Here is a 52,616-nt window from a genome sequence, read left to right as displayed (position 1 = left end):
CCGTTTTATCGGGGCAAGATCACTGGTTTTCCGCTACGCTCCAAACCAGCCGCAAATGCGGGCGTTATGCGTACTCGTAGGCTGTATCCATGTTGAGTAAGATCTTGATTTACATTATTTCAGCAGCGTGCTTAATTGCGTTGACTTACTGGATATATCTGTACATAACCGACGCTCCAAAAGTAGTGAGCGTTGAGCGCGGAGTAATAAGCTCACACCGTGGCGAATCAACATTTGTTGAGTTAGAAAGTGGTGCAATAATCGAAACACCGATTTATGAGAGTCAGCAAGGTTCTGAAGTGCTTGTTGTTGTGAAATCGGGTAGGAGAACGGGTAACATCTCATACCTAATATCTAAGCCTTCAAAGATCTTGATAGCAGTAGACGCTGACAGTTTCGATGAAGACGGCAATTGGAAGTAGCGCATAACAAGGCCAGTAACAGCGAGCAATTTTTCCGTCGCTTTTTCGTGGCGGGCGCTACGCTGCCACAAAAAATCCACTCCAAAATTGCCGCGTTCTGGCGGCGTTAGGGGTCTTAAAAGCATATAGTTACGTCAGCCTAAGCGTCAAAAAGAGTGCGACGCAGTGAAGCAAAACGGCTAGAATTATCCCATGATAAAAGCAAAAGTTAAGCTCTGTGATATAGGGTAAATGTATCGCTTAGGTTGTGGGGCAACAGGTATTAAAAACTGTACTGTTAATTTAGCATTCTTCGCTTCGTCTTATATGAAAAGCGAAGGGACTGAATAAAATTCTAAGCGCGTTACAAATAAGGTACTTCGGGAGCAGCCATCACCCCCTGAAGTAAATGAATAAAAAAGCACTAGGGGAATGAGCAACTCCGGAGAGACGTATCAAAGTCCGAAGTGAATTAAACCCCTAACAAAAAGCTGCAACGGACTCCGTATATTTGTCACTTTTTATGCAAAGAGCCGCATAAAAACCGCCAAATATACTACGCCGTTGAGCAAGGCGTTATGCCTCACAGCCAACTTACAATCTCATTCAAATTAGGAGATAGAAAATGAAAATAGTTATCGTCATAGCACTCTTTTGTGCAGCAGCAGTTGTTCCGTCATTCGCTCAGACATCACTTTATGACCCATCAATCGAGCACGAGCCGAAGGATGGTGTCGTCAAACTGTATGGTGCTGGGGGGCCGAATACCGCCTTCAAAAAAGTCGCTGAGGTCTGGGAAAACCGTTCGGGTACCAAAGTGGAAATTATCGCCGGGCCTGAAAGCAGATGGTCTGCTGATGCCCAGGCAGATGCCGATATACTTTGGGGTACTTCGGAGCAGTCGATGACGGCATTCCTGCTAACCTACAAGACCTTCGACCCCAGCAAGGTCGAGCCGATCTATATCAGGCCCACCGTTATAGCCGTTAAGGCCGGCAACCCAAAGAATATTCAGGGCTTTGACGCGCTTCTAGTGGAAGGAATGAAAATCGTCGTTACGGAGGGCAAGGGCATCTACAACACCTCCGGAACTGGAACATGGGAAGACGTCGCCGGACGCATGGGCTCGCTGAATGACGTCGCGCAGTTTCGTAAGAATATCGTGTCGTACTCGCTCGGTTCTGGCGCCAGCTTCAATGCGTTCAAGGAGCTGGACGCTGATGCCTGGATTACCTGGCCGAACTGGCCGATCACGCACCCCGATGTATTGGAGCTTGTTCGCTTAGATGAAGACCGAACGATCTGGCGAGATGTCAATGTAGTCATCTCACCTGACGCAGACCGTGAGGCGCAGATGTTCCTAGACTTTCTGGTTACCGAAGAAGCCCAAAAGATAATGGCCACCGAAGGGTGGCGGAGATAATCGCTATTTATTAGTTGCCCCATAATTCGATGCATAACAAGGCGCTGCACCGGACGGCAATTCCGCTGCGCTCCATTGCCGCCGGTGAGCTTAGTCGTTATACAGGGCGTTCGTCTTGACGTACGTACCGAGAGGCGTACACTTGGTGAAAAGTTAAACACGCAAGAGGTGCGTTATGACCGGAATCACTGCAACTGAGGCGCGCAGCAACCTTTATCGGTTGATTGACGAGACCGCCGAGTCCCACCAACCAATCGTCATCATGGGTAAGCGGAATAAAGCTGTTCTGGTATCCGAAGAAGACTGGTCTGCTATTCAAGAAACACTTTATCTGCTCTCCGTACCCGGTATGCGGGGGTCTATTCGGGAAGGGATGGATACCCCCGTGGATGCATGCGATGAGGAGCTGGACTGGTGACATGGAAGTTGGTTTACACCAAGCAGGCCCAGAAAGATGCAAAAAAGTTGGCCTCCAGCGGCCTCAAACCAAAAGCCCAGGAACTGTTAGCGCTAATAGCGGAAGATCCTTATCGCAAGCCGCCTCCGTTTGAGAAGCTAATTGGTGATCTTGCGGGGGCCTATTCGCGTCGCATTAATATTCAGCATCGCCTGGTCTACCAAGTACTGGAGGACGAGCAAGTGGTGAAAGTCCTCAGACTCTGGAGCCACTACGAATAATGCATAACCAGCCGCTGTTGCCGGACAATTTTTCCACCGCTTCGCGGCTCCAAAATTGCCGCAAAGCTCAGCGTTAGGCTAAAAGCTTAACTTTCATTATTGCGTCTTTGTTGCTGATAGTTGGAAGGTGTCATTTTCATTTTCTTCTTAAAGAGACGACGAAATACGCTATCGTCCGTATAACCCAGAGAAAGGGCGATTTCCTTTACGGACGTATTGGTGGTTGCTAACAATGTGCAAGCATGGCTTATTCTAACCCCGTCAATAAAGGCTTTGGGGGTTTCTCCGGTTAACTCTTTTAACTTACGATTTAGCGTACGTTCAGATACAGCCATTATTTTTGCCAAATCACCAGCGCTCATGGTTTGGTAGTGTGCTTTACGAATGGTATATTCCGCTTTTGCAAGGAATGGATTGTTTGAAGCCTGATACCCCTCCGGCACATACAGGTTTTGAGATTTTGGTATCGCATCAACGACAGAAAAATCAGCCACAACCTTCGCCGTTTCAATACCAGCAAGCTTTTTCACTACATGCAATGCAATGGTAACCCAGGAAAGGGGGCCACCAGCAGTGATGATACCGTTATCATCAATTAATTCACTTGCCCATACCGCATTCGCCTTTGGGAATCGTTGCTTTAATTCATCATGTAACCACCACGTGGTAGTGCATTTTCGGTTATTAAGTAAGCCCGCCTCTCCAAGTGCAAATACACCGCTACAAGAGCCACACATGAGCGCTCCTTTTTTATATTGTGTAGCCAACCATGAGCAGGTAAGCATATCTGTAGTGGTTTTCGGTGGGTGTCCTTGACCATTTGGAATAAACCCAGGTACCAACACTGCATCGCAATGCTTAATTGAAGCAAAATCAGAGTCGACCTCAAAATTACGCCCATGCCCGTCAGTTATCGGCTGCCCATCATGATTCGCCAAAATCACGTTTGGGTGCCAGTCCACCTTCGAAAGTGCTCCATCTCCAGACTTCTGCACAAAATGCAAACCACTTAATGCAAAGATATCAACCATGCCCATAAGCCCTGATGGTAAGGCGTTATTCACTGAAAGAATCACAATTGTCGTCATTCATACACTCCAAAAAACAATGGCAGATATTGCATGTATGGTGTCTTTTTTGTCACTACTGGTCAAGCTGAGCCAAACCCTACAATGGCACCTCGATTTCAACGTAAGGGGAATTTATGAAAATTTTCAATCCTATGCGTAAAGCAAGTATTTATCTAACTGTATTTCTATTCATTTTAATGAATGCGTCTATATCACGCTCAGAAGTACCAAAACAGGAGACTATCATGAAAGAAGCAACCTATATTCCATTTGAGGCTAAGTCTGGACAAGACAAAGAGCTAACTGCTTTTCTAAAGGAAGGCGCAACATTGGTCGCGCAAACTGAACCCAATACCTTGTATTGGTATGCGCTTAAAAAAAACGATGGCAGTTTCGGAATTTTTGATTTTTTTCCAAATGAAGCGGGCCGGTCAGAGCACTTTGCAGGGAAAGTAGCAGCCGCATTAAATACCAATGCAGATACGCTCGTAGCGCATGGTTGGGATAAGGGGGTTGTTGCTAATATTTCTAACTTTAGCATTTTATCCTATAAAGAACCTGACACAGACTTAGAAAATGCTACAAGCGCAACTTATATAGTGTTAAAAGCCCAACCAGGAAAAGAGCAAGAATTACAGCAGCTATTAATCGGAGCCGCATCTGTTGTCGCACAAACTGAACCAAAAACGTTGTTATGGACATCACTTAAATTAGATAGCAACACTTTTGGTATTTTTGATACCTTTACCGATGAGGGTGGAAGAGAAGCTCACTTTGCCGGGAAAGTTGCTGCTGCCCTCAAGGCCCAAGCGGATGATCTTGTCGTTGGCGGCTGGGATAACGGTGTTCTAAACAACATTCATAATTTTGAGATTATTGCAGAAGCTGGTAAATAATTTTGGTCTTCTAGCTTGTATGCTCACAATTAGCCTGACAAAGTGTTCAACTGGACCCTTAAAAGCGCGGCGGGACGCGCAAAAAGCGCCCGCCCAAAGGCCGAGCGTTAGTTTAATAAGGAAAGGAAATCACTTGTCAGAAACACTGAGAGCTTTGAAGCCACCTGGACTAAGGTCTGGAATGATTGGCCTGATTTCCCGTTTTCAGGCACCTACTGGCGCCCTCGCCGTGGTGATCTGGTGTTCTATCGCAGTAATACAGGCATAGGCGGGGGATACCAACCACGTTGTTTTATCACTCGGCCCTGACAACGCGGACAATATTGAAGTTATTTCGTTTGGCGAAGGTTTGCAGAATCCGGCGCAGCCTGCCGTCACTCGCGGTAAGTACGTTGCTCCGCCCTGGTATTGAAGGGTTTTAACTAGCACACTGCTACACCGTCTGTGAAAGCTGGCGAATATCTTTCATCGGCGGCGCCCCAAACAGACGGCTATATTCTCGGCTGAATTGTGAGGGGCTTTCATAGCCGACCTCAAAGGCCGCTTTTGATGCATCGAGGTGTTCTGCCAGCATTAGTCGACGCGCTTCATTGAGCCGCATTTTCTTCTGAAATTGCAGTGGGCTCATCGCAGTCATACTGCGAAAGTGGTTATGAAATGCAGAGACGCTCATTCCCGAGTTATTCGCCAGGTCTTCGACTTTTACTGGCTTACTGAAGTTTTCTTTCATCCATTCGATGGTGCGGGCAATCTGGTAGCCATGGTTGGCGTTCGAGGTAATAGCGCGTAAGCGTGGGCCTTGGTCGCTTTTCAGTAATCTATAGAAAATTTCTTGCCGAATAAGGGGGGCGAGAGGCACGATATCTTCTGGCTGACTCGCAAGACTAAGAAGTCTGCAGAAGGCATCATTCAAATTTCCGGGCACCCGGCTGACTCCGATTCCGCAGCGGTCTGTCTGTTTCTTATCCGGCGTTATCTGATTATCTATCATTAGTTGTGAAATCAGGCGAAGGTCGAGTTCCATGGTCAGGCCCAGATAGGGCTTCTCGGGTGAGGCTTCAATAATTTGCGTGACGACAGGAAGCTCAACTGAGGTTATCAGGAAGTGCTCGGCGTCGTAGATGAAGGTCTCTTCTCCAAGGAATAAGCGTTTACGTCCCTGGCCGATCAGGCAAATGCTCGGAGCTAGCATATAACTGGTAGGGTCGGTGGGTTCGGTCCAGCGGTGAAGACTCAGTCCTGGTACATCGGTATCTATGCGGGCTTTCTGTCCGATAAGGCTGGCAATGAGGCCGCTTAGCTTGTTGTCCAAGGCGCTATCTGAACTACTTATTGAGGTGTTTGTGGACATTCGCTCGCCCTGTCGGCTGCTTTCGATTAGGTCTCTTTATATTAGCACTGGCTTGAGGGCAGGGTTGAGGCTCTCTGTTGTTGATTGTAGTAATAGGCAAGGATCGGCAATTTATCGGCAAGTGTGATTGTGTGTGGTGTCTTGAATAATAAGATCTCAACTGATTCGTTTGTATCACCGTTGCACCTTAGGGTTGCGATCTTTCCGCTGGAGATATTACCTATTACACTCTATTCCTCAGGCTTCTATGTTATTCAGTAGCTTCTAAGGGCTTTAATCAGAGTGTATCCAGCGGATCAACATCGATGTGCCAGCGTACTTTGTTGAAGCCTTTTAATTCCTGAAGTTGTTTCAATGCCGCATCGAGCGTCTGGTGCAAGGCCTTACGCTCGCTGCAGAACACCTGTAGCTGAAAACGGTAACGGCCGTTCCTGCGTTCCATGATTGCAGGCACCGGGCCGAGCAGTGTGACGGGGGCGTCTTTCTGGCCGTATTGTTTTAACCAGTGTTGCAGTATGTGCCGGGCCTGTTCGAGAAAGCGTTGAGCCGTCGCTCTGTCTTCACATTCGCTGCGTAGCATGGCCATGTGGGAGTAGGGCGGCAGTTGCTGATCTAAGCGCTCGCGCAATATCGAGAGTGCCAGCGCGTGATAACCGTCATCGATTAACAGGTTGAGTTGCGGGTGGTCGGCATAGAGGGTCTGAATCCAGACATCGCCGGGAGACTCTGCCCGGCCAGCACGCCCGGCGACTTGCTTAATTAACTGCGCCGAGTGTTCCATTCCCCGGAAATCTGCACTGAATAATCCAGCATCGCTGTCGAGTATTACCACCAGTGTGACGTCGGGAAAGTGATGGCCTTTGGCCAGCATTTGCGTACCGACCAGAATGCATGGATCACCAGTATGAATTTCTTCAAATAAATCATCGAACGCCTGCTTCGTACGCACGGTATCACGGTCAACGCGCTTTACGGGTGTTTGCGGAAATAACACGGACAGATGGTCTTCAATGCGTTCAGTGCCCTGACCGATGGGTTCAATATCCGGCGAGTGACACTCCGGGCACACTTTCGGCACGGGTTGCTGATAGTCGCAGTGGTGGCAATGCAGGTGCGGAGGATATTGGTGCAGTGTCATGCGCGCATCGCAGCGTCGACACTCTGCATTCCAACCGCATTGTTTGCACGCTAATAAGGGGGCAAAGCCACGACGGTTTAAGAATACCAAGACCTGCTTGCCGCGATTCAGGTGTTGCTGCATGGCGCTGAGTACTGGTTCGGCAAAGCCGTGCACCAGAGGTTGATGCAGAATACTGTGGAGCTTCATGCCCGGTGGTCTGGCATTTCCGGCACGACGGGTCAGTTTTAAATGCAGGTATTTGCCTGTTAATGCGTTATGCAGACTCTCCAGCGACGGCGTTGCAGAGCCAAGCAAGACAGGTACCTGAGCCTGATGGGCACGCACGAGTGCAAAATCCCTCGCCGAGTAGCGCAGGCCATCCTGCTGTTTAAAGGAGCCGTCGTGCTCTTCGTCGAGAATAATCAGGCCCAGGTCCGGCAGGGGGGTAAACACCGCTGAACGGGTACCGATCAGAATCCGCGCCTGACCTTCACGCGCCTGTCGCCAGCCTTGCAGTCGTTCACGATCATTCAGACCCGAGTGAAGCAGTGCGACGGGCACATTAAAACGTTCCTGAAAGCGGCGCACGGTCTGCGGTGTCAGGCCGATTTCAGGCACCAGCAGCAGCGCCTGTTTTCCCTGTTTTATTACCTTATCGATAAGCTGGAGATAGACTTCAGTTTTGCCTGAGCCCGTCACGCCTTCAAGCAGACAGGCCTTAAATTTCCCCAGTACGTCAGAGACTTTTTTCACCGCCGATGCTTGCTCGTCATTTAGCTGCAATGCCGGTCGGACGGATTCAGGTAGTGCAGGGACTGGCAGTCGTGTCTGTTCCTCGATTAATCCGAGCTCGGCCAGCTTACGGCACTGGGCCAGCGAAAATCCCTGAGCTGTCAGAAATCGATGAGCAATGTATTCCTGTCGCTGAAACTGCTGCCACAATGCCAGCTGCTTGCTGCCTTTGAGTGCTGGCTCTGTATTGGGTGAGGCGATACGTTGCCAACCGCTCTCATCGGCCTCGTTCAGTCCGGCGCCGCGCCGTAGCATGGTCGGTATCCAGTGTTCGAGCACGTCCCCCAGACTGTGGTGATAGTAGTCTGACATCCAGCGGGCAAGACTGAGGTCACGCGGAGCCAGTAACGGTGCGTCATCCAGCCGTGCTAACAAGGGTTTGAGCTTATTCGTGGGAACTTCACTGCTGTCACGGGTGCCCAAGACAATGCCAGTGAGCAGCTGTCTGCCAAAGTCTGCACGAACCCGCTGACCGGGTTGGTAGTTTTCTCGGGCGTCACCCTCTACCGGCAGGTAGTCGAAGGTGCGTAACAGGGGGACGGGCAGAGCGACGTCGACAACATAAAAGGACATGAAAAAGCTTGCTGATACGGAATGCTCTGGTATTATGCGCGTCCTTATTGCCCTTGCAAGGGCATATTGTATCTATAACAAGCCAGTAGCGCGGTGCATACCGATATTGGGCCCAGCTTGAGAGATCAGGCAAAGAAAGTGGTCCCCGGGATGTGGCGGCGCGAAGACTGTGAGGTGATTTATGAAAGACGGTATTCATCCTGAGTACGCTACCCTGGAAGCAACCTGCTCTTGCGGTAACGTAGTTAAGACTCGCTCGACCAAGCCAGGCACTATGTACCTGGACGTATGTTCTGCATGCCACCCGTTCTACACTGGTAAGCAGAAAGTTCTGGATACTGGCGGTCGTATCGACAAGTTCCAGAAGCGTTTCGGTGGCTTCGGCGGTAAGAAGTAATCGACGCGTTCTGAAAAAGCCCGCTTCTGCGGGCTTTTTTGTGCCTGCTATTTCTCCCATATCCACCTTTTCGTTAGTCATCTTTTCTTAGCCACCTTTTGTAAGCGCTTACTGACCACTTTGCGCTCTGGTATCTGAGTCTTCTGATTTGATATTCTGAAATGCAGTCGGGACGGCCCGGCCAGCATCCCGCTGAACACCACTGGACGGCCAGTCACCCTGAAACCTATGGGAGACTGATATGCAAAGCCGCACCAACCTTCACAAGCAAACACCCCTCCGTCGATTCTCATCCATTCCTGTGATTGATATTTCAGGTTTGTATTCCGCTGTGCCTGCTGAGCGTCAGGCGGTTGCAGACAATATCCGCGATGCCGCAAGAGACGTTGGTTTTTTCTATGTCTGCGGACATCGCGTTCCCGAGGCAGCGACCGACGATCTGGTCGCGTCTGCAAAGCAGTATTTTGCTCAGCCATACGAACAGAAGATGCAGAATTACATCGGTTTGTCGCAGAACCACAGTGGTTACGTTCCAGAGGGCGAAGAAGTCTTCTATAGCCCGGGCTCAAGTTCAGACGTGAATAAACCCCGGGATCATAAAGAGGCGTATGATGTTAACTACGACCTGAGTGATCTCAGGTATCGGAGGCCGATGCTTGGCCCAACGCTCTGGCCAGACGATGCCGATTTCAAAGCGAAAGTGAGTTGTTACTACGGCCACGGAACCGAGCTCGCAAAGGTTCTGTTCAGGGGCTTTGCTCTTGCACTAGGGCAGGAGGAGACCTTCTTCGATGGCAAGCTGATTCGTCCACCGAATCAATTGCGCTTGATTCATTACCCTTACGACCCGGGCGTGCAAGACACCCAGGGCATTGGTGCGCATACGGATTACGAATGCTTCACCTTACTGCTACCCACCGCCGATGGCCTTGAAGTGTTGAATGAGGAAGGGCGCTGGATTGATGCTCCGGTCATACCCGGATGTTTTGTGGTTAATATTGGCGACATGATGGAAATACTGAGTAACGGTCATTTCAGAGCAACTACCCATAGGGTGCGTAAAGTGAAAGAGGAACGTTACGCATTCCCGCTCTTCTGTACCTGTGATTACGATACGGTCATTGAGCCTGTGATGGCCCCTTGTGAAGGGGTTGAGAAAAAGTATCAGCCGGTCAGGTGCGGTGATCACTTGTACGCTCAGACCATAGATACATTTGACTACCTTCAGAAGCGACTGCGTTCGGGGGACATTGAACGCCCGGAGACTCAGCCGGGCGTTGGCTTTGGCCGGGAGGAGCGGGCTCTATGACACGGAAACGATGGATAGAAAGCCTGTTGGATATCGCTTGTACGCAGGGCGCCGTCTGGCCAAGGAACTCGGTTCCTGAGTGGATGTGCGGTGCTTTCCGGCGGCGATGCATCAGTTTTGCTAATGGGTTAACTGATACAGACACACGGGTGTTCTGGCTTCAGTCTGGAGCGCTGACGATAGATCTGCGTTTGCCGCTCGAATACGAACAGCAGGCGGAGCCTGATAATAAGGCGGATTACGAAGGCTGGTACGCGCACAGTGTCTGGCAACATAACTTGCTCGACTGGCAGGGAGGCGTGTCTTCGCTGAGTGAAAACCGTTGGCCCGAGCCCGCAGAGCTAAGGCGTGTGGGCAATTGCATGATGGAGTTCGCGCCAAGCGGCGCCTATGTTGAAGACTGGCGCCTGTTAAACAGTGTACCGGGGTTATTCGTCGGTCTGGAGTTGATCGGTGAAGAAGACCTGACGACCGGTGCCAGCCGCGAATTACAGGGAGCGCTTATCCTTGCTGGTGACTGCATGGGCGCTGTTATAAACAGACCGGCGGAAGAGTTTATCACGGATATCGGCGAGCTCGAGGGTGATGAGATCATCATCCGCCACTCCCGCGATATTCAAAGAACAGGGAAGGCTATGTTCAGCGCTCTGTTCGAGGCTGACGACGGAGAGTTTTTCCACAATACAAGTCAGCCCGAACAGATACGGCTGGTGGCTGGTCAGAAGTCCTGGTCGTTTCGTATTGATACTCTTGTTGGTGACTTTCACTTCGCCCCCGGTACTTCGCAGCCTGAGAATGCAGAGCGTTGGTTTAAACAATTTCAATCAACGCTTGGCCGTTACCTCCGGCGGGTTGTGTGAGTGCTCTAATTAGCCCATGCCGGGCAATTCTTCCAGTGCCTGCTATGCTTAAACGTCAGGTAAATCAGTTGGGTTCTGGAGCCTCCAATGGAAGACGAAAAAGAGTTTGATCTTAGTGAAGGTCAGCGTATTTCTCTGCTTGAGCGAACGGTGTCTTTAAACCGCAAAGTGGTGATTGTACTTGTGGTGCTCTCGGTTATCGGGCTATCGGCGCTATCGACTCTGGGCATTGTTTCGCTACTGAAAGAGGATATCGCCTACGCCAAAGCAACAGAGCTTGAACTGGTGAAAAAGGAAAACGAAGCTTTGCGCATTCAGATGGCGGCGTTTGAAAAATCACTGGTGCAATACCGTAAGATTATGGACACCAGTCAGGCGTCTGGCTTTAAAGAAATTCTTCTCGATCAGGAGCAGAGCTACCAGACGCATCTCAGTGCGTTAAAACAGGGGATGCGTGATCTCGCGAAAATGATGCCGGGTTCGCGTACCTGGTTGGAGATGTATGACGAACAAATGGACATCGCATTGGAAGAAAGCCGCCAGCGAGTTCAGGAACTGGCGGCCATTCAGACATCTGAGCTCAGGAAGAAACCAGCAGCAACGACGCCCTGAATCAAGATAAGTACTTAGCCGCGGTGGTCAGAAACAAAAGGATTGTGCTGACGCTCGTGGCCGAAGGTTGAATTCGGGCCGTGCCCACAAATAAATTCAATATCGTCGCCCAGCGGAAACAGCTTCTCGCGGATGGACGAGACCAGCTCGTCGAAATTTCCTTTAGGAAAGTCAGTACGACCAATCGACCCGTTAAAAATAACGTCGCCAACTAAGGCTTTTTTGCTGTCTTTATTGAAGAAGACAACATGCCCAGGTGTGTGTCCTGGCGCATGGATAACCTCAAGTGTCACGTCACCCACTGTAACCGTATCGCCATCGTTCAGCCATTGATCCGGAGTGAATGACTCAACGTTGGGAAATCCGAACATCATAGATTGCTGCGGCAACGACTGGATCCAGAAGTCATCTTCCTTATGAGGACCAATAATGGGAAGGCCGAGGTCGCGTGCCAGAGCTGCAGTGCCTCCAGCATGATCAATGTGCGCATGCGTCAGCAGAATTTTGGTCGGGTTCGCACCCATTTTTTCAATCTGCGCTTTGATTTTATTAATTTCACCGCCGGGGTCTACGATGGCGGCTTCTTTGGTGTTGTCACACATCAGAACAGTGCAGTTCTGCTCAAAAGCAGTGACAGGAACAATGGCGATCTGCAAAGCCATGAAGGCCTCCTTAAAATACTTCTACTACGTCAGGTGACTGACCGGCGAACTGCGGCATGGTCATTCCTGCACGCGCATTAATATAGGTCGGGTCAGTGACTGTGTACTGGCGGCCATTATAAACGACTGCGTCGCCTTTCACCTGACCTGTAAATTCAACGGCTGCGGCCACATGCCCTGGGTAATCCAACAGGACGACGGGCAGGCCCAACAGGTCATGCACCAGCAGCGAGAACAGTGCGGCTCTGTCTTCGCAGTCTGAGGCAGCATAGTGCAGGGTTTCAAGTGGGAACAGGTAGTTCTCAGTATTAAACTGCTGCTCGTCGGTCTGATATTCAAAAGCGTTCTGGACAAAGTTGAGCAGGCGGTTAACCGCGACTTCTTCAGAGTGCCCCTGTAACAATGGCTTCAGCTGTTTAGTGAGCTCGGCCCGTGTCGCTGCGGGCAAATTGAGAATCGGATAGCGTGGCAGGTTCAGCTGGGGCATGGAATCCAGATAACGGATCTGCTCCGCTGGGTAACTAACGACAACATTCACTGTTTCTTCGCCCTCCTGATAACTGAGCGTCCGCTTGCGGATATCTCCCGCCCCGTTGAAGCGTTCAGGCACTTTGAAGGCCACCGCACGTGACGCTGTCTCGTGTTGCTTGCCGTAGGTGTAGACCTTTCCTGCAATTCGTACATCACCATTGAGTGGCAAGGCGTAGTAGCGTTCACCACTGAGAGTAAAATACGTAACGCCATACACATCGTCGTCAGCAGGCATTAGCAGGTAAAGGCGGTCGTTGTAGGCAAGGCGGGCGTCATAGCCGAGTTTTACGAGCATAAACCAGCTCAACATAATGCGGCTGTCGGCATTTCTCGCTACGGCCTCAGAGTAGTCGGAGACAAGCCGTGCCGTTGCCCAGTCGCTCAGCGACAAAGACGTCTTAGTGGCATTGAGCTGCTCTAAGGCGGGTTTGAAATCACTCCGTGCTAACGCTTCCCACGCTGAGGCAATAGCGTCGGAGGAGGGCCTGGATGAAAATGCACGTGGCATGGCTTTGTTGTAGGGCAGGCGTAAAGCGTGACCATAAAAGTTAATACTGGCGGCAGGGCCTTTAATTTGCGGCTGGGGTGCCACTTTGACCGGCGTTTGCTCTGGCGTTGTGTTGTCGGGTTCGCGAGTCGGTGTCGGAACAGGCACACTTACGACTGGCGTAGGTTCGGTTGTTATGTCTTTTGGTTTTTCTTCAGGAGTATTAACAGGTGTATTAACAGGCGGTGCTTTGGGGATGTTTGTGGGTTTTGGGGCCTGATCTTCTTCCTCGCCTGACTCGGTATCGACCGGCTCCCAGCGCTGCTTCAGAAATCCGATAAAGGCTTTGTCGTTTTCGTCGAGATAGCTCTGAAATTCTTGCTGAGTCGTGGCGCGCCAGCGTTCGTAATCGCTCATACCTGGGTTCGCGACGACAGAAAGAGTAGCTGCGCTGGCGACGACACCGCTGGCTATCAGGGTGCAACGGATAAGATGTTTCATTGGATCTCCCCCAAAACAAAAAACCGGTACAGAGTTACCCCGGTACCGGTCTGGATATCATACGCTGAGCTGACTCAGTTCATGTTCAGCATTTCTTCGCGCATTTCGTCGAAAGACTTCTGAGCCTGAAACTTCTGCCACAGAGCTTTCTCGTTGTTCATTGAGGTTTTCAGGGCCTCTTCTGCCAACTGGTTAACGGTGTCGGCGTCGAGACCAACGAGAACCACCATGCCGCCGCTAGGCGTAGGCATCTGACGGAAGATCTTGCTGCCAGTCAGTGTCTGCTTGGTGATCTGTTTGGTTGTCACAGAGTTTACCTGATCAACTGTTTCGTCGTCCGCTGTACCCGTGGTTTCGGCGTACTGTTTGATCATGTTCTGAACTTCTACCTGCATGGTCTGAGCAAGTTCAACGCGCGCGGCAGTCGCTGCCATTTGCTTCATGAAGTTTGCGCCAGCGGCAGATTTATCGGCGTAACCGACGGCGGTCAGGTCGACGCCATCAACAGGGGCACCACAGACCCACGCAGGAGCAGGCTGCATGCTGCCATCGGCGAAGACACACTCAGCAACTTGAGGTGCCGGTTCGTTAGAAGAACACGCAACCAGCAGAGTGGCGGCAGCGGCAGTAAACAGGTGACGGATATTCATCCTTAATCTCCTACAGGTATTTTCAAAAGACTCGTTCGAGAATAGCCGAAGCAATATTAAAATACTACCGCACTCAGACGGCTACTCTCACCACTTGTGATCTGAGTCAGAATCAGTGCTGATGCCCGCCAATGCCGTGGGCGTGGCCGTGATCAAGCTCTTCTGCAGTCGCTGCACGAACGTCCAGAATCTCGACGTCAAAATGTAAGGTTTTTCCGGCAAATGGGTGATTAGTGTCAACGTCTGCCATGAAACGACCGACCTTTACGATGGTCACCTGACGCTCGCCCTGATCTGTGTGTACAGAAGCGACCATGCCTTTGCTCCATTTCTTTGAGCCCTGAAGGTGCTTGACTGGTACGCGCTGCACTGAACCTTCAACGCGGTGACCGTAGCCATTTTCTGGTGTTACAGTGATTTCGAGCTTGTCACCGGCCTGCTTGCCTTCGACAGCTTCTTCAAAGCCCGGGATCATGTTGTTGTGGCCCTGCAGGTAGGCAATCGGATCATGGCCCGCAGTGGACTCAATCTGTTTGCCATCGGCATCTTTAAGGGTGTAATGCAGCTGAACAACCGTATCTTTGGCGACAATCATGAGCGTTTCCGTAGTCTGTGTATGGTGTGGTTAACTGTGATCATTAAGGCGCGAAGTATCCGGTATCCGCGTGTTTACTGCAACGCTGGCGCCTCTGTGCGATAATCCACCCCTGTCCGGACTGGCAAATTTGTCTTGCCAGTCTCAGGAGGGGAACCCGGTGAAAATCCGGGGCTGTGCCCGCAACTGTAAACAGTGGCTTTTATCCGGTCGACTGTCAGCCAGATTGCCTCCCGGACGTGCAAACCAATTTCTATGATCGAGCGGGTTACTCGATGATGAGCTCTCTGTTCGGGCGGCTTAGGCTGCGTTCCCGAAGTGCGTCCATCATCCGTATTCCGCCCATAATGTGACGATTAGCGTGACAATATTTGTACCGATGCGCGGATACCGATGGTGAATCAGTCCTCACACAACAGCTACACCTCTGGCGATGCTGAACTCGCGCATATCGCTGTTGAGCACTTATCGCTGACTATCGGTGCGAAAGCTACGAACGCTATTCTGCGGGATATTTCGTTCGCTGTGGAATGCGGTAGCCTGGTTGGTATTGTCGGGCCGAATGGTGCAGGTAAATCGTCGTTACTCAGAGCAATCTATTGCCATCGCTACGATCAACCGGCCTCGCTGGCGGGGCAGGTGATGATTGCCGGGCACCCGGTACACCTGATGAGCAGACGCGAGCGAGCCTGTAAAATCGCGGTTGTGCTGCAGGAATCGGCACTGCCTTTCGAGGTGACCGTGCGCGAAGTTCTTGCAACCGGCCTGACGCCTCGTAAGCCACTGCTGTCGTTTACCAGCAAAGATGACACCCGGTTAATAGAAGGTATAGCAGCCGACCTCGATCTGACGCGTTTTATTGATCGTGATTTCGGTTCTCTTTCCGGTGGTGAGAAGCAACGGGTGTTGATCGCCCGGGCGCTGGTACAACAACCTCAGATTCTTCTTTTAGACGAACCCACCAACCACCTCGATATTCAGCACCAAATAGAGACGCTCAGTCTGGTCCGGTCATTGGGTGTTACGGTGCTTTTAACTATTCATGATCTGAACATGGCCGCGGCTTACTGCGATCAATTGCTGGTATTGAATAAAGGTCAGCTGGTGGCCAACGGTGAACCCTTCCAGGTGCTTACCAGCGAATTAATTCAGGATGTATTTCAGGTTGCCGCAGATGTTGCTGTGATCCGTAACACTTATACCCATGAACGCCGTATTCGTATTGCCTACGATATGCCTCCGAGTCGGACTATTGCTCCCGGATCAGCTGGAGAGCGCAGGGGATGAAAATGCCGTACGGGTTAACTGTTGCAATAACTTTTTCTGTGCTTTGCCTTTCGGTGATTGGTGCGGCGGCACAAGGCGCCTTTGATCTGTCGCTTCTGAATGTCTTTCAGGGCGTCATTATCTGTCCATGGACGAATGATTGTGCGTTGTCGCCGATCGAACAGCAGATTCTTACGGATATTCGCCTGCCGCGGATTTTTATGGCTTTACTAACGGGCGCTGGTCTGTCGATTACTGGCGCTATTCTGCAATCAGTAACCCGTAATCCGCTGGCTGATCCTTATTTATTTGGTATTTCATCCGGGGCCGCTCTAGGTGCGGTGCTGGCCATGTCTGCTTTCACTGGGGCCTTTTCTGGGTTTCTGGCGGCGACGGGCCTGAGTGTCGTATTTAACGTGGCCACCGGGGCGCTTGCGGGCGGAGCGCTGTCTGTTTTTCTGATGTTGACGCTTGCTGGGAAATCAGCGGTTCAGGTCGAAAAGCTGCTGCTTTCCGGGGTGGCAGTTTCTTTTATGCTCAGTGCATTTACCAGCCTTGTGATTTATTACTCAACGCCAGAAACTGCAGCCACATTATTGTTCTGGCTGATGGGCAGTTTTTCGGGCAGCAACTGGGCTGATCTTATTTTGCCTCTTTTGGCTGTGGTGCTTGGCAGTGGTCTGTTTTTCATATTTTCGCGCTGGCTCGTCGTGATGCAGCTGGGCGAAGAAAGTGCCGCTACGCTAGGTGTGCCTGTACATAAGTTGCGGTTGGGGATGTTGCTGGTGTGCTCGGCAGTAACGGCGATTCTGGTTGCAGAGGTCGGCGGCATCGGATTTGTTGGGTTGATGATTCCACATATTGTGAGGCTGCTCGTCGGCGGACAGTTACACCGGGTACTGCTGATGTCTCTGTTGGTTGGTGCGACCTTTATGATCTGCGTGGATGTCCTGGCTCACTCTTTACTTCAGGATCAGGTTCTGCCCGTTGGTATTGTGACATCCGCGCTCGGCAGTCTTTTCTTTTTTATTATTCTTAAGCAACGACAGAGTCGTTGATGGCAGGTGTTATGTTTTCCGTTTCTCCGGTGTCCCGCTCAAGGGATGCTGCCATTCAGCAGCGTATTGATATGAAAACCAAGCCGCCCGGCAGTCTGGGGCAGCTTGAATCATTAGCGGCTCAGCTGGCAGCGATCACCGGTGTCGAAAAGATCCGACTGCATAAGCCTGCCATGTTGGTATTTGCAGCAGATCATGGCATTGCAGAAGAGGGGGTGAGTATTGCGCCTCCTGCGGTGACGCAGCAGATGGTTAAGAATTTTATTAATGGCGGTGCGGCAGTGAACTGTTTCTGTCAGGTTGCCAGCATGGCTTTGTACGTTATTGATGCAGGCATCCTTAATGCCGTTGAGAGTAGCCGCGTTATAAATCAGCGCCTGGGAGCGGGCACTAAGAATATTGCTAAAGCGCCGGCAATGGCACGCGAAACCGCAGAATCAGGACTAGTACTGGGGGCTGAAATAGTGCGTCAGCGAATCGCAGAAAGCAGTAATGTTTTTGCGTTTGGTGAGATGGGAATTGGTAATACGTCGGCGGCATCGGCGGTGCTCGCTGCTATTCTTGGGCGTTCAGTAGAAGAGACTTGTGGTCGTGGTACAGGCATTGATGATGATGCCTTTGAACGCAAAAAATCGCTCATCGCTGAGGCACTCGAGCGTCATCAGTCGACGCCTGAACCTGACGATACGATGAATATTCTGGCTTCTCTCGGTGGCTTCGAAATTGTCCAGATCACCGGTGCTATGTTGGCCGCGGCTGAGAAGCAATGTGTCATTATGGTTGATGGATTTATCGCGTCAGTAGCGGCGCTGGCGGCGGTCAGAATAGCCCCGCAGGTACGGGATTATATGGTCTTCTGTCACCACTCAGAAGAGCAGGCTCACACTCTGATCCTGGAGGCTCTCGATGCTAAGCCGTTACTGGATCTTGGATTGCGACTGGGAGAAGGAACCGGCGCAGCGCTGGCGTACCCGCTATTGCAGTCGGCGCAGTCTTTTTACAATTACATGGCGAGCTTTGATGATGCAGGTGTCACTGCGGTATGAACAGGTTGAGTGAACAGCTGAACCTGTGGTGGATTGCCGTGGCCTTTTTTACGCGAATACCGGTACCGGCCTCGGTCGAGTTCAGTCAGGCGAGCCTTAACCGCGCCAGCCGTTATTTTCCGGCAGTTGGATGGCTGATCGGCGCTCTGTGTGCGACGGCTCTGTGGTTGTTGATGTTGGTCTTTCCTCAGAATGTTGCTGTCTTGATTTCCATTGCAATCAGCCTGCTGCTTACCGGTTGCTTTCATGAAGATGGTCTGGCAGACACCTGTGATGGGCTGGGCGGCGGATGGACCCGCGAGCAGAAGCTAAGCATTATGAAAGACTCCCGCATCGGCACGTACGGCGCTGCGGCTCTATGGGTGTCACTTACGCTGAAATTCGTTGTTTTATCCCAGTTGATCAACCCGGTTCTGGCACTTCTGGTCGCGCATCCTTTGAGTCGAATTATTCCGACAGTATTTATCGCTGCTATGTCTTATGTCTCTGACGTTGATACCTCAAAAGCCAAGCCTTTGGCTGAGTCAGGCTCGGGTGCGGATACGGCTATTGCGATAATCACAGGTTTAATCGCGCTTATGTTTATCAACAACCCGTTCATTATTCTGTTCGTCTTACTCGTGTTGGCAGGCGTTGCGTACGTATTTCTTAAGCGTCAGATTGGCGGGTTTACCGGCGATGCCTTAGGAGCAGTTCAGCAGGTCAGTGAACTGGCTATTTATCTCTCGTTACTGGCTCTGAGCGGGAGCTTCTCTTGATTCACTTAGTGACGGGCGGAGCCCGATCCGGAAAAAGTCGTTATGCCGAACAGCTTGCTAATGAGCGGGCTGAGATTACCTATGTGGCGACAGCGACACCGGGAGACGACGAAATGGCGGCGCGCATTCAGCGTCACAAGAAAGATCGACCGGCGCACTGGGCGCTGGTTGAGGAGCCTTTTGAGCTGTCCTCGGTCGTGAGTGTGTCGTCGTCAACGCTCCTGATTGACTGCCTGACGTTATACCTCACTAACTGGCTCTGCAATGAACAGCGTTGGCCCGACTTTGAGCAGGAAAAATCCGAATTGCTGAGCGCACTGAAAAAAGCCTCGGAAGTACCAGGGCAGGATATTTTTATTGTCACCAATGAGGTGGGGAGCGGCATTGTTCCCCTTGGTGAATTAAGCCGCCGGTTCGCTGATGAGGCAGGGTGGCTGAATCAGGCCGTAGCCGCCATCGCCGATGACGTTACTCTGGTCGTTTCCGGGTGCCCACTGGCATTAAAACGTAATGGAGTACTGCTTCATGGCTGATGCTCATACTTCGTTGCCGGTAAAAGGCTGCCTGATGGTTCAGGGCACAACGTCTGATGCTGGCAAGAGCCTGTGTGTGACCGCGCTATGTCGGATACTTAAGCGCTGGGGTATTTCGGTGGCGCCATTTAAGCCTCAGAACATGGCATTGAACAGTGCGGTAACGAACGATGGCGGAGAAATCGGGCGGGCTCAGGCGCTTCAGGCCGAAGCCTGTGGTTTGCCTCTGTCGACGGACTTCAACCCGGTATTGTTGAAGCCGAATTCGGATATGCGCTCTCAGGTCATTATTAATGGTAAGGCCGTCAGCGAGCTCGACGCACGACGTTTTGGCAACATTAAAGAGCTCGCATTTGACCATGTCTTAGCGGCATTTCAGCGCCTCAAAGAACAGTACGATGTGGTGATTGTTGAGGGCGCAGGCAGTCCGGCAGAAGTGAATCTTCGCAAAAATGATATTGCCAACATGGGCTTTGCCGAGGCGGTAGATTGTCCTGTCGTTCTGATATCGGATATCGATCGCGGCGGTGTGTTTGCGCATCTTACAGGTACGGTAAATATTCTTGCGGCCAGTGAACAGGCAAGAATTAAGGGCTTTCTGATCAATAAATTCCGCGGCCGGATCGAGTTACTCCAGGACGGCCTCGACTGGCTGGAAGACTACAGTGAGAAACCTGTACTGGGAGTACTGCCGTACATTATGGATCTGCGTCTTGATGCTGAAGACGGAATAAACCGGGCTCTGCATGAAGAAAATCTTAATCAGTCAGACCAACAGCGCATTGTTATTAAGGTGCCGGTGCTGCCACGTATCAGCAATCACACCGACTTCGAACCGCTACTTCAGCATTCTGGCGTTGTGCTTGAGTATGTCACTGCTGGTGGTGACCTGTCGGGCGCTGACCTCATTATCCTTCCGGGCAGTAAGAGTGTTCAGGCTGATCTGGCTTACCTGAGGGAGCAGGGGTTCGATCGACAGATTCTTAAGCACCTGCGCTACGGTGGCAAAGTGCTCGGTGTCTGCGGTGGTTTTCAGATGTTGGGTCAGAAAATTTCTGACCCGGAGCAGGTCGAGGGCACGATCACAGAGTCCGAAGGTCTTGGTTTACTTGATGTCAGTACTCGACTCACCGCAGAAAAGCAGCTTAAGAACGTAGACGGTGTGCTGAGTAACTCCGGGAATAAGATCAAAGGGTATGAAATTCACTGTGGTATCAGTGAAGGGGCAGGCCTGCAGACTCCCTTTTGCTGTCTGACCGATCAGCAGGGAAATTCATACACTGACGGTGCCATATCTGGCGATGGCCAGGTGATGGGGACTTATGTTCATGGCCTATTTGACCACCCGGAAACCTGTGAGTTTATTCTTGAGTGGGTATCTGGTTCACCGGGAACGGCAGAAGATTGGCAAGCACTGCGTGAACGTGAAATTGAACGTATCGCTGATATTTATGAAGAGCATATCGATATGGACGCCCTGTTGGATATCATTCAGTAGGGCAGCTGTCACAGATCATTTTTTAAAAATAGAAATTATCAAATATACGAGGTCAGGTAATGTCGAAGTCAGAAGAAGAGTTGAAGCAGGAACGCCATAAAAAGAAAGCGCAGAAACAAAAAGAAAAGGTTGATGCCAGTATTGCGAAAGCGACAGAAGAGCGCGGTATCGTGATCGTGGTAACAGGCAATGGCAAAGGTAAATCAACCTCTGGCTTCGGTACGGTTGCACGCGCTGTAGGCCACGGATACAAAGCGGCGGTTGTTCAGTTTATTAAGGGGCAGTGGGACTGTGGTGAAAGAAACCTGCTTGAGAATAATGGCGTACCTTTCGCCGTCATGGGCACAGGCTTTACCTGGGAAACACAGGACCGAACGTCTGATATTGCCGCAGCAGAAGAGGTCTGGGCGCACGCTAAGGAATACCTTGCTGACCCTCAGTACCACGTTGTTCTGCTCGATGAGCTGACTTACATGCTCGGTTACGATTACCTCAATAAAGAAGAGGTGTTGAACGCCATCCGTAATCGTCCTGAAAATCAAAGTGTTGTTGTTACCGGGCGTGGCGCAATCAAAGAACTACGAGACCTGGCAGATACCGTCAGCGAAGTAAAAGATGAGAAGCACGCATATCGCGCGGGAATAAAAGCCCGTAAAGGTGTGGATTGGTGATCCGCTGCTTCTTTGCTTTCGCATTGATGCTGTGTGCGTGTTTCGCAGTAGCATCGAAACCGATAGAGCGAATCGTTGCCCTGTCCCCGTCTTCGACCGAGATGCTGTTTGAAATGGGTCTTGGTAAAAGGGTTGTGGGTACCGTCGAGTGGGCAGACTTCCCTGAAGCGGCAAAAGCTATTCCGCGTATTGGTAGTTACGCCGGTATTAATATCGAGGCGCTTATCGCGTTACAGCCCGATATTGTCGTGGCATGGAAGAGTGGCAATAAAGAATCTGATCTTCAGAAGCTTGAAGCGCTTGGGGTGAATGTTCTTTACATCGACCCCAAAACGATGGATGCCGTAGCTGATGATATGGAGCGTTTGGGTAGCGCCGTTGGAGAACCTCAGGCTGGGAAAGAAGCGGCAGGTCGTTTTCGTGACCGCTACAGCGCACTAAAGCATCAGTTCGCCAATGCCGATCCTGTCCGGGTTTTTTACCAGTTATCTTACGAGCCATTGCGCACGGTCGGGCAAGGCAGCTGGGTCGATGCTCTGATCAAAGATTGCGGCGGTGACAATGTGTTTGGCAAAGCACCGTCACACTACCCCGTTGTGGCTTTTGAGAGTGTGATTGCCCGCGACCCTGAGGTCATCATTATGTCGAGCCACACGAACGTGGTGAACTCGAAAGAGGCTTTGTGGAGCGAATGGCCATCCGTCGCTGCTGTCAGGGAGGGGCACCTTATTCCGGTAAACAGCTCAGCGCTGCTGCGTTCTGGCCCGCGGGCGACGGAAGGCCTGGCGCTACTCTGCAACGCGATCAACCAGGCACGGTGACCTGTCTAACGGTTACCGGCAGATCTTCTGCTTGAAATGCCGGTTTCTGCCCCCATCTGTACCGAAAGCGACACATCATTTACATCTGAGACACAAGGTACAGAGTCATGACAACGATTGTATCCGTGCGCCGTGGCGACGAAGTCGTCATTGGAGGCGACGGTCAGGTTTCACTGGGCAATACCGTAATGAAAGGCAATGCCCGCAAAGTCCGCCGCTTATACGACGGTAAAGTCCTCGCAGGTTTCGCTGGTGGCACTGCTGACGCTTTTACCCTGTTTGAAAAGTTTGAAGCCCAGCTGCAGCAGCATGGTGGTCAGTTGACCCGTGCAGCCGTTGAGCTGGCAAAAGAGTGGCGCTCAGACCGTGCTCTGCGCAAGCTCGAAGCTATTCTGGCCGTGGCAGACCACACCGCCTCTCTGATTATTACCGGCAATGGCGACGTACTGCAGCCCGAGGATGACCTGATCGGTGTTGGATCAGGTGGTAATTATGCATTGGCTTCGGCTCGTGCCTTGTTGGAAAACACCGAGCTTGGCGCTCGTGATATCGTCGAGAAGAGCCTTAATATTGCTGGCGAAATCTGCGTGTTCACCAATACCAACCTGACCATTGAGTCGCTGAAAGAGAGCGATGTAACCGGCGACACTTCAGGAGCAAATGCATGAGCCAGATGACACCTCGCGAAATCGTCCACGCACTGGATCAACACATCATCGGTCAGAATGATGCCAAACGCTCTGTGGCTATTGCCCTGCGTAATCGTTGGCGCCGTATGCAGCTTGAGCCAGAGCTGCGTGATGAAGTCACGCCAAAGAATATTCTGATGATTGGCCCGACCGGTGTGGGTAAAACTGAGATTGCCCGCCGTCTGGCTAAGCTTGCGAATGCGCCTTTTATCAAAGTGGAAGCCACCAAGTTTACTGAAGTGGGTTACGTGGGTAAGGACGTAGAATCCATTATCCGTGATTTAGTCGAAACTGGGATCAAGCTTCTGCGTGAGCAGGAAATGAAAAAGGTACGCACCCGCGCCGAAGAACTCGCTGAAGAGCGCATTCTCGATGTGTTGCTGCCACCGGCCCGATCCTCTACCAGCTGGGACACGACCGAAGAACCTAAGCAGGAAGACAGCTCCGCGCGCCAGGTTTTCCGTCGTAAACTGCGCAACGGTGACCTTGATGATAAAGAAATCGAGATCGATGTCGCTCAGGTGAATACTGCCGGTGTAGAAATCATGACACCTCCAGGTATGGAAGAGATGACCAGCCAGTTGCAGAACATGTTTGCCAACCTGGGCGGTGATAAAAAGTCCAAGCGTAAGATGAAAATTGCGGATGCCTTTAAGCAGATCTGCGATGAGGAAGCCGGCAACCTACTGAACATGGAAGAGCTGAAAGTCCGTGCGCTGGAGTTGGTCGAACAGAACGGTATCGTCTTTATTGATGAAATCGATAAAGTCGCTAAGCGTCAGGACAGCGGTTCTGGTGGCGATGTATCCCGCGAAGGGGTGCAGCGCGACCTCCTACCGTTGATCGAAGGCTGCACTGTCAGCACCAAGCACGGTATGGTGAAAACAGACCATATTCTGTTTGTTGCCTCGGGCGCGTTCCATCTTGCACGGCCTTCGGATCTGATTCCCGAGCTTCAGGGCCGTCTGCCTATCCGTGTTGAGCTTGAGGCGCTCACTCCGCACGATTTTGAACGCATTCTGACCGAGCCTAACGCGTCTTTAACAGTGCAGTACAAAGCGCTGATGAAGACCGAAGGGTTGGACATCGACTTCACTGCGGATGGTATTAAACGCCTGGCGGAGATCGCTTATCAGGTCAACGAGAGCACCGAGAACATCGGCGCCCGCCGCCTGCATACACTGATGGAACGCCTGCTCGAGAGTGTGTCGTTTGACGCAACGGACCTGACCGAACAAGTGACCATTGACGGAGCTTACGTCGATCAGAAGCTGGGTGCTCTGGCACAGGATCAGGATTTGAGTAAGTTTATTCTCTGATAATGCAGCACTTATAAAAAAAGCCCCCGTTTAAACGGGGGCTTTTTCGTTATCTATATTCTGAAACGAGCAATCTGCTCAGACAGTCTGTTGCTGCATTTTTCACGGCATCAGCGGCCTTGTCGGCGTTATCAGCAATTTCCTGAATGGTCTGACTCATCTCGGTTGCGCCTGTGGCGACGTGGTCGCTTTCCTGCATCTGTTCGGCATTCAGTTTTCGTGTCTCTGAGCCCATTGCCGCGATCTCACGTCCCAGTGATGCGACTTCGTTGGTGGCATTCACACTTTCACGGATAATGTCGTGAATCTGACTGATAAACTGATTGAAGGATTGACTAAGTCGTGTGATTTCTTCCTCGCCAGTGATTGGAATCCGTTGGGTAAGATCACCGTCTCCTTTGGCAATACTACTCATGGTGTGACGCAACCGGGGAGCGGTCGTGCACCCAGAAATAGATATTACCATCGCGAAGTGAACGCAGAGCATCCAGTGCAGCCTCTTTGGCACCTTCTTCACTTAATACGCCTTCCCGAACCATGCGTTGATAGCGTTCCAGCAGGCTATGGGCACTGTTCACGAGTGACTTAGCGGTGTTTTCTTTGGCGGTGTATTCGGCAGCGAACATAACATCGTACTGACTTCTCAGTGCTTTTGCTTCGAGGAGTAGGATACAGATCCGTGCAGCGGCCATTATCAGCCATAAGCGGGCGCGAATGGACAGGTTTCGCAGAAATGTCATGGCGTAGCATCTCCGGGATAGTAAACTTAGGAATTGAAATGAGTATAGAAGTTGAAACCAGGTCTGCTGGTTAAATTGTAATTTGGAGTCTATGTGGTCCCTGAAGCCATCAAAGTAAAGAAATCCAGTCGCTGCGTTGCATTGACTTACGCCGGTGTTGAGTACGAGCTCAGCTTTGAAATGCTGCGTGTGCTGTCACCGTCAGCCGAAGTGCGTGGGCATGGTGTCGGCAATGAAGTGCTGCAGTTTGGCAAGAAAGACGTCGGTTTGCTGAGCATGGAGCCAGCCGGTAACTATGCACTCAAGCTGACTTTCGACGATGGACATGACTCCGGGCTTTACGACTGGAAGTATCTGCACCATCTGTGTCTCAACCAGGATACGCTCTGGCAGGACTACCTTGACCGGCTGGAAGCTGCGGGTAAGAGTCGTGAATCCTCACAGATCAATTTCAAGGCGTTATGAACCCGGACGTAGCTCGTTGAGCCTTCTGTGCCTGCATGGGGCCTTTGAACACTGCGCCCGTGCTGTATACTGACCCAAACTTTTCCTTCCAGGAGTGATCGCTTGAGCGATACCAAGAAGACAAAAACCTTCAAAGACCCGAATGCTGCCGCTGAGGCTGAAAAATACGACAACCCGGTGGCGAGCCGCGACGCACTCTTGATGGTGCTTGAAGAAGCGCCCAGCCCCCTGACGCACCCTGAAGTCTGTGAAGTACTTGGGGAGACCGACGAAGATCGCGTTGAAGCAGTGCGTCGTCGTCTGATTGCCATGTGCCGGGATGGCCAGCTGATCAGCAACCGTCGTAATCAGTTTATGCCGATGAAAAAGGTCGACCTGGTACAGGGCACCGTCATGGGGCATCGTGATGGTTTCGGTTTTGTGCTGCGTGACGAAGGTGATGACGTCTATCTGTCGAATCGACAGATGCGGAAGGTTTTCCATGGGGACAAGGTCGCTGTGCAGATTCTGGGGCTGGATCGTCGTGGTCGCCCGGAAGGTAAGATCGTTGAGGTTTTACAGCGCAACACGCAGCAGATCGTTGGGCGTTACTTCGAAGAGTCGGGCGTGGGCATTCTACAACCCGACAACAAACGCATTTCGATGGAAGTTCTGATTCCGGCGGATGGCCGTAACGGTGCGGAGCACGGTCAGTTCGTTGTGGCGAATATTACCCGTCAGCCGTCACCGAAAGGTCTGCCGGTGGGGGAAGTCATTGAGGTACTGGGCGAACATCTTGCGCCGGGTATGGAAATCGACGTGGCGATCCGAAGCCACAATATTCCTCACGAATGGCCAGAGGAAGTCGAGGCTGAAACTAAGAAAATTCCGGATCAGGTAAAAGCAGCAGACAAGAAAAACCGCATCGATCTACGTCATCTGCCATTCGTCACTATTGACGGTGAAGACGCCCGCGACTTCGACGATGCTGTGTACTGCGAGCGCAACAAGAACACTGGTGGCTGGCGCTTATGGGTGGCCATTGCCGATGTCTCGCATTATGTGAAGGTGAAATCTCCCCTCGATAATGAGGCGTATCAGCGCGCGACGTCGGTGTATTTTCCGGGCTTCGTTGTACCGATGCTGCCAGAGAAACTGTCCAATGGTTTGTGTTCTCTGAACCCGCACGTCGACCGCCTGACCATGGTCTGTGAAATGACCATCTCCAAAGCCGGGCGTATTTCAGGCTACAAGTTTATGGAAGGGATTATTCACTCCCATGCCCGCCTGACGTACAACAAAGTCTGGGACATGATTAATCCGGATGCCGACAAAGAGACTCAGGCCCAATGGCGTGAACATTACGCCGATGTCGTGCCTCACGTCGATGAGTTGTATCGCTTATTTCATATTCTCCGCGAGCAGCGTGAAGTCCGTGGTGCGATGGATTTTGATTCGGTCGAAACCCGTATCGTGTTCGATGCAGAACGCAAGATTCAGGAAATTGTACCGACCGAGCGCCATCACGCACACATGCTGATTGAAGAGTGCATGTTGGCGGCGAACGTCTGTGCGGCTGATTTCTTCACTCGTTATGAGATTCCGGCACTGTACCGCGTTCACAAAGGCCCAAGTTCAGAGAAGCTCGAAAACCTCGGCGCTTTCCTCGGTGAAATGGGGCTGACGATGCCAAACGGTAAAGATCCTGCGCCTAAGGATTACCAGACGCTGCTCAGCCAGATTGAAAAGCGCCCGGATTCGCACTTAATACAGACGGTGCTACTGCGCTCACTCAGTCAGGCGAAGTACGAGCCTGAGAACGAAGGTCACTTTGGTCTGGCGTACAAAGCGTACACGCACTTTACGTCACCGATCCGTCGCTACCCGGACCTTCTGGTTCATCGCGGTATCCGCAGCGTTATCCGCAGTGAGCAGGAGTGTAAGCACGTACTTCGCGCAGAAGGCACGAAGAACATGGCCAAACGTACGATTTATCCATACGACCTGCAGGCCATGGTCAATATGGGCGAGCACTGCTCTATGGCCGAGCGCCGCGCAGACGATGCTACCCGTGATGTCACCGACTTCCTGAAGTGTGAATATATCCGCGACAAAGTGGGTGAAGATTTTGAAGGTGTTATTTCTGCCGTAACAGGGTTCGGTTTATTCGTTGAACTTAAAAATGTTTACGTCGAAGGCCTCGTGCATGTCAGCACACTGCAGAATGATTTCTATCAGTTCGATGCGGTTAAGCATCGTCTTATCGGCGAGCGCACGCGTCGCAGCTTCCGTCTCGGTGACAACATCTGGGTGAAAGTGGTTGGCGTTGATCTGGATGATCGCAAGGTCGACTTCGAATTAACTACCGCGCCTGTTAATGCCGGACGGAGTGCTGATAGCCTGGATATGCCGAAACCCGCTCGCTTACCGCGCAAGCGCCCTGCTGGTGGCAAGGCGGGCGAGAAAAAGGGCATGACCAAAGAAGAGCTGATGAATCCGGGTAAAAAGAAAGCCGGTTCAGGTAAATCAGGCGGACCGGGCTCGACCAGGGCCGACAGCAAAAAAACATCGAAGAAAAAGCCCAGTAAACGCCAGAAGCTGAACGCTAAGAAAAGTGCAGGAGCATCGGGCAAAGCTGCTTCTAAATCGACCGCTAAGAAGAATCCACGTAAGAAAAAATAAATGAAGCTTGAATCGGTTTACGGCATCCACGCCGTTACAACACTGCTGCAACGATCCCCTGGTCAAGTGGTGGAAATCTGGGTTCAGAAAGGTCGGGTTGATGCAAAAATGCAGAAAATCCTCGATCTGGCAGAGGCCGAAGGCTTGTCCGTCATGGAAGCCGATAAGGGGTTGCTTAACCAGAAGGCGGAAGGCAACCATCAGGGTATTGTGGCACTGAGAAAACCCGTGCAGGGGAAGTCAGAAAAACACCTGCCGGATATCCTCGATAACATCACTGGCGACCCGTTTGTATTGATTCTCGATGGCGTGACTGACCCTCATAACCTGGGGGCCGTATTACGTACCGCCGATGCGGCAGGTATTCATCTGGTCATCGCTCCGAAAGACAAGTCGGCACCGTTGACGGCAGTGGCTGCTAAAGTCGCTTGTGGCGCTGCAGAAGCAGTGCCGTATATTCAGGTAACGAACCTGGCGCGGACCATGAAAGACCTGCAGGAGCGTGGCATCTGGATTATTGGTACGGCGGGCGAAGCAACCACCACGATTTACCAGCAGGACTGCAAAGGCCCTCTGGCGTTGGTCATGGGCGCTGAAGGCCCGGGCATGCGTCGCCTGACGCGAGAGCATTGCGACCACCTTGTGAAGATCCCCATGGCCGGTGAGGTCAGCTCACTGAATGTGTCAGTAGCAACCGGTGTCTGTCTGTTCGAAGCGGTGCGCCAGCGTGGTGGTGCCTCGGGTAAAACGTCCGGATAAGTCAGGAATACAAAGTAATGGAAATATACATGAGCTGGTGGAACGAACTGGTGGGTCAGGACTACGAATGGTTCTGGAATGTCGGTATCGCTCTGACTCTGACACTGATAGCAGGCCTTTTCTGGCGCATGTTGCGCAAACGTCTGGTACAGCTTGTCGCAAGCACGGAGAACCACTGGGACGACGTGGTCATCAATGCGATTGCAGTGCCAGTTAACTGGATGATTGTCGCGGTTGGCCTGACCTGGGCCGGAGACATCACCGCCGCGTATTACGATAAAGAAGTGCAGGGCAGCATCTCGGTGGTGCGCCAGTTATCGCTGATTATTCTTGCCGCCTGGGCCATGTGGCGCTTAATTAACCGCGTCGAAGAAAAACAACTCGAAGGTGGCATGGACCCGACGACGGTTCAGCTGGTCGGCAAACTGGCTAAGCTCGCCGTGACCATACTCATCATACTGCCGGTTTTTCAGTTGTTGGGGATTTCAATCTCGGGGATTCTTGCCTTCGGTGGTATGGGCGGCCTGATTGTTGGTCTGGCGGCGAAAGATCTGCTGGCGAACTTCTTCGGTTCGCTGATTATCTATCTCGATAAGCCATTCAAGGTAGGTGACTGGATACGTTCACCGGATCGTTCAATTGAAGGTACGGTCGAAAGCATCGGCTTTCGCGTGACCCGCATACGTACATTCGATAAGCGTCCGCTGTATGTCCCTAACTCTGTGTTCACCAGTATCTCAGTAGAGAACCCGTCACGGATGCTGAATCGTCGCATCTATGAAACCATTGGTGTGCGCTATCAGGATGCGCAAGTCGTACGGGGCATCATGGAAAAAGTACGCGACATGCTGCGCCAGCATGGTGAGATCGATCAGGATCAGACCATGATTGTAAATTTTAATGCGTTTGGTGCGTCGAGCCTTGATTTCTTTATTTACACCTTCACTAAGACTACTGACTGGGTGCATTACCATGAGGTGAAGCAAGACGTACTGCTCAAAATAATGGATATCATCCATGAGAGTGGTGCTGACTGTGCCTTTCCGACAAGGACATTGCACCTCGAAAGCATGCCTGCGGAACTCTCACGCAGAGAGACTGCCGCACAGGGTGTCACACAAGGGTAATCCTGTGTTGGTAGCTTGATAGGCTATTGCTATCAGATGGTTTGAAAAGATCAATTTAACGTATAAGCTCCATGCTTCTAGTATGGAACTCGTTCAAACATAAACCTAATGGAGAAACACCATGATCGATACAGAAATTAAGCCATTTAGCGCAACGGCATTCAAAGATGGCGAATTCGTTGACGTAACTGACGCTGACGTAAAAGGTAAGTGGGCTATCTTCTTCTTCTACCCAGCTGACTTCACTTTCGTTTGCCCAACTGAACTGGGTGATGTGGCTGACAAATACGAAGAATTGCAGAAGCTGGGCGTAGAGGTGTTCTCTGTTTCTACCGATACTCACTTCGTACACAAAGCATGGCACGATGCTTCTGAAACCATCGGTAAGATCAAGTACTACATGCTGGGCGACCAGAACGGCACTATCACCAACAACTTCGGTGTAATGCGTCCAGGCCAGGGTCTGGCAGACCGTGCTACTTTCCTGATCGATCCAGACGGTGTTATCCAGGCAATGGAAATCACTGCTGAAGGTATCGGCCGTGACGCTGACGACCTGATGCGTAAAGTGAAAGCTGCTCAGTACGTTCGCAACAACCCAGGTCAGGTTTGCCCTGCTAAGTGGAAAGAAGGCGACGAGACTCTGGCTCCTTCACTGGATCTGGTTGGTAAGATCTAATTCTGGCCTCGCTGAGACGCGATCTGCGGTGTTATTTTTTCGCTCGTCCCTGCGCCTACCAATCTGGTATGTCTTGGGTACTCGCTCAAAAATGCCTTGCAGCTCATCGCCTCAGCTGTGCCAGATGATCTGAGTTAGCGCCTTGTCGCTAACGCTCAGATGTGTGATGAAAACCCTGGCTTCTGCTGGGGTTTTTCTTTTTGGGTACTCGCTCAAGGATGCCTTGCAGCTTATCGCCTCAGCTGTGCCAGATGATCTGAGCTAGCGGCGTTATCGCTAACGCTCAGACTGAACTAGCTGCGTTGCCTGCGCGGTGTTAAAAGTTGGTTTCGGAATGCTCATTTAGGTGAACTAAACTCCGCTTCCTCAACCAACTTTTGCCTTGCGCAGCCTGCCTCGCAAACGCTCAGATAAAAGACTGAAACCCTGGCTTAGCCGGGGTTTTTCGTTTCGGTTTTTGACATTGCGGATGATGAGTACCAATATATACCAATAATTGGTATTGAGGGGCGAGGTTATGGCTAAGAACACCAGCGTTACGCTTGGCGATCACTTTGATGGTTTTGTTGCTGAGCAGGTACAGAGCGGCCGTTATGGCTCGGTCAGTGAGGTTATTCGTGCCGGTTTGCGCAAGCTCGAGGATGATGAGCAGGCATTAGCGATGCTGCGCAGCGAGATAGCGAAAGGTCTGAACTCGTTAGAAGATAATGGCAGTAAGCCACTGGATATGAATTCGGTGAAGGCTCGGGGAAGAGCAATGCTGAAGAAAGATAGTTAGTATCTGATTGCAGTTAAGCCAAACGATAGGGAATGTCCGATGCTTAATACTGAAGTTTCTTCTGAAGCAGAGAATGATCTGCTCTCGATCTGGTTGTACATCGCCGCCGATCAGCCGATCAACGCAGATCGTTTCTTGGACAAGTTGCTGGTTGCCATAGAGCGTTTGGCTGAGTTTCCATTACTGGGTGTGGAACGTGAAGAGTTGGCTAATGGAGTTCGTAGTTTGTATGTTGACCGCTACGTTATCTATTACGTGGTTTCGGACGCATCATTGAGTATTGTCAGAGTACTCTCTGCTGATATGGACTCCCAACAGTACTTCTGAGCCAACCAGTACATCTGCGCTTATCTATAGATAGGACTTCATAGTAAGAAGCCAAAGCCCTTATTAGTCAGTCACTATCACCCTCTTAGAAAAGATTGATTTATCTTATCAATACTGAGGCGCTACTATAATCCTGTACTTTGAATTAAGGCGCTTCCGGCACCATATAAGTAGCAGCCAGAAGCCGAATCAACATAAAGGAAACCATCATGCTTGATGCAAACATGAAACAACAGCTGGGCGCATACCTTGATAACCTGCGTAACCCGATTTCACTGCTGGTCGCTGTGGATGGTTCGCCTAAGTCGAATGAACTGGAAGAGCTGGCGCGTGAGATCGCAGAGCTGAACGATAAGATTTCTGTCAGCACGACTGAAGACAAAATTAATGGTCGTGCACCGGTGATGGCGATTGCGAAAGAAGACAACGCTCCGCGTGTATTCTTCGCGGGTATTCCGCTGGGCCACGAGTTTACCTCTCTGGTCCTGGCACTGCTGCAGGCAGGTAGCCACCCATCGAAGGAAGACCAGGCATTACAGGATCAGGCGAAGGCACTGACTAAAGAACTGAACTTTGAAGTGTACGTGTCGCTTTCGTGCCACAACTGCCCGGATGTCGTTCAGTCGATTAACCTGATGGCGGCTCTGAATCCGAACATCACCGCAACCATGATTGATGGCGGTGTATTCCAGGAAGAAGTGACCAGTAAAGACATCATGGCGGTGCCTGCGCTGTACCTGAATGGTGAGCCACTGGCGAACGGTAAGCAGACTCTGGCAGACATCATTAACCTGGTTGATGACGATGCCGACGAGAAAGCCGCCGCTGCACTGAAAGACAAAGATCCCTTCGACGTTCTCGTTGTCGGTGGTGGCCCTGCAGGCGCGTCTGCAGCGATTTATGCGGCTCGTAAGGGTATCCGTACCGGTGTCGTTGCAGACCGCTTTGGTGGGCAGGTCGCAGACACTGTGGGAATTGAGAACTTCATCTCTGTACCTTACACCGAAGGTCCGAAGTTGGTGGCGCACCTCGAAGAGCATGTCAAAGAATATGACGTTGATGTGATGAAGGCCCAGAAAGCCGTTGGTGTTCGTAAAACAGACAGCGGCCTGACCGAAGTTGAGCTGTCGAATGGCGCTGTGCTCAGTGGCAAGTCAGTGATTCTGGCTACAGGCGCTCGCTGGAGAGAGATGAACGTTCCGGGTGAGCAGGAATACCGTAATAAAGGTGTGGCGTACTGTCCACACTGTGACGGTCCTCTGTTCAAAGGCAAAAAAGTGGCTGTGATTGGTGGTGGTAACTCAGGTATTGAAGCTGCAATTGATCTCGCAGGTATCGTTGAGCATGTAACTGTACTTGAGTTTTCAGACACACTGCGTGCGGATGCCGTACTGGTGAAGAAAGCAGAATCTCTGCCGAATGTTGAAATCATCAAACAGGCAATGACCACAGAAGTACTGGGCGATGGTCAGCGTGTTACCGGTCTGCAGTATAAAGACCGCGAAACAGACGAAACTCATATCGTCGAGCTCGCTGGTATCTTCGTACAGATCGGTCTGGTGCCAAACACTGAGTTCCTTAAGGACACAGTGACACTGACTGAACGCGGCGAAGTGGTGATTGATGACCACGGGCAAACCAGTATTCCGGGCATATTTGCCGCGGGTGACTGTACGAATGTACCGTACAAGCAGATCATCATCTCGATGGGGGCCGGTGCAACGGCCGCGCTTGGCGCATTCGATCACCTGATTCGTAACTGATTTTAATTAAAGCACCCTGGCCACCGTAAAGTGGCCTTCCTCTGAAAAAGAGGGAAAAAGCCGCAAGACATGAAGTCTTAGTGGCTTTTTTTATGCGTGCTGATTCAAGCCAAATATAGTTCCTTAAAATTCAAAAAATATAATTCGAACTATTTTCGATATGAGCTCTCCGATTACGTACTCGTTTTTTATTACGGAGATGTTTTTATGAAAATGGTCATGAACACACTGACAAAGAAAATGGCAATTCTTGGTATCGCTGGCGCCTGTGCCGCTCCGGTAATGGCGGATCGTGCAATGTATGCCGGTGGTGGTCTGGGAATGGCAGAGCTGGGAGACGACAATGACGTCACCATGCCATACGGTCGTTTTGGCATGTACATCAATGAGAACTTTTCCGGTGAAGTTCGTGCTGGTTTTGGCCTTGATGACGATGGCGTGGAGCTGGACAGCCTGCTGGGCGGTTATGTCCGTGGTGGTATTGCCTTATCTGACGTATTTTTTCCATACGCTATCGTCGGTCTGACCCGTGCGGATTACAGCTATGACAATGGCGCCTTCAGTGATTCTGACGATGAAATGGGCCTTTCTATGGGTATTGGCGCAGACTTCAACATCAATGAGCGATTAGAAATTAACGCAGAATATATGAACTACATCGACGACGATGATGTAGAACTGGATGCTCTTGGTGTTGGTCTGGCCGTGAACTTCTGAGGTATGCTCTGGGGTATGACTGAATCGCATACCTCTCATAATTCGCATGCCTCTTCACCTCGGCCTGAGCACAGCTGCCCGCTGTGCGGCGCTGACAACCACTGTCAGCCCGCCGCTGCGGGCTCTTTCGATACTCTATGCTGGTGTATGACTGAGACAATCAGTCAGCACGCTCTCGACCAGATCCCCGCTTCAAGCCGGAATAAAGCCTGTCTTTGTCCCTCCTGTGCCACTGATGGCAATCAAACCCAGCAAAAGTCCCGACATACGTAAAACTGTCATAGTTCACTGGTATCCCTGACCTCTGGTCGAATAGCTGGTTTGGCGTATCAGGTTCGGCCAAGTAGCTGCATTGTTCAGACCCTTGGCATAGGGTGACATTAGCAGTACTGACGAAATGGCCTTCGGGTTCTATAGAATAATGACAGTGGCAGCTGAGTTCTGTAGCGATGCCACTCTGAATAGGCAGGGATACTATGTCTGGTACACACTCAGTTCTGGCGCACGTGCAGGAAGCAGATAACGCGCCGGTCAATACAACTTTTCTTAACGATGTTCTGCGTGGGCTTAGTCAGCCTCAGAAGTCATTGTCATCCAAATACTTCTACGATGAAGCCGGAGATCACTTATTCCAACGTATTATGCGTTGTGACGACTACTACCTGACCCGTTGTGAAATGGAAGTGTTTCGCGAAAAAGCGAACGAGCTGGTGTCCGAGTTGAATATCGACGGAGCCGGATTTGACCTTGTAGAACTTGGGGCCGGTGACGGAATAAAGACACGTCATTTGCTGCGGTACCTGTCAGAAGCGAGTGCTCACTTCCGATACTTACCGGTCGATATTTCTGGTCACATTCTCGATGTGTTGTGCGCGGGTATTCAGCAGAATGTTTCAGATGTCGATATTCACCCGTTCGAAGGCGATTACTTTGCTGCGTTAGGGGAAATTGACCGGTTTTCTCAACGTCGCAAAGTTGTGCTGTTTCTCGGGTCTAACATCGGAAACATGCCCGTCGAGGACTGCCACACATTCTGCCTGCGTCTTGGTGAGCACATGCACCCGGGTGATTTACTAATTACAGGCTTTGATCTTAAAAAAGACCCTCGCACGATATTAAAAGCATACGACGACAGCGACGGGCTGACACGGGAATTCAATCTTAATTTACTCCGCCGGATTAATGGTGAATTAGGAGCCGACTTCCGGTTAGAAAACTTTGAATACTTCCAGACCTACAACCCTGTCAGTGGCGCATGCCAGAGCTATCTGATCAGTCAGAAAAACCAGACGGTGAGCATCGCAGGGCGCTCAATATCATTCGAGAAGCATGAGCCTGTATTTATGGAGGTCTCGCGCAAATTCAGTCTGACAGAGGTCGATGATCTGGCGGTAACAACCGGATTTTCACCAGTAAAACATTGTCTGGATAGCAAGGGCTGGTTCGTTAACGCCGTCTGGATGAAGAACTGATGTCAGATTTGCTGAATCAATATCGCCTGGTCCGGGCTGCCTCTGAGTCGATATGCCGGAATCTCTCGGCTGAAGACTATGTTGTTCAGCCTGTTGTGGATGTGAGCCCGCCGAAATGGCATCTCGCTCATACCACTTGGTTCTTTGAGACCTTTATTCTTTCACCGCACTCTTCCGGCTATCAGGTATTTCATCCGGCGTGGGGGTATCTGTTTAACAGTTACTACGAAACGGTTGGCGAGCGCGTACCGAGAGCAGACCGGGGAAACCTGAGCCGTCCAACGGTCGATGAAGTCTACGCGTACCGGAGTTACGTTGATGATGCCATGGCTCAGTTTCTGGAGCGTAACGAACTCTCCCCTGAGCTCGAAGCATTGGTGGTACTGGGCCTGAATCACGAGCAACAGCACCAGGAACTGCTGATTACGGATATTAAATACATCCTTGGCCATAACCCCTTATACCCACCTCTGGAAGTACCTGAACTGCGATCGGCTCAGGCTTTCGCCTCCGAGTTAACAGAGCAATGGGCTGCCGTGGGAGGTGGTGTTTATTCGGTGGGTGTCCCGGCCAGTCATAAAGGGTTTTCGTTTGATAACGAACATGGAGCACACAAGCAGTACATCGAAGATTTTGAAATACGTCGCTCTCTGGTCACTAACCGTGAGTACCAGGCTTTTATAGAAGACGGTGGGTATCTACGGTTTGATTTATGGCATTCCGACGGATGGAGTTGGGTGCAGGAAACAAATGCAGAAGCGCCTCTGTATTGGCAGAAGCCCGAACAGGAATGGATGGTTTATGACTTCAATGGATTGCGTCCTGTTCAGCCTGACCTGCCAGTAGCGCATGTGAACTTTTACGAGGCATCGGCGTTCGCAGCATGGAAAGGCTGCCGCTTGCCAACCGAGTCAGAATGGGAAGTCGCTTCTCATAAGATCCAGTGGGGCGAGCGCTGGGAGTGGACCAACAGTGCCTACCTACCTTACCCAGGTTTCAGTACAGCCAGCGGCGCTGTTGGTGAGTATAACGGCAAGTTTATGGTGAACCAGATGGTGCTGCGCGGTGGTTCAGTCGCGACGCCAGAAGGGCACAGCCGGAAAACCTATCGCAACTTCTTCCAACCCTGGCTCAAATGGCAATATATGGGAATCCGTCTGGTGCGTTGAGCTGCGTTTGTCGCGCTTGCTTCTTTACCGGCTTGGTGTAATCTCACGCTTCGAAATTCGTTAACTAAGAGCTAGTTTTCATGCCTAAGGCCAGTGAAATTAAAAAGAATGCTGCGGTTGAGTACAACGGCAGCGTGTACTTCGTAAAAGACATCGAGCGTTCTGTGCCCCAAGGCCGCGCCGGTGGTTCTATCTACCGTATGCGTATGTACGATGTGGTGACTGGCGCTAAGCTGGATGAGTCTTTCAAAGACAGCGATATGCTGAACCTGGCGGATCTGGTTCGTCGCCCCGTGACTCTGTCGTACATTGATGGTGACGAGTACAACTTCATGGACTCTGAAGACTTCACCATGTACCCGCTGAACAAAGAGACCATCGCTGAAGAGTCGATGTTTATCAATGAAGAGACTCAAGGGCTGCAGGTGGTTGTTCTTAACGAGTCTGCGGTAGGTGTTGATCTGCCAACTATCGTTGAGCTGGTGATCGTTGAGACTGCGCCAGCAATGAAAGGTGCGTCTGCGACATCCCGTACTAAACCTGCGACATTGAGCACAGGTTTGGTCGTGCAGGTGCCTGAGCATATCGCAGAGGGCGACCGCATTAAGGTGAATACCGATGAAAGCAAGTTCACAGGTCGTGCGAACTGATCTGAGTTTCTTTCATACTGAGCCCGGATTATCCGGGCTTTTTTGTATCTGAGACGTGGACATACTTTGGCTTCAATATTTCTTAAAAAGCCGCCGGTGCAGGCAGTACGTGATGACTTGCGTCTCGGTGACTTTTTAGACCTTCCACCTGAAATACGTTTTCCCGGACGGTTGCTACTTGTTTTTGTACGGCATACCGGGTGCCCTTTTGCTGAGCGCGATATCAAACGCGTGAGTGGCTGGGCGGCAGAGAATTCTGAGGTTCATGTGGTTATCGTTACGCATGGTGATGAGGCGTTACGTGACGTCTGGTTGGAAGATATAGGCGGCGCCGAGGGGCTGACCTTCTATCATGATCCAGAGCGTCACCTTTATGGTCAGGCAGGTCTGGGCTTCAGCGCTGCGTCTCACTTTATGGGCTTGCCCTCGTTATTGGGAGTCATGCGTTTATGGCGAGAGGGCATCCGCAACCGAAGCGCATCAGGCACCCGCTGGCAGCGTGCGGGCGTCTTGCTACTGGAGGATGGCAAACTGATCTGGAGGTATATTCCTGAATCTGCCGAAGGCTTCCGCTTACCTTAGAAATCCTCGTGTGGAAAGTAGTGGCTCTGTTTATCGAACTGTCTGCTGAATTCTCCGGCGTTTTGCTGAATATACTCAACAAATGCCCGCGCTGCTGGCGTCAGACTTTTGTTTGCGGGGTGTACTAGGCACCAGCTACGGCGCAGTGGAAAGTGCTCAATGGGAAGAATCTGCAGGGTACCTAGCTGAAGTTCGGGCAAAATACTCAACTTCGGTAAGACAGCGACGCCAAGACCGGCAATGACTGCATGTTTAATCGCATCGTTTGAGCCCAGAATCATAGCCTCAGGTATCTTCAGTCGGGTTTCATGGCAGTGAACCTCGAGTGCGAGCCGGCTACCTGAGCCCGCTTCCCGCATCAGTAACCGGCTGTTGAGAAACTCTTCGGCGCTGACGGTTGGTTGGCTGAGCAATGGGTGCTCTGCCGGTGCGACTGCTACCAGTTCGTTATCGAGGAAGGGGATTGAGATCAGCCCTTTGCCATCTGGCACCATCCCCATAATGACAAGGTCGTCGACGTTATCGCTTAAGCGCTCGATTGCTGTTGCCCTGTTAACCACCCGTACACTGATCCGCACGTCAGGGTTTTTATCGAGAAAGGGGCGCATGAGGTATGGCACAACGTATTGCGCAGTATTTACTGCGGTAATGCGCAATTCGCCGGCGACCCGGCCTTCCAGAGCTGCAAGCTCTGTTTGCAGGTCGAGGATCTCTGCGAAGATGCCTTTCACTGCATCGTACATACGCTCGCCAGCCGCTGTGGTGTAAAGCTTGCGGCCTATGTATTCGAACAGCGATGTGCCCAACGCTTGCTCAAGCTGTCGTACCTGACTGCTCACCGCCGGCTGGGTCAGACCGAGCAGGTCGCCTGCCTGGCTGTAACTGCGCAGTTCATAGACGGCTTTGTATACCTGGAGCTGGCGGAATGTCAGGCGACTGGCAAGTTTCTGGATGGTGAGCGGCATCAGGTTTCTCTATAAGATTCAGCTTATGGATGGTATTAAATATATCAGTTTTGATTTTGTTGTACGGACTTATAATGTTGCTCTGGCGACAGATGCAGCAGAGCAGCTTGTTTGGGCTATGTTGTGATGTGGCTAAATCATTTAGGCTACGCAACCCTGAAGAAGAGGAATGACAGTGAAAGACGTTATCAATGGTGTGCTCAACTTCCGTAAGAATGTTTATCCAGAGCGGAAAGACCTGTTTGGTACCCTCGCGGGTGGGCAAAGCCCCGAGTTCCTCTTCATCACTTGTTCGGACTCGCGTATTGATCCTAATCTGCTGACAGGGTCCGATCCGGGTGACCTGTTTATCTGCCGTAATGCCGGTAACATCATTCCACCACACTCTAACGAAACGGGCGGTATGACGGCCTCTATCGAGTATGCAGTTGCTGTGTTGGGTGTACGCCATATTATTGTGTGTGGCCATACAGACTGTGGTGCGGTGAAAGGTGCTCTGGACATGGATGGCCTGAATGGCCTACCTCACGTTAAAGAGTGGTTGGGGCATTGTCGCTCGGCGATGGAGATTGTGCGCGAGCGAAACGGCATTGAAAGTGGCGCCTGTCTTGGCCATGAGCACTTGAATGAAGCCATTGAAGAGAACGTTCTTCAGCAGGTTCAGCATCTGCGTACACATCCCGTTGTCGCTGCCAAACTTGCCACAGGTAAGGTAGAGATTCACGGTTGGGTGTACAATATCGAGACCGGTGGCATCCGTTGTTCAGTAGAGACCGGTACTTCCTTCGAAAATTTCGAGTCTCGATACCAGAAAGAGATTGCTGAAATTAAGTGACTAAAGTCACTACATTATGTAACAAAACGGGCCATTGTTTCTGTGGCTCGTTTTACCCATTGGCTATGGCCTGAAAAGGCGTAAACTCCTCAGTCAGTTAATAGACAAATTTTAGTTTAATTAACAGTTGTTTATTTTCTTGTCATCACAGTGATGACGTCAGATGGTGGGGCACTGCCCCGATAATAAAAATAATAAGAACATAATTCACACTACGTCTGCGCGCCATTGATGGCGATTCCCGTGGTGGTGTTTCTGACTCTCTTATTATTTTTTGTCGCATTGGGACACCTCCCTTTTGCCACCTTTCTGACACTGCTTGAACAATAAAATAAATGAGCCCTATGAAAAGGGACAGGAGTTCTCACTATGTCAGCGAACAAAGCAGCGCAGAAGAAACTGCCTCCGATCAAAATGCGCTTCAAAAAGCGTGAAGACATTACTCTCGACGAGTGTCTGGGAATGTACGAACTGTTTAAGGTGTACTACCAGAACACGCCGTTTGAACAGTTCCTGGAAGACTTCTCGAATAAAACCGGTGCTCACATTGCTAAGCGCAAAACCGACGGCAAGGTCGTGGGTTTCTCGACGGGTGTTGCCCGCACCATTGAAGTCGACGGCAAGCCAGTCCGAATTCTCTTCAGCGGTGATACTGTGATGGCAAAAGAATACTGGGGGCATTCTGCATTCCCTCAGTCATTTTTCCGCTGGTTGCTTTCAGAGCGTCTCCGTCATCCGACTCTGCCGATGTACTGGTTCCTGATTTCTATGGGCTACCGTACCTACCTGATTCTGGCAAACAACTTCTACAAGTATTACCCGAACATTGACGGTGATGATCCGCACCTGAAGAATGTTGCTTTTACTGCTGCGGATAACATCTTCCCGGGCGCACTCAATCGTGAAACGGGCCTTCTGGACTTCGGTGAGGACGCCTGTACACTGTCAGACTTCGTAACACCGATCACTGACAAAGAGCGTGCTGTGCCTAAGATCGCTTTCTTTGAAAGCCGTAACCCAAGCTGGCATAAAGGCGATGAAATGGCCTGTGTTGGTTCTCTGGACTGTGGTTCGTTTGGTCGGGTTATTCTGGATGCGCGTCGCACCCTCTTTAAGAAGGGAACACGCAAGACCCAGAAACAGGCAAGTTCGGCTGTGGTTAACCACAAACCTGAGAACATTGAGGTGACCGTAGACGATATTTACAACAAAGAATCTGACAGTAAGACTGCCTGATAACGTTGTGAACTCCTGAAAAAGCCCGGCTGTTTTGCAGTCGGGCTTTTTTATTTCTCATTTACTTAGTTCGGATAGCGCTGACGCAGATACTCGAACATAGCTCTCATGCCCATAGCTTCACCACCGACAGGTTTCCCACGGAGTGCTCGGCGATTCCAGGCCATAACGTCGAAATGCACCCATGGAGTTTCTTCGACGAATGCTTCCAGATACAGCGCGGCTGTGATTGCTCCCCCGAATGGGCCGGGAACGGAGTTGACCATATCGGCAACTTCGCTGTGCAGGGCTTCTTTGTACATGCGGAACAGGGGCAGGTTCCAGACAGGGTCCGATATCTTTTCACCCGCTTGCATAAGGTCACCAGCCAGCTGCTTCTGATTCGTGAAGAAGCCGGGCAGGTCCGTGCCAAGTGCAACACGGCATGCGCCCGTTAACGTTGCGAAGTCGATCATCAGGTCAGGCTTTTCGCTGGCACCTTCGAACAATGCGTCACACAGTACCAGGCGGCCCTCTGCGTCAGTGTTGTCGATCTCGACGGTCAAACCTTTGCGAGTCGGAATAACATCGCCGGGTCTGAAAGCATTGCCACTGACTGCGTTCTCAGCGGCGGGGATAAGCAGACGCAGGCGCACTGGTAGCTTATTGGCCATGATCAGGTAGGCCAGACCGATCGTGTGGGCTGCACCACCCATATCTTTCTTCATCAGGCGCATTGAATCGCCAGGTTTCATATTCAGACCGCCACTGTCGAAGCAGATACCTTTACCTACTAACGTGACCTTAGGGTGGTCTGGATCTCCCCAGGTCATATCAATCAGGCGAGGGTCATGCTCGCTGGCGCGGCCTACCGCATGGATCATAGGGTAGTTCTGTTCAAGCAGTTCTGAACCCACGATATCCCGGACTTTTGCGCCGAATTCATCGGCCATTGAATGAACCGCTGATGATATGTTCTGCGGCATCATGTCAGACGCAGGTGTATTGATCAGGTCGCGAACGCGTTTGGTGCCTTCTGTTAAACGGCGTGCTTCTTCAATAATGGCTTCGTTATTCAGGGACAGTTTTGCGGTGACTGCCGATTTCTCTGTGTACCGGTCAAAGCGATAGGCGCCGACGCCCCAGCCGAAGGCAAGAGCCAGCAGGCTTTCATCGGAAAGGTCAGAAACGGGAGTGTATGTTCCAGCTGGCAATGCACTGGAAAGGTTGCCACAGACGAAGAAATCTTCGGTAGATTCAACCACGCACAAAACGCTATCAATGCTTCCGTCTGTTGCTGGAATGATGGTGTGGCCGGAGCCAGCATAGCCCGAATGCAGAAGCCATTGTTTGACGTGTTCCGGCTGACTATCGAGCCAGTTGGCGTAGTGCTCTTTCTCGATCAGGTGAAGGGGCGTACCTTCCTGGCTATGCATCAGTACTGCAGACATCGTTATTTCCTGTTTCTGGGTATTCGCTTAGTAGTATAGGAGTATAACAAGGGTAACAGAACCGGACAGATATACAGGGTTCGGGTAAACTAAGCCGCTTTTATTCTGGGCCTTGGGAGGCAGAATGTGGGATGAAATTGGCGGTGGCTTTCTGATCGGTGCCGCCGCGTCTTTGCTCTGGGTGGGCATCGGTCGCATCAGTGGTATGACCGGGGTGCTTTCCAGTTTGTTTCTGGTTATGGACTCAGGGCGCCATTGGGCACTTGCGTTTCTGGTCGGGCTATTGGTTGCCTGGCCGGTCGTGCAGGCGGCCGGTTATTCAACTCCGATAAACATTACTGACAACACTGGGCTTCTGATTGCTGCGGGGCTCCTTGTGGGGTTTGGTACCTATATTGGCAATGGCTGTACCAGTGGTCATGGAGTGTGCGGCATGGGCCGGCTTTCGTTCCGCTCATTCGTCGCGACACTGACCTTTATCGCAGCCGGTATTGTGACCGTCGCCATGATGAATGCAGTGGGGCTGAGTCTATGAAGTATGTTATCCCTTTCCTGAGTGGCCTCCTTTTTGGACTTGGCCTGCTGGTTTCAGGCATGAATGATCCACAGAAAGTCCGGGCATTTCTGGATGTATTCGGGAGCTGGCAGCCGGAATTAATCGCAGTGATGGGCGCCGCAGTGGTGACCTTCTTCATCGTCTTTCAATTAAGCAAATCCCGGAATAAACCTCTGTTCGCTTCGAGTTTTCACCTGCCAAGCCTGCAGGATATTGACCTTCGTTTGGTTGCTGGTGCCGCTATGTTTGGAATAGGTTGGGGGCTGGTCGGGCTATGCCCGGGGCCAGCGCTGGTTGACGTATTGTCTGGTAATGAGAGCGTACTTATTTTTGTTGGGGCGCTGATTGCCGGCAACCGCTTGGCTCACTATTTTGTTGGACCAGCAAAAAGCAGCTAAGAGTAGACAGGAATAAACAAGAATAACTAAGAAGCCTTGATCAGAATTTACTATCGGGCCGTTAGTTAATATCTGTTTCTGTTTGGTGCTGACACACGGTTAACTGTGAATATCGTTAATTGAGGGCCAGCACTATGCATCGCTTATCTGATTCCGCTGTATTCATCCTGTCTGTCTTCGGCCAGCCTCATCTTTGTATTGATGAGGCGGCACATTCAGATTCAGAGAACGCGTGACAGAAACTCTTCGGCGTCTTTCACAGACTGTTCCGGAATTTCTTCCATCGGTACATGGCCGACACCTGGGTAGGTAATCAACTCTGACCCTTTGATGTCCCGATGAAACAGTGGCGCGTTCTTCGGCGTGATCCAGATGTCTTTTTCACCCCACTGAATCAGAGTGGGGGCGGTTACGTCAGAAACTCTCTCAGGCGTCATATTGTCGAGCTCCTCAAAGATTTTCAGCAGCGATAACGGATTGCCTTTGTGCAGCATCATATCCTGATAACACGGTATTTTTTCTTCCGCTATGCGTCGCTTGTCCCCGTATACCTCACCGAGAATGTATCTGACAACAAACTGAGGCGTTGCTACCCGCACCAGGTGGCGAAGGTAGGGAGTTGTGAAAAGCTTCATGATCAGAGGAAGCTGCATTGGGTAGCCCGCTGCATCCAGAAGTACGAGCGCCTGAACTTTTTCAGGGTGCTCTGCCGCGAAGCTCCAGGAGATATAGCCACCTAGCGAGTTTCCTACCAGGACCGCTTTCTCCAGCTTCAGGTGCTCCAGCAGCGCATTGATACGGTCGACAATTCCTTCGATGGAGGTATCCCCGTCACTGATAGCACCGCTTAAGCCGAAGCCAGGCACATCAAGGCGAATAATCCGGTATTTCCCCTTCAGGTGCTCAACCCAGCCATCCCAGGTCTGGAGCGAGGCCATGATGCCATGCAGCATGATAAGGACTGGTGCGTTTTCGTCCTGACTGCCCTCAACCCGGTAGTGAATATTGTCACCACGGTAATGGAAGAATCGGGAGTTATCGTTGGTATAGATCTCGGCCAGCTCTGCTGTACTCAGTTTCGTCAGCCCCAGGTAACGCATCAATGACATGCTGCTTTCCTTTATTTTCTGTTCTGCAGAAGAATGCCCGTCTCTTGGTGTGACCGGTAGGTTGAATAGCGACAGCATTGACTGCGAAATTGTCATCGTTTTGTCAGATGGGGGCCATCTGGCTGTCATTTGCAGAGGGTTTACTGTGCGCGTCAGTCACAGAATGAGCCGACGATATGCCTCTGTCTCGCAGGGAGTTTCTGATTGATAGTCTCGCCAGTGGTTTTCTGTTCCCCGGCGGTAAAGATCAGAGAAAACAGGCTGGATTTCCTTTTCGCCACGGCATTGCCAGTGGTGACCCTCTGACCGACGCTATTATTCTCTGGACGCGAATCAGCCCTGACGGCGACCGGGATCTTGTGCCATATCGGTGGGTAGTAGCAACCGATCGCTCTCTTCAGGGTATTGTTGCCTCAGGAGAGGGGCTGGCTTCAGCAGAGCGGGACTTTACTGTTAAACATGATGTTCGTGGTTTGCTCCCGGGCAAAACCTACTTCTATGCGTTTTACGCCCGCGGGCACTGGTCTGATACCGGTCGATTCCGGACACTGCCAGAAGGGAACGTCGATCACCTCAGGCTTGCCTTTACCTCCTGTTCAAATTACGCCGCAGGCTATTTCAATGTATATCGCGAACTGTCACATCGTCATGACCTCGACGTCGTACTTCATCTGGGCGACTACATCTACGAATACGCCAATATTGAAGAGTCGCTGGCATCCGGTCGGGTAAATGAGCCTTTGGGCGAAACCGTGTCGCTGGAAGATTACCGGGCCCGGCATGCCTGTTATAAGGCGGATAAAGATCTTCAGGCAGTGCACCGCCAGCATGCTTTTATTGCCATCTGGGACGATCATGAAGTAGCGAATAATGCGTGGCAGGGCGGTGCTGCTAATCACTCGTTAATACAGGGTGAGTGGGGGCAGCGCTTAAGTGCAGCGGTACAGGCTTATTACGAATGGATGCCGGTTCGCGAAATCAGCCACACCGGCCGACTGGCTCTGTATCGCGGATACCGCTTCGGTAACCTTCTGGATCTCTCGGTGCTGGACACCCGCCTTGCAGGACGGGATGCACCGGCGGAAACCCCCGACGCAATCAATGCGGAGGAAAGAACCTTACTTGGCGCAGAGCAGGAAGCCTGGCTGGAGACCCGATTGGCTTCAGCACAGCAGGAGGGGGTCACCTGGAAGCTGCTTGGTCAGCAAGTGATGATGGCGCAATTCGGACTGGCGGAGCAGCCATTTAATTACGATCAGTGGGATGGTTATCCTGCGGCACGTCGTCGCTTATTCGATTGTATTCGCCGGCACAATGTAGAAAATTTTGGTGTGCTGACCGGCGATATTCACTCAGGTTGGGCTATGACACTGAATGATGACCCATTCACTTCAATCGACACTCCGATAGGCTTCGAATTAGTCACACCCGCGGTGACATCGCCGGGAATCAGTAATAAAACAACGGCTGCGTTAGCGGGCTCTTCGTTAATGCAGGTGATGCCTCATCTGGAATTTATCGATTTTTATTATCGCGGGTTTGTCTTACTCGACATTACCCATGACCACTTGCAAGCCGAGTGGTGGGTGGTTAACCGTGTTGATAGCCCACGTTATGACTCCGCTTGTCTGAAAGCATTGAAACTGAAGCGCGGTGAATACCGATACATTGAGTCTCAGCCTGTTAAGCCTGTGGCATCGTCGATCGAACTAGCTGATTTCTCAGAGGACCTTTCGTACCTGAGAAACTGGTCTGCGGGTGATGAGCGGGCAGCAACTGATATGATCGCCGCCCTTCACTCTGGAAATTAATTCGCTCTTTAGTGTGCTGGTTTCAGGGTCTCAATAAAAACTCGCGGGCATCTTTGACACTGATTTCCGGAATTTCTTCCATCGGCATATGACCAGCGTCGTCGTATATCACAGACTCTGAATTACGGATCTTTTTCATAAAAGATTTTACGTGGCGAAGAGGAATCCAGCGGTCTTTTTTACCCCACATAATCAGTGTCGGTTGATTCATGTTTTTCATATAGCCGGTACGGAAACCACCAATATTTCGTATGTAATGAACAACACGTGCAGAAGCAGCCCGGTTGCCTTCCCGCATCGACAGGTCGTAATAGAGATCTACTTTTTCTTTTTTGACCTTAGAGCGATCACCGTACACATCTTTGATTACCGCCCAGAATGCAGCTTTAGGATACTTCACGGTCTGGCTTAAGAAGGTTGCACCGGGCAAGGCCAGCGATATCAGGAGCCAGGGAGTGACAAACAGAAAACCGGCCGAATCGATAAGAATAACTTTTTTGACTTTCTCCGGATAACGGCCCGCAAACTCCCAGCTCATCCAGCCGCCCAGCGAGTTACCTGCAAGCATGCACTCACTGATGCCGAGAGCATCGGTAAAGTCGTTCAGGAAGTCACTGTAGATATGTTTAAACATGCCTTTAGGGTGCGCACCAGTTAAGCCATAGTTTGGTGCATCGAGAGCGATTACCCGGAAGTCTTCTTTCAGGGTATCAATCCACTCTTCCCATGTGTGCAGTGATGAAAACATGCCGTGTAACAGAATGAGCACAGGGCCTTCACCAACATCACGGTAATGCACATCCATTCCCTGAACCTGAATGAACTTAGAATCAGCGTAAGCGTGGCGACGCTTGATCTCATCCAGTGGAATGCCGTACTTCTCTTTAAACAACGACTGCAGCATGTTGGCCTCTGATATCCGCAATGTTGGCGACCGTAGACGCCCTGACTGGTAAAATTGGGTCTTATTTTATCAGACACCTGTATTATCACTATGGTCGAAAGGGACTTTTTTGAAGTTATAGCAGAAGCCAGCCTTATGTTCTTGCTGGCGCTGGCCGCGGGCTCAATCCTTCCTGTCGGGTCCGAGTGGTATCTGGTGTTATTGCTGGAGCAAGGCGCGGTTGCCTGGCTGGTTACTACTGCTGCGATTATCGGGAATACATTCGGGGGCTGGCTAACCTTCGGACTGGGCATGGGTGGAAGAAAGCTCTATGAGCGCTCACACGAGTTGCCGCGCCGCTTCCAGATTGCTGAGAGCCTTTTTGCGCGTTACGGTCGTTGGTCGTTATTGTTCAGCTGGGTGCCATTACTTGGAGATATTCTTGTGGGGCTGGCCGGCATCGCGAAGCTGCCGTGGAAGTCTTCTTTTGTGCTTATTTTTATAGGCAAAGCACTGCGCTACCTTTTTATCTACAGTGTCTGGGCGGGGCTGACCCATCTATGAGTTATCTATTGAAGGCGACTTTGTGCGCAGCGGACGAAGGGCGAACGCCTGATGACTTCCTGCTCTGGCTGCTTCCCCGGCATTCGGAGTACGAACGTACTCAACTTCTTGCCAGAGCCACTCTGGGCTGTACGCCTTTGAACGAAATTGAGTACTTACCAGGTAGCGGCGAGCTTTCAGTGCTCCTGGAGGATCATCAGGAGGATGCAGTAGCGGGCGGTTGGCAGATCGTCTGGGAACGTCACGACCTGATGGTGATATGTAAACCCCACCAACTGCCCGTAAGCCGCACCACCCGTAACTTGTTCGGTACTCTGATCTCAGAAATACGCAGGCATACCCCGTGGCGGGATGCGCGCCTGATGCATCGGCTTGATGCAGAGACTGCAGGGCTTATTCTTATTGCAAAACATGAGGCTGCAGACCGACGTTGGAAGAAGCGGCTGAACCGGCTGGTGGGTGTTAAGGAGTATTATGCGTGCGTTTGGGGAGCACCTTCCTGGGAGCACCTGGAAGATTTTACTCCCTTGTCAGAGCGAGTAGACAGCGAAATCCGGACACGTATGTATCCTGTCTCTGACGCTGATTCTGCCGTATACCGAAGCGTGAAACAGTGTCACTCGGAGTTTGATGTGATCGAAAAGGGTGGGGAGAGCGCTTTAATCCGGTGTCGGATCCATACCGGCCGCAAGCATCAGATTCGTGCTCACCTCGCAGCGCAGGGGCACCCCATTGTGGGCGATAAGATCTATTCCCTCGATGGCAGTTTTTACCTGAAGAGATTGGATGCTCCTCTATCGGCTGAGGATCTTCGGGAACTCGGTGCCAGTCATCAGTTACTGGTGGCGAGCAAGTTGGTGCTCAACCTCCCGGGTGAGCAAGTTACCCTTACTCTACCTTCAGCGCTTGATCATCCAACAGAGGTTGAGCTGGCACGAGAATACTTTTTGTGTATGTGACCTGGGATACGGCTTCACCATTTACCATGTACCTGAGTTGTTCATAAACAAGGCGTCCCATATCTTCGAAGTCGATACTTACTAATCCTTGCAGTAATCCCTGACGCAACATCTCTCTGTGCCCTGTGCTGATCTTGCCGACACCCGCAATAATCTGCGTATTTAGCTGTTCGTCTCCGAGAGCGGACATCGTTGCAATAAATGCACGTTCGTTGACGATTGGCCAATGCCCTACTGATACTAACAAGTCGGGTCGGACATCCAGCAAAATTCCCGTTAGCTGATGCAGGGCCTCCCGATGATTAGCGCTGGGTAGTTTGGGGCAGCGGGTCGGTTCCGTCCAGCCACCTTCTCCCGATAAACGCTGCCCGGACTTAAGCGGGTGATCGCCGGCGAGATAGCGACGCAGCGCATCGACACGAATTGCGAGGTTAGGGTCGTGATCTACCGTCATGATACAGATGCTGCCCGCCCCGGGAGCGGCTGCAAGCGCAAGTCTGCCCAAGTCCCGGCCAAAGGCTTCGTTGTCGGCGCCGACGTACGGGAGTGAGGCGAGCTTCTCTTCCTTTTTAAAGGGGGAGTCAAACGTCATCACTGGAATGCTGGCTTCATCCAGGCGATCTGCAATGAAGGATGACTGTGTCACTGAAACAGCAATCGCAGCGTAGCGATCACTGGTGAGCGCCGATTCAATAGCTCTGGCCTGTAAGTGCGCGTTCGCTGGCTCTGAGGAGCCCAGCAACTCGCAAAAGTCTCCATTTCCCTGGGCTGCTTTGTCACATGCATGCCACGCCAACACAAAGTTTGGGTCAGACGTGCTCTTAGCAACCAGTCCGAAGATCTGCGCCTCAGCGACAACCTGAGCAGAACAAGCCGCGAGCATGAAAATAAGAAAATATTTCATTGATAACGTTATCAATTATCATTAGCCAGTATTCATTCAAGATATACCCTGTGGCGTGTTTAGCAAGGGGGCGGAAAGCAGTATTTTTGTGCGGGTTGATTAAAGAGGGTTGCTGACTGGTTCTGTCAGGGTCAAAACTGGCTGGAATAAAAAAACCGGGCACTCGGCCCGGTTTTATAACGCTTCTTTGTAGCCTCAGACTGAAGAACGTCTGCGTGATAGCAGGCTAAGAGAAGCGAGTACCAGCCAGAACAGGTTGACTGCGCCACCACTACCGGAAGAGGGCGCTGTCTCTACACTCTCTGTCTGTTCTTCATCCGGCAGAGCTGCTGCCACGGCTTCGACATCAATCCGACTATTAATTTTATAGTCGACCAGATTCATGTAGTGCGTGCCGTAAAGCCCGATATCTTTGAGGTATATGTAGTACACATTTTGACTAAAAGCTCGAGACGCCAGCGTGACATATTCATGGGGTTCACCCTGAAACTCCATAGTGCCCTTATCCAGCATGACCAACCAGTGGTGCACGCAATCTTCCTCTATAGTGCAGCCCTCGGGTCTGTCTGTCGAAACCTTACCACCCTCCTGAATCTCGAAAGGAAAATGTGGCATATCTATAATCTCAACTTCTCTCGTGTATGGGTTATCGACACTATGAAAGTAGATACCATTTTTACCTACGGAGTAGGTCATCCTTGGCTCACCGAAATATGTGAGCGTCGAGTCTCCATATTTATTTTCATTTTCGGGTGACACGCTTTCAATATATTCGACGAGGTATTCCGGAAAAATAGTCGGATAATTAGACCGATAGGTATACGTTATTTCTCCCAGAGGTAAATAATCAACGAGCGACACTGTATTAAACTCATCGGGCGTGAAAGGATCTGTCCCTGTATTAATCTCATAGATATCGTGGGCGCCGTCGTTATCAGAGTCGAGGCCGACATCGTACATAAACCCACTCCATGGGAGAGGAATCAGATCCCCTCCCCGTGAGTCCCGGTAATCCAGCTGATCTTCAATAGCATCTGGAATACCATCAAAGTCGTCATCGGGGTTACAGGCATCGCCAAAGAAATCGTAATCTTCAATTAAGGCTTCCTGAAGTGGATTGTATACGTTAGGGCAATTATCACCGCCATCAGGAACCCCGTCTGAATCTGAATCTGCGTCGTCGTAGTCGCACTCGTCTTGCAGACCGTCGCCGTCGCTGTCCGTTAAGCCAGACCGGACCATCGGACACGTATCCAGAGGAGCAACGAGATTATCAAGTTCATCGTAGTAAGGTTCCGTATCTTGTCCACTAACGAGGCGTTTTACAGTCAGGTATGGTGGTGTCTCGCCATCCACTAGCTCATAAGAGAAAGAGACCGAGATTAAACGGGGTCCGTCCGTTATCAAAACTGCAGTTACTGATGGGTCATAAGTAGGTAACAATGTCTCACCATCAATGGATAGCTCGGTAATTGCAACGGTATCTGGGGCAGTTTCGATCGCTATAAGGAGGTTGATGATCTGCGTTTCAGTAAAGTTAGTTGCGAAAACAAATCGGCCGTTTGCTGAGGGATTTGAAGAATGGTCTTCTTCTAACTCATATGGGGGCAAAAAGAAGTCAACATCATTGTCGTTTGTTATCAGAACCCCTCCCTGGCTCACCATAAGGAAGGACTGTGCTGTACTTCCGAATTTTACGTCGAGATTGTCTTTCGTCTCTGGTGTTGAAGCCGCTGACATGGGGTCAGACTGCAATAGCACTTCGATAAGATTGCTTACCCCATCGCTATCGCTGTCCATGTCATAATCGTCGGGGTTTAAATAATCTGAGCCTAGATCAGATTCAAGCTGGTTGGTTAAGCCGTCATCGTCTGCATCATCGTCGCAGAGGTCACCAATATTGTCTTTGTCTATGTCTAATTGATCAGGGTTAGAGGTGTTTGGGCAATTATCCCGGCTGTCAGAGTGGCCATCTTCATCTGAGTCCTCTTCGTATAAGATATTCCCCATCACCAGGCGATCTCTCGCTTCTGTTGGCTCGTTGTATCTGATGGAAACAATCGAGATGCCCGCAGGTATCGGTAAGGAAACGAGTTCATCGAAATACCCGCTAATATTTACACTGACTGGATTCCCATTGACGAAAAACTCAAGCTGATCTTCGATTGCGAAAGCAAAAGACTCCAGATACAAAACGCTGCTATTCAAAGGCCTGACTGCAAGATCAGCTTGAGTTATTACGCTTCCGGCAAGGTCGTGTTCAAAAGGGGCTGGTATTGAGAATGTATTTCCATTCACCTCCTGAGTCCCTTTAATGCCAGTAAAATGAATGACGCTATCGAGATCATCAGTGATGTTGAAGTCTTTAGATTCTATTGAATCAGGAGTCGATGTCTCGTCATTTGGATCTGAGCCGAGCAGAAGCTCCGCAAGATTGCTGCTACCGTCATTATCGGTATCGTTAAGTCGATCAGAAAAATCGGTTGGATCAGTGCCTAGCTGCGTTTCAA

At 51.0% G+C, this 52,616-nt stretch carries 54 protein-coding genes and 1 riboswitch (1 of these 55 only partly in view); of the genes, 39 read left to right on the top strand and 15 right to left on the bottom strand.

Annotation, left to right across the window (positions count from 1 at the left end; translation table 11 throughout):
- Positions 1–1,026 precede the first annotated feature (1,026 nt).
- From B3007_RS10680 to B3007_RS10670, 3 genes are all read left to right on the top strand, one after another.
- Entirely contained in the window at positions 1,027–1,824 is a 798-nt protein-coding gene (locus B3007_RS10680; RefSeq protein ID WP_068440523.1) for a substrate-binding domain-containing protein, read from the top strand.
- 175 nt (positions 1,825–1,999) lie between these two features.
- Positions 2,000–2,242, top strand: coding sequence for a type II toxin-antitoxin system Phd/YefM family antitoxin (locus tag B3007_RS10675; RefSeq protein WP_022990187.1), 243 nt, complete (start codon positions 2,000–2,002; stop codon positions 2,240–2,242).
- On the top strand, positions 2,239–2,502 hold the full coding sequence (locus tag B3007_RS10670) for a Txe/YoeB family addiction module toxin (RefSeq protein WP_068440496.1): 264 nt from the start codon (positions 2,239–2,241) through the stop codon (positions 2,500–2,502). Before B3007_RS10675 ends, B3007_RS10670 begins: the two co-directional genes overlap by 4 nt.
- An 86-nt stretch (positions 2,503–2,588) precedes the next feature.
- Here B3007_RS10670 and B3007_RS10665 read toward each other — a convergent pair whose 3' ends face one another.
- A complete protein-coding gene (locus B3007_RS10665; protein ID WP_297530850.1) occupies positions 2,589–3,590 on the bottom strand; it encodes a GlxA family transcriptional regulator in 1,002 nt (333 codons plus the stop codon).
- A gap of 521 nt (positions 3,591–4,111) precedes the next feature.
- Here B3007_RS10665 and B3007_RS15665 point away from each other — a divergent pair.
- Positions 4,112–4,468: a putative quinol monooxygenase gene (locus B3007_RS15665; RefSeq protein WP_414716223.1), complete on the top strand. Its 357-nt coding sequence runs from the start codon at positions 4,112–4,114 to the stop codon at positions 4,466–4,468.
- Positions 4,469–4,901: 433 nt separating this feature from the next.
- On the opposite strand, the gene B3007_RS10655 is transcribed toward B3007_RS15665, so the two are convergent.
- Together B3007_RS10655 and B3007_RS10650 are read right to left on the bottom strand one after the other, a co-directional pair.
- Positions 4,902–5,819 carry an AraC family transcriptional regulator gene (locus tag B3007_RS10655; RefSeq protein WP_301376755.1) on the bottom strand — a complete coding sequence of 306 codons (918 nt, stop codon included), beginning with the start codon at positions 5,817–5,819 and terminating at the stop codon, positions 4,902–4,904.
- A 277-nt stretch (positions 5,820–6,096) separates the two neighbouring features.
- Positions 6,097–8,304, bottom strand: coding sequence for a primosomal protein N' (locus tag B3007_RS10650; protein WP_297530858.1), 2,208 nt, complete (start codon positions 8,302–8,304; stop codon positions 6,097–6,099).
- Between the two features lie 181 nt (positions 8,305–8,485).
- On the opposite strand from B3007_RS10650, the gene rpmE reads away from it, so the two are divergent.
- The 4 genes from rpmE to B3007_RS10630 all read left to right on the top strand — a co-directional run bounded on the left by rpmE (position 8,486) and on the right by B3007_RS10630 (position 11,482).
- Entirely contained in the window at positions 8,486–8,701 is a 216-nt protein-coding gene (gene rpmE, locus B3007_RS10645) for a 50S ribosomal protein L31 (protein ID WP_068435180.1), read from the top strand.
- A 241-nt stretch (positions 8,702–8,942) separates the two neighbouring features.
- On the top strand, positions 8,943–10,010 hold the full coding sequence (locus B3007_RS10640) for an isopenicillin N synthase family dioxygenase (RefSeq protein WP_301376754.1): 1,068 nt from the start codon (positions 8,943–8,945) through the stop codon (positions 10,008–10,010).
- Positions 10,007–10,870: a hypothetical protein gene (locus B3007_RS10635; RefSeq protein ID WP_301376753.1), complete on the top strand. Its 864-nt coding sequence runs from the start codon at positions 10,007–10,009 to the stop codon at positions 10,868–10,870. The genes B3007_RS10640 and B3007_RS10635 overlap by 4 nt, the downstream gene beginning before the upstream one ends.
- An 87-nt stretch (positions 10,871–10,957) precedes the next feature.
- A complete protein-coding gene (locus B3007_RS10630) occupies positions 10,958–11,482 on the top strand; it encodes a hypothetical protein (RefSeq protein ID WP_301376752.1) in 525 nt (174 codons plus the stop codon).
- Between the two features lie 14 nt (positions 11,483–11,496).
- On the opposite strand, the gene B3007_RS10625 is transcribed toward B3007_RS10630, so the two are convergent.
- From B3007_RS10625 to B3007_RS10610, 4 genes are all read right to left on the bottom strand, one after another.
- On the bottom strand, positions 11,497–12,138 hold the full coding sequence (locus B3007_RS10625; protein WP_301376757.1) for an MBL fold metallo-hydrolase: 642 nt from the start codon (positions 12,136–12,138) through the stop codon (positions 11,497–11,499).
- 16 nt (positions 12,139–12,154) lie between these two features.
- A complete protein-coding gene (locus B3007_RS10620) occupies positions 12,155–13,663 on the bottom strand; it encodes a hypothetical protein (protein WP_301376751.1) in 1,509 nt (502 codons plus the stop codon).
- Between the two features lie 74 nt (positions 13,664–13,737).
- Entirely contained in the window at positions 13,738–14,313 is a 576-nt protein-coding gene (locus B3007_RS10615) for an LPP20 family lipoprotein (protein ID WP_076515723.1), read from the bottom strand.
- Positions 14,314–14,425: 112 nt separating this feature from the next.
- A complete protein-coding gene (locus B3007_RS10610) occupies positions 14,426–14,908 on the bottom strand; it encodes an FKBP-type peptidyl-prolyl cis-trans isomerase (RefSeq protein ID WP_068436711.1) in 483 nt (160 codons plus the stop codon).
- Positions 14,909–15,008: 100 nt separating this feature from the next.
- Positions 15,009–15,160: riboswitch (cobalamin riboswitch) on the top strand.
- Positions 15,161–15,304: 144 nt separating this feature from the next.
- Here B3007_RS10610 and B3007_RS10605 point away from each other — a divergent pair.
- The 10 genes from B3007_RS10605 (at position 15,305) to hslU (ending at position 24,567) form a co-directional block, all read left to right on the top strand.
- On the top strand, positions 15,305–16,195 hold the full coding sequence (locus B3007_RS10605) for an ABC transporter ATP-binding protein (protein ID WP_301376750.1): 891 nt from the start codon (positions 15,305–15,307) through the stop codon (positions 16,193–16,195).
- Complete coding sequence (locus B3007_RS10600; RefSeq protein WP_301376749.1) at positions 16,192–17,232, top strand: FecCD family ABC transporter permease; 1,041 nt, start codon at positions 16,192–16,194, stop codon at positions 17,230–17,232. The genes B3007_RS10605 and B3007_RS10600 overlap by 4 nt, the downstream gene beginning before the upstream one ends.
- The gene (gene cobT / locus B3007_RS10595) at positions 17,232–18,278 is read left to right on the top strand and encodes a nicotinate-nucleotide--dimethylbenzimidazole phosphoribosyltransferase (protein ID WP_301376748.1); all 1,047 of its coding nucleotides are present in this window, start codon (positions 17,232–17,234) and stop codon (positions 18,276–18,278) included. The genes B3007_RS10600 and cobT overlap by 1 nt, the downstream gene beginning before the upstream one ends.
- A complete protein-coding gene (locus B3007_RS10590; RefSeq protein ID WP_301376747.1) occupies positions 18,275–19,036 on the top strand; it encodes an adenosylcobinamide-GDP ribazoletransferase in 762 nt (253 codons plus the stop codon). The genes cobT and B3007_RS10590 overlap by 4 nt, the downstream gene beginning before the upstream one ends.
- Positions 19,033–19,569, top strand: a complete 537-nt coding sequence (gene cobU / locus B3007_RS10585) for a bifunctional adenosylcobinamide kinase/adenosylcobinamide-phosphate guanylyltransferase (RefSeq protein WP_301376746.1) — start codon at positions 19,033–19,035, stop codon at positions 19,567–19,569. The genes B3007_RS10590 and cobU overlap by 4 nt, the downstream gene beginning before the upstream one ends.
- Positions 19,562–21,067: a cobyric acid synthase gene (locus B3007_RS10580; RefSeq protein WP_301376745.1), complete on the top strand. Its 1,506-nt coding sequence runs from the start codon at positions 19,562–19,564 to the stop codon at positions 21,065–21,067. The genes cobU and B3007_RS10580 overlap by 8 nt, the downstream gene beginning before the upstream one ends.
- 59 nt (positions 21,068–21,126) lie before the next feature.
- The gene (cobO, locus tag B3007_RS10575) at positions 21,127–21,738 is read left to right on the top strand and encodes a cob(I)yrinic acid a,c-diamide adenosyltransferase (RefSeq protein WP_068436697.1); all 612 of its coding nucleotides are present in this window, start codon (positions 21,127–21,129) and stop codon (positions 21,736–21,738) included.
- A complete protein-coding gene (locus B3007_RS10570) occupies positions 21,735–22,559 on the top strand; it encodes a cobalamin-binding protein (RefSeq protein WP_301376744.1) in 825 nt (274 codons plus the stop codon). Before cobO ends, B3007_RS10570 begins: the two co-directional genes overlap by 4 nt.
- Before the next feature lie 107 nt (positions 22,560–22,666).
- A complete protein-coding gene (gene hslV / locus B3007_RS10565; protein WP_076515703.1) occupies positions 22,667–23,227 on the top strand; it encodes an ATP-dependent protease subunit HslV in 561 nt (186 codons plus the stop codon).
- A complete protein-coding gene (gene hslU, locus B3007_RS10560) occupies positions 23,224–24,567 on the top strand; it encodes an HslU--HslV peptidase ATPase subunit (protein ID WP_297530887.1) in 1,344 nt (447 codons plus the stop codon). The genes hslV and hslU overlap by 4 nt, the downstream gene beginning before the upstream one ends.
- A gap of 49 nt (positions 24,568–24,616) precedes the next feature.
- On the opposite strand, the gene B3007_RS10555 is transcribed toward hslU, so the two are convergent.
- A complete protein-coding gene (locus tag B3007_RS10555) occupies positions 24,617–24,982 on the bottom strand; it encodes a HAMP domain-containing protein (protein WP_297530889.1) in 366 nt (121 codons plus the stop codon).
- On the bottom strand, positions 24,975–25,307 hold the full coding sequence (locus tag B3007_RS10550; RefSeq protein WP_301376743.1) for a cache domain-containing protein: 333 nt from the start codon (positions 25,305–25,307) through the stop codon (positions 24,975–24,977). Before B3007_RS10550 ends, B3007_RS10555 begins: the two co-directional genes overlap by 8 nt.
- 93 nt (positions 25,308–25,400) lie before the next feature.
- Between B3007_RS10550 and B3007_RS10545 the strand changes: the two genes are divergently transcribed.
- The 14 genes from B3007_RS10545 (at position 25,401) to B3007_RS10485 (ending at position 38,456) form a co-directional block, all read left to right on the top strand.
- A complete protein-coding gene (locus B3007_RS10545) occupies positions 25,401–25,772 on the top strand; it encodes a DUF971 domain-containing protein (protein ID WP_301376742.1) in 372 nt (123 codons plus the stop codon).
- A gap of 102 nt (positions 25,773–25,874) precedes the next feature.
- Entirely contained in the window at positions 25,875–28,433 is a 2,559-nt protein-coding gene (gene rnr, locus B3007_RS10540; RefSeq protein ID WP_301376741.1) for a ribonuclease R, read from the top strand.
- Positions 28,434–29,192, top strand: a complete 759-nt coding sequence (gene rlmB, locus B3007_RS10535) for a 23S rRNA (guanosine(2251)-2'-O)-methyltransferase RlmB (protein WP_297530895.1) — start codon at positions 28,434–28,436, stop codon at positions 29,190–29,192.
- A 17-nt stretch (positions 29,193–29,209) separates the two neighbouring features.
- Positions 29,210–30,319 carry a mechanosensitive ion channel family protein gene (locus tag B3007_RS10530; RefSeq protein ID WP_301376740.1) on the top strand — a complete coding sequence of 370 codons (1,110 nt, stop codon included), beginning with the start codon at positions 29,210–29,212 and terminating at the stop codon, positions 30,317–30,319.
- A gap of 121 nt (positions 30,320–30,440) precedes the next feature.
- Positions 30,441–30,998: an alkyl hydroperoxide reductase subunit C gene (gene ahpC / locus B3007_RS10525; RefSeq protein WP_068435382.1), complete on the top strand. Its 558-nt coding sequence runs from the start codon at positions 30,441–30,443 to the stop codon at positions 30,996–30,998.
- Positions 30,999–31,515: 517 nt separating this feature from the next.
- A complete protein-coding gene (locus B3007_RS10520) occupies positions 31,516–31,776 on the top strand; it encodes a type II toxin-antitoxin system ParD family antitoxin (protein ID WP_068434620.1) in 261 nt (86 codons plus the stop codon).
- Between the two features lie 39 nt (positions 31,777–31,815).
- Positions 31,816–32,103, top strand: coding sequence for a type II toxin-antitoxin system RelE/ParE family toxin (locus B3007_RS10515; RefSeq protein ID WP_068434623.1), 288 nt, complete (start codon positions 31,816–31,818; stop codon positions 32,101–32,103).
- Positions 32,104–32,312: 209 nt separating this feature from the next.
- Positions 32,313–33,866 carry an alkyl hydroperoxide reductase subunit F gene (ahpF, locus tag B3007_RS10510; RefSeq protein WP_076515687.1) on the top strand — a complete coding sequence of 518 codons (1,554 nt, stop codon included), beginning with the start codon at positions 32,313–32,315 and terminating at the stop codon, positions 33,864–33,866.
- A 207-nt stretch (positions 33,867–34,073) separates the two neighbouring features.
- Positions 34,074–34,583, top strand: a complete 510-nt coding sequence (locus B3007_RS10505) for a porin family protein (protein WP_068434630.1) — start codon at positions 34,074–34,076, stop codon at positions 34,581–34,583.
- A gap of 3 nt (positions 34,584–34,586) precedes the next feature.
- On the top strand, positions 34,587–34,856 hold the full coding sequence (locus B3007_RS15660; RefSeq protein WP_369598042.1) for a cysteine-rich CWC family protein: 270 nt from the start codon (positions 34,587–34,589) through the stop codon (positions 34,854–34,856).
- Positions 34,857–35,059: 203 nt separating this feature from the next.
- Positions 35,060–36,055, top strand: a complete 996-nt coding sequence (locus B3007_RS10500) for an L-histidine N(alpha)-methyltransferase (protein ID WP_301376739.1) — start codon at positions 35,060–35,062, stop codon at positions 36,053–36,055.
- Entirely contained in the window at positions 36,055–37,224 is a 1,170-nt protein-coding gene (gene egtB, locus B3007_RS10495) for an ergothioneine biosynthesis protein EgtB (RefSeq protein ID WP_068434636.1), read from the top strand. The genes B3007_RS10500 and egtB overlap by 1 nt, the downstream gene beginning before the upstream one ends.
- Before the next feature lie 80 nt (positions 37,225–37,304).
- On the top strand, positions 37,305–37,874 hold the full coding sequence (gene yeiP, locus B3007_RS10490; RefSeq protein WP_068434639.1) for an elongation factor P-like protein YeiP: 570 nt from the start codon (positions 37,305–37,307) through the stop codon (positions 37,872–37,874).
- Positions 37,875–37,940: 66 nt separating this feature from the next.
- Positions 37,941–38,456, top strand: coding sequence for a hypothetical protein (locus B3007_RS10485; protein WP_068434643.1), 516 nt, complete (start codon positions 37,941–37,943; stop codon positions 38,454–38,456).
- On the opposite strand, the gene B3007_RS10480 is transcribed toward B3007_RS10485, so the two are convergent.
- Complete coding sequence (locus B3007_RS10480) at positions 38,453–39,421, bottom strand: LysR family transcriptional regulator (RefSeq protein WP_068444063.1); 969 nt, start codon at positions 39,419–39,421, stop codon at positions 38,453–38,455. The two genes, B3007_RS10485 and B3007_RS10480, sit on opposite strands and share 4 nt — an antisense overlap.
- Before the next feature lie 175 nt (positions 39,422–39,596).
- On the opposite strand from B3007_RS10480, the gene B3007_RS10475 reads away from it, so the two are divergent.
- Together B3007_RS10475 and B3007_RS10470 are read left to right on the top strand one after the other, a co-directional pair.
- Positions 39,597–40,256 (top strand): carbonic anhydrase, encoded by a 660-nt coding sequence (locus tag B3007_RS10475; RefSeq protein WP_139325816.1) that lies wholly within the window; start codon positions 39,597–39,599, stop codon positions 40,254–40,256.
- A 369-nt stretch (positions 40,257–40,625) separates the two neighbouring features.
- Complete coding sequence (locus tag B3007_RS10470) at positions 40,626–41,492, top strand: hypothetical protein (RefSeq protein WP_068444061.1); 867 nt, start codon at positions 40,626–40,628, stop codon at positions 41,490–41,492.
- A gap of 65 nt (positions 41,493–41,557) precedes the next feature.
- Here B3007_RS10470 and B3007_RS10465 read toward each other — a convergent pair whose 3' ends face one another.
- Positions 41,558–42,922 (bottom strand): leucyl aminopeptidase family protein, encoded by a 1,365-nt coding sequence (locus tag B3007_RS10465; protein WP_301376738.1) that lies wholly within the window; start codon positions 42,920–42,922, stop codon positions 41,558–41,560.
- A gap of 124 nt (positions 42,923–43,046) precedes the next feature.
- Here B3007_RS10465 and B3007_RS10460 point away from each other — a divergent pair, with 124 nt between their 5' ends.
- Complete coding sequence (locus B3007_RS10460; RefSeq protein WP_301376737.1) at positions 43,047–43,457, top strand: YeeE/YedE family protein; 411 nt, start codon at positions 43,047–43,049, stop codon at positions 43,455–43,457.
- Complete coding sequence (locus tag B3007_RS10455) at positions 43,454–43,876, top strand: DUF6691 family protein (protein ID WP_301376736.1); 423 nt, start codon at positions 43,454–43,456, stop codon at positions 43,874–43,876. The genes B3007_RS10460 and B3007_RS10455 overlap by 4 nt, the downstream gene beginning before the upstream one ends.
- A 221-nt stretch (positions 43,877–44,097) precedes the next feature.
- Here the strand turns inward: B3007_RS10455 and B3007_RS10450 are convergent, their stop codons facing one another.
- The gene (locus B3007_RS10450; protein ID WP_301376735.1) at positions 44,098–44,985 is read right to left on the bottom strand and encodes an alpha/beta fold hydrolase; all 888 of its coding nucleotides are present in this window, start codon (positions 44,983–44,985) and stop codon (positions 44,098–44,100) included.
- A 176-nt stretch (positions 44,986–45,161) separates the two neighbouring features.
- On the opposite strand from B3007_RS10450, the gene B3007_RS10445 reads away from it, so the two are divergent.
- A complete protein-coding gene (locus B3007_RS10445; RefSeq protein ID WP_301376734.1) occupies positions 45,162–46,796 on the top strand; it encodes an alkaline phosphatase D family protein in 1,635 nt (544 codons plus the stop codon).
- Between the two features lie 22 nt (positions 46,797–46,818).
- Here B3007_RS10445 and B3007_RS10440 read toward each other — a convergent pair whose 3' ends face one another.
- The gene (locus tag B3007_RS10440; RefSeq protein WP_076515661.1) at positions 46,819–47,700 is read right to left on the bottom strand and encodes an alpha/beta fold hydrolase; all 882 of its coding nucleotides are present in this window, start codon (positions 47,698–47,700) and stop codon (positions 46,819–46,821) included.
- 135 nt (positions 47,701–47,835) lie between these two features.
- Here B3007_RS10440 and B3007_RS10435 point away from each other — a divergent pair, with 135 nt between their 5' ends.
- Entirely contained in the window at positions 47,836–48,243 is a 408-nt protein-coding gene (locus tag B3007_RS10435; RefSeq protein WP_301376733.1) for a YqaA family protein, read from the top strand.
- Complete coding sequence (locus tag B3007_RS10430; RefSeq protein ID WP_301376732.1) at positions 48,240–49,202, top strand: RluA family pseudouridine synthase; 963 nt, start codon at positions 48,240–48,242, stop codon at positions 49,200–49,202. The genes B3007_RS10435 and B3007_RS10430 overlap by 4 nt, the downstream gene beginning before the upstream one ends.
- Here the strand turns inward: B3007_RS10430 and B3007_RS10425 are convergent.
- Both B3007_RS10425 and B3007_RS10420 read right to left on the bottom strand, forming a co-directional pair.
- A complete protein-coding gene (locus B3007_RS10425; protein ID WP_301376731.1) occupies positions 49,132–50,106 on the bottom strand; it encodes a substrate-binding domain-containing protein in 975 nt (324 codons plus the stop codon). The two genes, B3007_RS10430 and B3007_RS10425, sit on opposite strands and share 71 nt — an antisense overlap.
- Positions 50,107–50,301: 195 nt before the next feature.
- On the bottom strand, positions 50,302–52,616 hold the 3' portion of the coding sequence (locus tag B3007_RS10420) for a thrombospondin type 3 repeat-containing protein (protein WP_301376730.1). Its footprint extends 208 nt past the window's final position; the window shows 2,315 of its 2,523 coding nt (coding positions 209–2,523); its start codon lies off the right edge, out of view; the stop codon is at positions 50,302–50,304.

Source organism: Thalassolituus sp. UBA675 (genome assembly GCF_002297765.1).
Taxonomy (GTDB): Bacteria; Pseudomonadota; Gammaproteobacteria; order Pseudomonadales; family Oceanobacteraceae; genus Thalassolituus.
The sequence above is the reverse complement of the archived record's forward strand: the minus strand, read 5'-3'. Positions and strand labels throughout refer to the sequence as shown.

Coding starts and splice junctions, on each gene's coding strand:
- B3007_RS10680 (WP_068440523.1), top strand. CDS start 1,027: ATGAAAATAGTTATCGTCATAGCACTCTTTTGTGCAGCAGCAGTTGTT.
- B3007_RS10675 (WP_022990187.1), top strand. CDS start 2,000: ATGACCGGAATCACTGCAACTGAGGCGCGCAGCAACCTTTATCGGTTG.
- B3007_RS10665 (WP_297530850.1), bottom strand. CDS start 3,590: ATGACGACAATTGTGATTCTTTCAGTGAATAACGCCTTACCATCAGGG.
- B3007_RS10655 (WP_301376755.1), bottom strand. CDS start 5,819: ATGTCCACAAACACCTCAATAAGTAGTTCAGATAGCGCCTTGGACAAC.
- B3007_RS10650 (WP_297530858.1), bottom strand. CDS start 8,304: ATGTCCTTTTATGTTGTCGACGTCGCTCTGCCCGTCCCCCTGTTACGC.
- rpmE (WP_068435180.1), top strand. CDS start 8,486: ATGAAAGACGGTATTCATCCTGAGTACGCTACCCTGGAAGCAACCTGC.
- B3007_RS10640 (WP_301376754.1), top strand. CDS start 8,943: ATGCAAAGCCGCACCAACCTTCACAAGCAAACACCCCTCCGTCGATTC.
- B3007_RS10635 (WP_301376753.1), top strand. CDS start 10,007: ATGACACGGAAACGATGGATAGAAAGCCTGTTGGATATCGCTTGTACG.
- B3007_RS10630 (WP_301376752.1), top strand. CDS start 10,958: ATGGAAGACGAAAAAGAGTTTGATCTTAGTGAAGGTCAGCGTATTTCT.
- B3007_RS10620 (WP_301376751.1), bottom strand. CDS start 13,663: ATGAAACATCTTATCCGTTGCACCCTGATAGCCAGCGGTGTCGTCGCC.
- B3007_RS10615 (WP_076515723.1), bottom strand. CDS start 14,313: ATGAATATCCGTCACCTGTTTACTGCCGCTGCCGCCACTCTGCTGGTT.
- B3007_RS10610 (WP_068436711.1), bottom strand. CDS start 14,908: ATGATTGTCGCCAAAGATACGGTTGTTCAGCTGCATTACACCCTTAAA.
- B3007_RS10600 (WP_301376749.1), top strand. CDS start 16,192: ATGAAAATGCCGTACGGGTTAACTGTTGCAATAACTTTTTCTGTGCTT.
- cobT (WP_301376748.1), top strand. CDS start 17,232: ATGGCAGGTGTTATGTTTTCCGTTTCTCCGGTGTCCCGCTCAAGGGAT.
- B3007_RS10590 (WP_301376747.1), top strand. CDS start 18,275: ATGAACAGGTTGAGTGAACAGCTGAACCTGTGGTGGATTGCCGTGGCC.
- B3007_RS10580 (WP_301376745.1), top strand. CDS start 19,562: ATGGCTGATGCTCATACTTCGTTGCCGGTAAAAGGCTGCCTGATGGTT.
- cobO (WP_068436697.1), top strand. CDS start 21,127: ATGTCGAAGTCAGAAGAAGAGTTGAAGCAGGAACGCCATAAAAAGAAA.
- hslV (WP_076515703.1), top strand. CDS start 22,667: ATGACAACGATTGTATCCGTGCGCCGTGGCGACGAAGTCGTCATTGGA.
- hslU (WP_297530887.1), top strand. CDS start 23,224: ATGAGCCAGATGACACCTCGCGAAATCGTCCACGCACTGGATCAACAC.
- B3007_RS10555 (WP_297530889.1), bottom strand. CDS start 24,982: ATGAGTAGTATTGCCAAAGGAGACGGTGATCTTACCCAACGGATTCCA.
- B3007_RS10550 (WP_301376743.1), bottom strand. CDS start 25,307: ATGACATTTCTGCGAAACCTGTCCATTCGCGCCCGCTTATGGCTGATA.
- rlmB (WP_297530895.1), top strand. CDS start 28,434: ATGAAGCTTGAATCGGTTTACGGCATCCACGCCGTTACAACACTGCTG.
- B3007_RS10530 (WP_301376740.1), top strand. CDS start 29,210: ATGGAAATATACATGAGCTGGTGGAACGAACTGGTGGGTCAGGACTAC.
- ahpC (WP_068435382.1), top strand. CDS start 30,441: ATGATCGATACAGAAATTAAGCCATTTAGCGCAACGGCATTCAAAGAT.
- B3007_RS10520 (WP_068434620.1), top strand. CDS start 31,516: ATGGCTAAGAACACCAGCGTTACGCTTGGCGATCACTTTGATGGTTTT.
- B3007_RS10515 (WP_068434623.1), top strand. CDS start 31,816: ATGCTTAATACTGAAGTTTCTTCTGAAGCAGAGAATGATCTGCTCTCG.
- ahpF (WP_076515687.1), top strand. CDS start 32,313: ATGCTTGATGCAAACATGAAACAACAGCTGGGCGCATACCTTGATAAC.
- B3007_RS10505 (WP_068434630.1), top strand. CDS start 34,074: ATGAAAATGGTCATGAACACACTGACAAAGAAAATGGCAATTCTTGGT.
- B3007_RS15660 (WP_369598042.1), top strand. CDS start 34,587: ATGCTCTGGGGTATGACTGAATCGCATACCTCTCATAATTCGCATGCC.
- B3007_RS10500 (WP_301376739.1), top strand. CDS start 35,060: ATGTCTGGTACACACTCAGTTCTGGCGCACGTGCAGGAAGCAGATAAC.
- egtB (WP_068434636.1), top strand. CDS start 36,055: ATGTCAGATTTGCTGAATCAATATCGCCTGGTCCGGGCTGCCTCTGAG.
- yeiP (WP_068434639.1), top strand. CDS start 37,305: ATGCCTAAGGCCAGTGAAATTAAAAAGAATGCTGCGGTTGAGTACAAC.
- B3007_RS10480 (WP_068444063.1), bottom strand. CDS start 39,421: ATGCCGCTCACCATCCAGAAACTTGCCAGTCGCCTGACATTCCGCCAG.
- B3007_RS10470 (WP_068444061.1), top strand. CDS start 40,626: ATGTCAGCGAACAAAGCAGCGCAGAAGAAACTGCCTCCGATCAAAATG.
- B3007_RS10465 (WP_301376738.1), bottom strand. CDS start 42,922: ATGTCTGCAGTACTGATGCATAGCCAGGAAGGTACGCCCCTTCACCTG.
- B3007_RS10460 (WP_301376737.1), top strand. CDS start 43,047: ATGTGGGATGAAATTGGCGGTGGCTTTCTGATCGGTGCCGCCGCGTCT.
- B3007_RS10455 (WP_301376736.1), top strand. CDS start 43,454: ATGAAGTATGTTATCCCTTTCCTGAGTGGCCTCCTTTTTGGACTTGGC.
- B3007_RS10450 (WP_301376735.1), bottom strand. CDS start 44,985: ATGTCATTGATGCGTTACCTGGGGCTGACGAAACTGAGTACAGCAGAG.
- B3007_RS10445 (WP_301376734.1), top strand. CDS start 45,162: ATGCCTCTGTCTCGCAGGGAGTTTCTGATTGATAGTCTCGCCAGTGGT.
- B3007_RS10440 (WP_076515661.1), bottom strand. CDS start 47,700: ATGCTGCAGTCGTTGTTTAAAGAGAAGTACGGCATTCCACTGGATGAG.
- B3007_RS10435 (WP_301376733.1), top strand. CDS start 47,836: ATGTTCTTGCTGGCGCTGGCCGCGGGCTCAATCCTTCCTGTCGGGTCC.
- B3007_RS10430 (WP_301376732.1), top strand. CDS start 48,240: ATGAGTTATCTATTGAAGGCGACTTTGTGCGCAGCGGACGAAGGGCGA.
- B3007_RS10425 (WP_301376731.1), bottom strand. CDS start 50,106: ATGAAATATTTTCTTATTTTCATGCTCGCGGCTTGTTCTGCTCAGGTT.